The 57,671-nt window shown below is 75.6% G+C and carries 44 protein-coding genes, 1 tRNA gene and 2 pseudogenes (1 of these 47 running past the window's edge); 25 read left to right on the top strand and 22 right to left on the bottom strand.

All coding sequences use genetic code 11. The features are described from left to right. From BMY40_RS24690 to BMY40_RS24680, 3 genes are all read right to left on the bottom strand, one after another. A protein-coding gene (locus BMY40_RS24690) for a cation-translocating P-type ATPase (protein ID WP_093662999.1) crosses the window boundary here: on the bottom strand, positions 1-1,677 show its 5' portion. 1,101 nt of this gene lie to the left of the window's left edge; only the first 1,677 of its 2,778 coding nucleotides appear in the window; the start codon lies at positions 1,675-1,677; the stop codon falls past the left edge of the window. 930 nt (positions 1,678-2,607) lie between these two features. After that, entirely contained in the window at positions 2,608-3,405 is a 798-nt protein-coding gene (locus BMY40_RS24685; RefSeq protein WP_093662998.1) for a VOC family protein, read from the bottom strand. A 151-nt stretch (positions 3,406-3,556) separates the two neighbouring features. Then, on the bottom strand, positions 3,557-4,201 hold the full coding sequence (locus BMY40_RS24680; RefSeq protein ID WP_093662997.1) for a dihydrofolate reductase family protein: 645 nt from the start codon (positions 4,199-4,201) through the stop codon (positions 3,557-3,559). Between the two features lie 347 nt (positions 4,202-4,548). Between BMY40_RS24680 and BMY40_RS24675 the strand changes: the two genes are divergently transcribed. Both BMY40_RS24675 and BMY40_RS24670 read left to right on the top strand, forming a co-directional pair. After that, on the top strand, positions 4,549-5,526 hold the full coding sequence (locus tag BMY40_RS24675) for a GNAT family N-acetyltransferase (RefSeq protein WP_093662996.1): 978 nt from the start codon (positions 4,549-4,551) through the stop codon (positions 5,524-5,526). Positions 5,527-5,675: 149 nt separating this feature from the next. Next, on the top strand, positions 5,676-6,206 hold the full coding sequence (locus BMY40_RS24670) for a pyridoxamine 5'-phosphate oxidase family protein (protein ID WP_093662995.1): 531 nt from the start codon (positions 5,676-5,678) through the stop codon (positions 6,204-6,206). Between the two features lie 102 nt (positions 6,207-6,308). Here BMY40_RS24670 and BMY40_RS24665 read toward each other — a convergent pair whose 3' ends face one another. Continuing rightward, positions 6,309-7,508, bottom strand: coding sequence for an NAD(P)/FAD-dependent oxidoreductase (locus BMY40_RS24665; RefSeq protein WP_093662994.1), 1,200 nt, complete (start codon positions 7,506-7,508; stop codon positions 6,309-6,311). A gap of 153 nt (positions 7,509-7,661) precedes the next feature. Beyond that, entirely contained in the window at positions 7,662-8,606 is a 945-nt protein-coding gene (locus BMY40_RS24660; protein WP_093662993.1) for an RNA polymerase sigma-70 factor, read from the bottom strand. Between the two features lie 307 nt (positions 8,607-8,913). Here BMY40_RS24660 and BMY40_RS24655 point away from each other — a divergent pair, with 307 nt between their 5' ends. Genes BMY40_RS24655 through BMY40_RS24635 form a run of 5 tightly spaced genes read left to right on the top strand, consistent with a single transcriptional unit; the run spans position 8,914 to position 21,521 of the window. Next, a complete protein-coding gene (locus BMY40_RS24655; protein WP_093662992.1) occupies positions 8,914-9,768 on the top strand; it encodes a DUF4132 domain-containing protein in 855 nt (284 codons plus the stop codon). Beyond that, entirely contained in the window at positions 9,765-14,858 is a 5,094-nt protein-coding gene (locus BMY40_RS24650) for a hypothetical protein (protein ID WP_093662991.1), read from the top strand. The genes BMY40_RS24655 and BMY40_RS24650 overlap by 4 nt, the downstream gene beginning before the upstream one ends. Before the next feature lie 35 nt (positions 14,859-14,893). Then, entirely contained in the window at positions 14,894-16,063 is a 1,170-nt protein-coding gene (locus BMY40_RS24645) for an ATP-binding protein (RefSeq protein ID WP_093662990.1), read from the top strand. 5 nt (positions 16,064-16,068) lie between these two features. Then, complete coding sequence (locus BMY40_RS24640) at positions 16,069-19,722, top strand: vWA domain-containing protein (protein WP_093662989.1); 3,654 nt, start codon at positions 16,069-16,071, stop codon at positions 19,720-19,722. Then, positions 19,719-21,521: a hypothetical protein gene (locus BMY40_RS24635; protein WP_093662988.1), complete on the top strand. Its 1,803-nt coding sequence runs from the start codon at positions 19,719-19,721 to the stop codon at positions 21,519-21,521. Before BMY40_RS24640 ends, BMY40_RS24635 begins: the two co-directional genes overlap by 4 nt. 103 nt (positions 21,522-21,624) lie before the next feature. Here the strand turns inward: BMY40_RS24635 and BMY40_RS24630 are convergent, their stop codons facing one another. The 4 genes from BMY40_RS24630 to BMY40_RS24615 form a co-directional block, all read right to left on the bottom strand. Then, positions 21,625-22,257 carry a hypothetical protein gene (locus BMY40_RS24630; RefSeq protein ID WP_143071821.1) on the bottom strand — a complete coding sequence of 211 codons (633 nt, stop codon included), beginning with the start codon at positions 22,255-22,257 and terminating at the stop codon, positions 21,625-21,627. A 163-nt stretch (positions 22,258-22,420) separates the two neighbouring features. After that, on the bottom strand, positions 22,421-23,596 hold the full coding sequence (locus BMY40_RS24625; RefSeq protein ID WP_093662986.1) for an RNA polymerase sigma factor: 1,176 nt from the start codon (positions 23,594-23,596) through the stop codon (positions 22,421-22,423). A 5-nt stretch (positions 23,597-23,601) separates the two neighbouring features. Next, positions 23,602-24,009: a YciI family protein gene (locus BMY40_RS24620; protein ID WP_093662985.1), complete on the bottom strand. Its 408-nt coding sequence runs from the start codon at positions 24,007-24,009 to the stop codon at positions 23,602-23,604. A gap of 565 nt (positions 24,010-24,574) precedes the next feature. Continuing rightward, entirely contained in the window at positions 24,575-25,855 is a 1,281-nt protein-coding gene (locus BMY40_RS24615; protein ID WP_093662984.1) for an MFS transporter, read from the bottom strand. A gap of 85 nt (positions 25,856-25,940) precedes the next feature. On the opposite strand from BMY40_RS24615, the gene BMY40_RS24610 reads away from it, so the two are divergent. Beyond that, complete coding sequence (locus BMY40_RS24610) at positions 25,941-26,618, top strand: ArsR/SmtB family transcription factor (RefSeq protein ID WP_093662983.1); 678 nt, start codon at positions 25,941-25,943, stop codon at positions 26,616-26,618. 87 nt (positions 26,619-26,705) lie between these two features. Here BMY40_RS24610 and BMY40_RS24605 read toward each other — a convergent pair whose 3' ends face one another. Together BMY40_RS24605 and BMY40_RS24600 are read right to left on the bottom strand one after the other, a co-directional pair. Continuing rightward, positions 26,706-27,341 carry a response regulator gene (locus BMY40_RS24605; protein WP_093662982.1) on the bottom strand — a complete coding sequence of 212 codons (636 nt, stop codon included), beginning with the start codon at positions 27,339-27,341 and terminating at the stop codon, positions 26,706-26,708. Continuing rightward, the gene (locus BMY40_RS24600; RefSeq protein WP_093662981.1) at positions 27,338-28,582 is read right to left on the bottom strand and encodes a sensor histidine kinase; all 1,245 of its coding nucleotides are present in this window, start codon (positions 28,580-28,582) and stop codon (positions 27,338-27,340) included. Before BMY40_RS24600 ends, BMY40_RS24605 begins: the two co-directional genes overlap by 4 nt. 178 nt (positions 28,583-28,760) lie before the next feature. Between BMY40_RS24600 and BMY40_RS24595 the strand changes: the two genes are divergently transcribed. The 7 genes from BMY40_RS24595 (at position 28,761) to BMY40_RS24565 (ending at position 35,195) form a co-directional block, all read left to right on the top strand. Beyond that, a complete protein-coding gene (locus tag BMY40_RS24595) occupies positions 28,761-29,849 on the top strand; it encodes an ABC transporter permease (RefSeq protein WP_093662980.1) in 1,089 nt (362 codons plus the stop codon). Then, positions 29,846-30,544, top strand: coding sequence for an ABC transporter ATP-binding protein (locus BMY40_RS24590; RefSeq protein ID WP_093662979.1), 699 nt, complete (start codon positions 29,846-29,848; stop codon positions 30,542-30,544). Before BMY40_RS24595 ends, BMY40_RS24590 begins: the two co-directional genes overlap by 4 nt. A 148-nt stretch (positions 30,545-30,692) precedes the next feature. Next, positions 30,693-31,040 (top strand): DUF1330 domain-containing protein, encoded by a 348-nt coding sequence (locus tag BMY40_RS24585; RefSeq protein ID WP_093662978.1) that lies wholly within the window; start codon positions 30,693-30,695, stop codon positions 31,038-31,040. 82 nt (positions 31,041-31,122) lie between these two features. Next, positions 31,123-31,533, top strand: a complete 411-nt coding sequence (locus BMY40_RS24580) for a VOC family protein (protein ID WP_093663040.1) — start codon at positions 31,123-31,125, stop codon at positions 31,531-31,533. A gap of 111 nt (positions 31,534-31,644) precedes the next feature. Then, positions 31,645-32,115, top strand: coding sequence for a helix-turn-helix transcriptional regulator (locus BMY40_RS24575; protein ID WP_093662977.1), 471 nt, complete (start codon positions 31,645-31,647; stop codon positions 32,113-32,115). After that, positions 32,075-32,500, top strand: a complete 426-nt coding sequence (locus BMY40_RS24570) for a helix-turn-helix transcriptional regulator (protein ID WP_093662976.1) — start codon at positions 32,075-32,077, stop codon at positions 32,498-32,500. Before BMY40_RS24575 ends, BMY40_RS24570 begins: the two co-directional genes overlap by 41 nt. Positions 32,501-32,786: 286 nt before the next feature. Further along, on the top strand, positions 32,787-35,195 hold the full coding sequence (locus tag BMY40_RS24565) for an ATP-binding cassette domain-containing protein (protein WP_093662975.1): 2,409 nt from the start codon (positions 32,787-32,789) through the stop codon (positions 35,193-35,195). Positions 35,196-35,241: 46 nt separating this feature from the next. Here BMY40_RS24565 and tpg read toward each other — a convergent pair whose 3' ends face one another. Both tpg and tap read right to left on the bottom strand, forming a co-directional pair. Continuing rightward, on the bottom strand, positions 35,242-35,796 hold the full coding sequence (gene tpg / locus BMY40_RS24560; protein WP_093662974.1) for a telomere-protecting terminal protein Tpg: 555 nt from the start codon (positions 35,794-35,796) through the stop codon (positions 35,242-35,244). 3 nt (positions 35,797-35,799) lie between these two features. Continuing rightward, on the bottom strand, positions 35,800-37,935 hold the full coding sequence (gene tap, locus BMY40_RS24555; protein WP_093662973.1) for a telomere-associated protein Tap: 2,136 nt from the start codon (positions 37,933-37,935) through the stop codon (positions 35,800-35,802). Between the two features lie 427 nt (positions 37,936-38,362). Here tap and BMY40_RS24550 point away from each other — a divergent pair, with 427 nt between their 5' ends. The 5 genes from BMY40_RS24550 to BMY40_RS24530 all read left to right on the top strand — a co-directional run bounded on the left by BMY40_RS24550 (position 38,363) and on the right by BMY40_RS24530 (position 43,371). After that, positions 38,363-38,878, top strand: coding sequence for a toxin-antitoxin system HicB family antitoxin (locus BMY40_RS24550; RefSeq protein WP_093662972.1), 516 nt, complete (start codon positions 38,363-38,365; stop codon positions 38,876-38,878). 91 nt (positions 38,879-38,969) lie between these two features. Next, positions 38,970-39,815: a DUF4097 family beta strand repeat-containing protein gene (locus BMY40_RS24545; RefSeq protein ID WP_093662971.1), complete on the top strand. Its 846-nt coding sequence runs from the start codon at positions 38,970-38,972 to the stop codon at positions 39,813-39,815. A gap of 85 nt (positions 39,816-39,900) precedes the next feature. Beyond that, complete coding sequence (locus BMY40_RS24540) at positions 39,901-40,896, top strand: ATP-binding cassette domain-containing protein (RefSeq protein ID WP_425443166.1); 996 nt, start codon at positions 39,901-39,903, stop codon at positions 40,894-40,896. Next, a complete protein-coding gene (locus BMY40_RS24535) occupies positions 40,893-41,684 on the top strand; it encodes an ABC transporter permease (protein ID WP_093662969.1) in 792 nt (263 codons plus the stop codon). Before BMY40_RS24540 ends, BMY40_RS24535 begins: the two co-directional genes overlap by 4 nt. Positions 41,685-41,943: 259 nt before the next feature. Further along, positions 41,944-43,371, top strand: a complete 1,428-nt coding sequence (locus tag BMY40_RS24530) for an alpha/beta hydrolase domain-containing protein (RefSeq protein ID WP_218158316.1) — start codon at positions 41,944-41,946, stop codon at positions 43,369-43,371. A 41-nt stretch (positions 43,372-43,412) separates the two neighbouring features. Here BMY40_RS24530 and BMY40_RS24525 read toward each other — a convergent pair whose 3' ends face one another. From BMY40_RS24525 to BMY40_RS24495, 6 genes are all read right to left on the bottom strand, one after another. Further along, positions 43,413-44,477: an NAD(P)/FAD-dependent oxidoreductase gene (locus tag BMY40_RS24525; RefSeq protein ID WP_245770300.1), complete on the bottom strand. Its 1,065-nt coding sequence runs from the start codon at positions 44,475-44,477 to the stop codon at positions 43,413-43,415. A 22-nt stretch (positions 44,478-44,499) separates the two neighbouring features. Then, positions 44,500-45,018, bottom strand: a complete 519-nt coding sequence (locus BMY40_RS24520; protein WP_093662967.1) for an isoprenylcysteine carboxyl methyltransferase family protein — start codon at positions 45,016-45,018, stop codon at positions 44,500-44,502. Beyond that, positions 45,015-46,103: a type III polyketide synthase gene (locus tag BMY40_RS24515; protein ID WP_093662966.1), complete on the bottom strand. Its 1,089-nt coding sequence runs from the start codon at positions 46,101-46,103 to the stop codon at positions 45,015-45,017. The genes BMY40_RS24520 and BMY40_RS24515 overlap by 4 nt, the downstream gene beginning before the upstream one ends. Then, complete coding sequence (locus BMY40_RS24510; protein WP_093662965.1) at positions 46,100-47,281, bottom strand: NAD(P)/FAD-dependent oxidoreductase; 1,182 nt, start codon at positions 47,279-47,281, stop codon at positions 46,100-46,102. The genes BMY40_RS24515 and BMY40_RS24510 overlap by 4 nt, the downstream gene beginning before the upstream one ends. Beyond that, on the bottom strand, positions 47,281-48,117 hold the full coding sequence (locus BMY40_RS24505) for a UbiA family prenyltransferase (protein ID WP_245770299.1): 837 nt from the start codon (positions 48,115-48,117) through the stop codon (positions 47,281-47,283). Before BMY40_RS24505 ends, BMY40_RS24510 begins: the two co-directional genes overlap by 1 nt. Positions 48,118-48,621: 504 nt before the next feature. Further along, positions 48,622-50,037 carry an aminotransferase-like domain-containing protein gene (locus BMY40_RS24495; protein WP_093662963.1) on the bottom strand — a complete coding sequence of 472 codons (1,416 nt, stop codon included), beginning with the start codon at positions 50,035-50,037 and terminating at the stop codon, positions 48,622-48,624. Positions 50,038-50,090: 53 nt separating this feature from the next. On the opposite strand from BMY40_RS24495, the gene BMY40_RS24490 reads away from it, so the two are divergent. Together BMY40_RS24490 and BMY40_RS24485 are read left to right on the top strand one after the other, a co-directional pair. Next, entirely contained in the window at positions 50,091-50,972 is an 882-nt protein-coding gene (locus tag BMY40_RS24490; RefSeq protein ID WP_218158315.1) for a DMT family transporter, read from the top strand. A gap of 63 nt (positions 50,973-51,035) precedes the next feature. Then, positions 51,036-51,109, top strand: a tRNA-Met gene (locus BMY40_RS24485). A 70-nt stretch (positions 51,110-51,179) separates the two neighbouring features. On the opposite strand, the gene BMY40_RS24480 is transcribed toward BMY40_RS24485, so the two are convergent. Further along, the gene (locus tag BMY40_RS24480; protein WP_093662962.1) at positions 51,180-52,052 is read right to left on the bottom strand and encodes a CAP domain-containing protein; all 873 of its coding nucleotides are present in this window, start codon (positions 52,050-52,052) and stop codon (positions 51,180-51,182) included. Between the two features lie 345 nt (positions 52,053-52,397). Here BMY40_RS24480 and BMY40_RS24475 point away from each other — a divergent pair, with 345 nt between their 5' ends. Beyond that, positions 52,398-53,999, top strand: coding sequence for a PH domain-containing protein (locus BMY40_RS24475; protein ID WP_093663037.1), 1,602 nt, complete (start codon positions 52,398-52,400; stop codon positions 53,997-53,999). A gap of 88 nt (positions 54,000-54,087) precedes the next feature. Here BMY40_RS24475 and BMY40_RS24470 read toward each other — a convergent pair. After that, positions 54,088-54,715: pseudogene (locus BMY40_RS24470) on the bottom strand (GNAT family N-acetyltransferase). Positions 54,716-54,871: 156 nt separating this feature from the next. On the opposite strand from BMY40_RS24470, the gene BMY40_RS24465 reads away from it, so the two are divergent. Beyond that, positions 54,872-55,564 (top strand): TetR/AcrR family transcriptional regulator, encoded by a 693-nt coding sequence (locus BMY40_RS24465; RefSeq protein ID WP_093662961.1) that lies wholly within the window; start codon positions 54,872-54,874, stop codon positions 55,562-55,564. A 166-nt stretch (positions 55,565-55,730) separates the two neighbouring features. Then, positions 55,731-57,365 carry an MDR family MFS transporter gene (locus BMY40_RS24460; protein WP_177214124.1) on the top strand — a complete coding sequence of 545 codons (1,635 nt, stop codon included), beginning with the start codon at positions 55,731-55,733 and terminating at the stop codon, positions 57,363-57,365. Between the two features lie 138 nt (positions 57,366-57,503). On the opposite strand, the pseudogene BMY40_RS27605 reads toward BMY40_RS24460, so the two are convergent. Next, positions 57,504-57,671, bottom strand: a pseudogene (locus BMY40_RS27605) (recombinase RecA); the annotation flags it as partial.

Below are 57,671 nucleotides of genomic sequence, written 5' to 3'. Positions count from 1 at the left end.
GCGGGCCTGGGAGCGGGGCGGGTCGGCGATCCCGGCGACCGCCGTCAGGGTCAGCCCCGCCACCTCCCGCGAGTTCGATCGGCCGGTGGTGGTGGCGGTGGCGGCGCCGAGGACGCGCAGGCCCTGACCGCCCAGCCGGGTGGCGGCGGCCACGACCTCCCGGCGCCGCTCGTCGTCCATGGGGACGCGGCCGTGCTCGGTCAGGACGTGGGTGCAGCGGTCCAGCAGGACGTCGACGGCGCCCTTGGCGTGGATGCGGGCGGATCCGTCGGCCTCGGCGTGGAAGGTGGCCATGTACTTGGCGGCCGGGTCGAAGGGCACCTCGCCGGTGCGCGGGGTGCGGGCGCGCAGCGCCTCGGGGTCGAGACCGGTCTTGGCGGCGAGCACTAGCACGGCGGCTTCGGTGGGGTCTCCGATGATGCCCTCGCCGGTGAGGCGGGCGTCGTTGCACAGTGCGAACGGCAGGATCGCGTCCTGCGGGTCCGCGGCGGCCGGACCGGTGCCTGCTGTCGGACCGGCGCCGGCCGCCGGCCGTACGCTGCCGGCCGTGTCGTAGCCGTCGCCGGTCACCTCGTAGAAGCGCCCGGCCGACCACAGGGCGCGGGCGGTCATCTCGTTCAGGGTCAGGGTGCCGGTCTTGTCGCTGCACACCACGGTCGCGGAGCCGAGGGCCTCCACGGAGGCCAGGCGCTTGACGATGGCGCCGCGGCGGGCCATCCGGTGCACGCCCAGGGCCAGGGTGAGGGCGAGGACGGCGGGCAGGCCCTCGGGGATCGCGGCGACCGCCAGCGCCACGGCGCGCAGGGCGAGGTCGGCCAGGTCCTCTCCGCGGACGAGGGACACGATCGCGTAGGCGGCCACCGCGACACCGCTGACCACGGCCAGTCGCCGGCCCAGGCTGTCCATCTGCACCTGCAGCGGGCTGGGCGGTTCGGTGCCGGTGCGCAGGGCCGCGGCGATCCGGCCCACCTCGGTGCCCATGCCGGTGGCGGTCACGATCATCTCGGCGCGTCCGCGGGTCACGGCGGTGTTCATGAACAGCATGCCGGTGCGTTCGGCGACGGGCACCGGGTCGTCGCCGTCGGCCCGGGTGGGCGCGGTCGTCTTGGCGACGGGCTGGGACTCGCCGGTCAGCGTGGCCTCGGCGGCCTCGACGGACTCCGCCACCACCAGGCGGCCGTCGGCGGGGATGCGGTCGCCGGCTTCCAGCAGGACCACGTCGCCGGGCACCAGGGTGCGGGCCTGGACCACCTGCACCCGGCCGTCGCGACGCACCCGGGCGGTGGGCACCAGCATCTGCCGCAGTGCCTCCAGACTGCGTTCGGCACGTCGTTCCTGCAGGTAGCCGATGACGGCGTTGAGGACGAGGACGACGGTGATGACGACGGCGTCCTTGATGTCGCCGATGATGCCGGCGACGACCGCGGCGGCGAGCAGGATGCCGATCAGCCAGCTGCGGAACTGGTCGAGCAGGCGCAGCAACTGCGACCGGCGAGCGGGCTCGGCCAGTGAGTTGGTGCCCCAGTCGTCGGCCCGCCGCTGCGCCTCCGCCTCGGGCAGTCCCTCGGACGGGTCCACGCCGAGGAGCCCGGCCACCTGCGCGGCACCGCGCCGGTGGGCGTCGGCCACCGGTTCCGAGTCGTGTCGCGGGACCGTGCCGGACGGCTGTCGGGTCATGTTCGATTGCTCCTTCGCAGGCGGGTCGGCGACGCGGTGGCGGGCGCGGTGCGGCGGGTGCGGCGGGTGCACCGGATGGCCCGCTGCGCCGCCGGGGCCCCGGCCGGCGGCGTGGCCGCGCGCCTGTCCCCGGCAGGGTTCGGTTCCCCCTGTACCCCCACCTCTCCCGGCCATGGCAGGTCGAGACTCCGTGCAGCCGTGCAGCCGCGCCGGGCGGCAGGTGCGCCGGGGAGGCGGCCGGGGACGTGCACGTTCCGCGGCGGCGCTCCGAGCGGTCACGTCTCCCAGTCCGTGGCGACAGCGCCACGGCCTGGGGCGAGAACGCCCGCCCAGGCGATCGCGGGATTGCTCATCGCGCGCTCCCGTCCCGGAAGGCCACCGGCGGGCGGCCTCTTCGCCCCCAGTCTCGGTACCGCCGCTCACTGGGGCCAGGGGCCGTCAGGCCCCTCGGGGGGCCGATCGGCCCTGCCGGCACCGGGCCACCGCGGTCGGCGGGGCCGAAGTGGTCGGCCCGGGGGCGTCCCGCGCGGCTCCTCGTCCGCCGGGGCCGGGCACGTTCGCCGGCGCCGGCCGCCCCCCTCCCGGCCTCCGGGACCGGGCGGCCCGGGATGCCCGTCGAGCGGTGCCCACTGCCGCCGGAGACGGCCCCGGTGGTGTTCACCGGCGGACCGGTGGGGAGGCCGGCGACCGCCGGGGCGTCTGCCACGGCCCCGCACCCGTCCCTCCCCCCTCCCGGCGAGCCCGGCACGGTCCTGGAGGCTCCCCCGGAAGGCCTGGCCCGGCACACCGGAGGACCCCTGGGCGACGCCGCCTCCCCCCGGCTCCCCCGCCATCGCCGCAGGATGCGCCCGGGAACGGCCGGGCGCGGCCGACCCGGGGGCCGACCGCGCCCGGCCGCGCACATCGTCCCACCGGCCGTGGGAGCACGGCTCAGCTCGGGTTCGGGGCGAGCACCACGAAGTCCGCGTTCGCCGGATCGAGGCAGACCGCCAGCCGGCCGACGCCCTCCGCGTCCTCCGGCCCCATCTGCACGCTGCCGCCGTTCCCGGTGACCGCGGCGACCGCGGCGTCGCAGTCGGCGACCTCGAAGACCGGGTGCCAGTAGGGCCGCCCGTTCGCCAGGGCGAGGTCCTCGGTGCGCATCCCCATGATGCCGCCCTGCGCACGTTCGTCGGAGAGCCCGGCGGGCGTGACGGTGGAGTACGTGCCCGCGCCGCCCGGCAGTTCCATGTCGTCGAACCGCCAGCCGAGGACGCCCCCGTAGAACTCCTTCGACGCCGCGGCGTCGCTGGTGTACAGCTCGGTCCAGGACAGCGAGCCCGGCCGGCCCATCAGCTCGGCGCCGGTGTCCTTCCCCGGCTGCAGAACGGCGAACTGACCGCCCAGCGGATCGCTGTACTGCGCCATCCGGCCCCACTCGTCGAGACCCGTCGGTGGCACGCGCACGGTGCCGCCCGCGCGCTCGACGGCCCGGGTCACGGCGTCCACGTCGGCGACGCAGTAGTAGATCATCCACGCCGAGCGCGCGCCTTCCTCGGTCAGCTTGCCGAGCCCGGCGACGGTCCTGCCGTCCTTCCGGAGCATCCCGCCCTCGATGCCCTCCTCCTCCCCCATGGATTCGTACTCCCAGCCGAACACCGCAGCGTAGAAGGCCGCGGCGGCCCGGACGTCTGGGGTTCCCAGGTCGATCCAGCAGGGGGAGCCGGGGACGAAGTCGGTGGTGATCACGGCGCTTCCCTTTCACGAGTCCTGTGTGACCTCAGCGTGGCAGCCGGCGCCCGCCCCCGCCCGTCGGCCCGGTCGTTCGGGTGCCGGCTGCCGCGCCTAGGCCGCCGGCCGCCCGCTCTCCAACGGCACGGTCGCCGGGGCCGGGGTCCGGTCACTTCCGCCAGAACAGGTGGTGCGTCACACCGCTCGGGCTGGGCACGACCTCCAGATGGAACCGGTCGAGCAGTTCGTCGGGGGACTCCCAGAGCCGCAGACCGTGCCCGAGCCTCACCGGTGAGACCGCCACGTGCATGGTGTCGACGAGGCCGGCGTCGAGGAACTGCCGGATGGTGGCGACTCCGCCGCCGAGCCGGACGTCCTTGCCCTGCGCCGCCTCCCGCGCCTGTCCGAGGACCGCGGCCGGGGTGCCGCCGACGAAGTGGAACGTGGTGTCGGAGAGCGTGAACGAGGGGCGCTCGTGGTGGGTCATGACGAACACCGGGGTGTGGAACGGGGGCTCGTCCCCCCACCAGCCGCGCCACTCGTGGTCCTGCCAGGGCCCGCGCTGGGGCCCGAACTTGTTGCGGCCCATGATCTCGGCTCCGATGTTGCGGGCGTAGTCCCGCGTGAAGTGGTCGTCCAGGCCCCGGCTCCCCCCGGGATCGGTGCGCCTGGGCCAGCTCGCCGTGGCGCCGGCCCAGGCGAAGAGCCTCTCGGCGCCGGGGAGCCCGAACGGGCTCTCGAGGCTCTGGTCCTCGCCGGCGCCGATGCCGTCGCTCGAGACGTTGAAGTTCTGGACTCTCAGCAGCTGGGTCATGCGCTCCTCCGGTGTCGTCGGACAACGGTGGTGTGACTCCCGGGGCCGGAGAAACTCATCGCCGCGTCCCGCGCCGGCCGGGCTTCGCGCTCCCCGGCGCCCGGCCCGCGGGGTCCGCAGGACCTGAGCGGTCTCCTGCGGCAGTCGGCGTGTGGCGGCCTTCTCGGCGGCGGGCCCCTTGCCAACCGGTGTCCGCGGCGTCGGCGGACGGCACGATCGCGGCCGGCGCGTACGTGTGAGGCGCCCACCCGGTGGTGCTCGTACGACTGCCGCGAGCCGCGAGCCGCGGTCCGCGGTCCCGGAAAACGGCTCGACGGCTTCGTACGGTCCTGGCACGGTGGCGCACCATGACGGACGCCGAGCCTGTGACCGCCGCGGACTTGGAGCTCATGCAGGACCTGGCACAGCGGGTCACCGCCACCCGCCCGGACCTGGTCAACAGCGACGCCTCGTACGGCGAGTTGGCCTGGAACTGGGGCAGGGGACACGCCTGCGACGGCGCGAGCTGGCGGCGCCGGATGTGGTTCTCCGACGGGGAACTGGTGGCGTGGGGCTGGGTCTTCCTCCCCCGCAGGGCGAGGCGGAGCGACGGGTCGGTGAAGGAGGTCACCGCAGCGTATCTGGCGTACCAGGTCCACCCCGGCCATGCCGGGCTGGTGGACGAGGTGATCGACTGGTATGACGGCACGGCGGCGGGCTTCGAGCGTACGGTGCTGCCGAACGCCACCGACGAGTTCGCCCTGCGGCGCTGGGCGGCCCACGGCTACCGGACCGACCCGGCCTCGCTGGGCGACACCGGCTCCTGGACCCAGCTCAACGAGCGGGACCTCACCGACCTGGAAACGCCGGTCCTGCCGGACGGGTTCCGTTTCCGCACCGCCGACGAGGCCGGGCCGAAGGCCGCGGTCCAGGCCCATCTGGACGCCTGGGGCTCCTCCACGTACACGGCCGAGGGCTACCAGGGTGTCCGGCGGACGGCCGCGTACCGCGGTGACCTGCACATCCTGGTGGAGGCGCCCGACGGAACGATGGCGGCCTCGGCGATCATGTGGCTCGACGAAGCGAACAGGACCGCCGAGTTCGAGCCGGTCGGGACGCACCGGGACTACCGGCGCCGGGGGCTGGCACGGGCGATGCTCCTGCACGGGATGCACCGGGCACGGGCGGCCGGGGCCACCCATATGACGGTCGCCTGCCTGGGTGCGCCGGGGCATCCCCAGGCGCGCGGGCTGTACTACGGCGTCGGGTTCCGGCAGTTCACGCGGGACGTACCGCTGATCAGGACCGCGGCCGGCGGCCGGCGCGATCGGCGTCGTCCGGGATGAAGCGGCGCAGCGCGGCGAACCGGCCCCCGACACGGTCAGGCCGGAGGGAAACATGACACAAGGTGTCGGGTTTCGCGTCGAGCATGGCCTCACCGGCCGGCGTCGACGGTGAACGCGGGCCGGATTCCCACGGACGGACAAGGATCCCCATGCGCGAAACACCGGAGGAGCTCGCGGAGCTCCAGGCCCTCCTCGACTCCTCGCTCTCCCGCTCCACCTCCCACCTCCGCTCGATCGTCGGCACCGAGCGGACGCTGAACGCGGAACAGCTCACCCGGGTCCTCACCGGCATGTGCACCCTCGCCCTGGCCACCGTGACGGCGAAGGGCGAACCGCGGATCAGCGGCGTGGACGGTCACTTCCTGCACGGGAGGTGGCACTTCGGCACGGCACGCGACGCCGCCAAGGCCCGGCACCTCGCCGCGCGTCCCGCCGTCAGCGCCGCGCACATGCGGGGCGAGGACCTGGGGGTGTTCACCCACGGCACGGTGGAGGTCCTCAACCCCCGCGGCGGCGAACCGGCCGCGGACTGGCCGGATCTGCTCTCGTACCTCAAGGACTTCTACGGCGATGAGGCCTTCGACTGGGACGACGAGGTGGTCTACTACCGGCTGCGTCCGCACTGGATGACCGTCTACGCTCCCGACGCAGCGAAGCTCGCCGCGGCGGGCCCCGCCTGACCGGAGGAGGGGGACGCGCCGGGGGCACCGGGGGACGACGGCCCCGAGGAAGGGCGGCGCGGCGGGCGCCCGCGACGGGAGGCGCCCGCCGCGCCGCACGGGTCAGGCGGACGTCCTGAGGGCCGGGCCCGTCCGGGCCGCCTCCCGTGCGACACGGCGGCGGCGGACCGGCAGGCCGAGGGTCGGGTTGGCGACGCCCCATGCCGCGCCCTTGCAGACCAGTTCCTTGTAGACGGCGGCGAGCCGGCCGGTGAGGGCCGCGCCGGTGGCCCGGTCGTCGGCGGTGACGTACTGGATCAGCCCTTCCCGGCGGCCCAGCGAGATGCACTGGTTGAAGTAGCGGATCGGGATCTTCGGGAGCTTCCCGCCGGTCAGACGTGCGGCGATGGCGTCGGCGGCCTGCCACGCGGTGGGGGTGCCCGAGGCGCACGACATCCGCAGCGGCTTGCCGCCGGGGCCCGTCGCCATGGCGGCGTCGCCGACGGCGTACACGTCGGGGTGCGAGACCGAGCGCATGGTCGTGTCCACCACGATCTGGCCCGTGGCGGTGGTCTCCAGGGCGGTGGCCCGCGCGACGGGGTGGACCGCGAAGCCGGTGGTCCACACGGTGACCGCGGCCGGGATGGCCTCGCCGTCGGCGGTGGTGACGCGGTCGGCCTCGACGGCGGTGACGGCGGTGTACTCGTGCACGGTGATGCCGAACCCGTCGAAGACCTTCCGCAGGTGGGCGCGGCCCTTGTCCGAGAGCCGGTCGCCGAGGCCGCCTTCGGTGGCGAGGGAGACCGCGAGGTCCGGGCGGGCCTCGGCGATCTCGGTGGCGGCCTCCAGACCGGTCAGGCCCCCGCCGACGACGACCACGGGCTGCCCGGCGGACAGGCCGGCCAGGCGTTCACGCAGCCGGAGCGCTCCGGGCCGGCTCGCGATCTCGCAGGCGTACTCGGCTGCGCCGGGGACACCCTGGTCGTTCCAGCCGCTGCCGAGGGCGTACACCAGGGTGTCGTACTCCAGCCCCCGGACGTCTCCGGCGGTGTCGGTGACGGCGACGGTCCTGCGGTCGGCGTCGACGCCGGTGACCCTCGCCGTCCTCAGCTCGACACCGGTGCCCGCGAACATCGCGTCGAGCGGTCGGGGCCTGAGTTCCCGGCCCACCGCGAGCTGGTGCAGCCGGACGCGTTCGACGAAGTCGGGGGCGGCGTTGACGAGGGTGATGGCGACGTCGTCGCGGTGCAGCCGCCTGGCGAGGCGGCCGGCCGCGGCGGCTCCGGTGTAGCCGGCCCCGAGGACGATGATGCGGTGCTTCATTTCCCTGGCTCCTGTCTGCGCGGTTTCCGTCCCTTGCGCGGTTCGCCCCTTGAACCGGGCAGCGCGCCGTTTCCTGACGGGAACGCGGTGTGAAGCAGGTCACATCCGGGCGGAGGGCGCCCGTGCCGGGGCCGGGAGCGCTCCGCCCCGCGGTCAGAAGGCGTGGAACAGGGGTTCTCCGTGGTCGGCGGCCGCCCACACCTGTGTCGCGCGTCCGAGCTTGTCGGGGTTGGCCTGGTTGCGGATCGCGGCGATGCCCTCGGCGGTGACCTCCAGGCACACGACGCCGACGACCCGGCCGTCCACGACCGCCACGACGGCGGGCCCGCCGTTGGCGGTGGTGACGTGGAGTCCGGGCGAGCCGCCGACCAGGGCGCGCTTGGCCCGTGCGGGCCTGAACAGACCGCGCATGAACTTCGCGACCGCGAGAGCGCCCTCGACCGGCCTGGCGCGGGCCGGGACCTTCCCGCCGCCGTCGCCGACCGAGACCGCGTCGGCGGTGAGCAGCCGCACCAGCGGCTCGGTCCTCCCGCCGGCGGCGGCCGCCAGGAACTCCTCGGCGATCCTCCGGGCGGCGGCCTCGTCGACCTCGGTGCGGGCCCTGCCGTCCGCGATGTGCTTCCTGGCGCGGTGGAGGATCTGCTGGCAGGCGGCCTCGGTGATGCCGAGGATCCCGGCGATCTCCCGGTGCGGGTAGCCGAAGGCCTCCCTCAGCACGTACACCGCCCGCTCGTGCGGGGACAGCCGCTCCATCAGGGTGAGGACCGCGTATGAGACCGACTCGCGCTGCTCGGCGGTGTCGGCCGGGCCGAGCATCGGATCCCCCTCCAGCAGCGGCTCGGGCAGCCACTGGCCCACATAGGTCTCGCGCCGCGCGCGGGCCGAGGCGAGCTGGTTGAGGCACAGGTTGGTGAGCACCTTCGTCAGCCAGGCCTCGGGGACCTCGATCCGCTCGACGTCGGCGGCCTGCCAGCGCAGGAAGGTCTCCTGCGCCGCGTCCTCGGCCTCGCTCGCGGAGCCCAGGAGGCGGTAGGCGATGGCCTCCAGACGGGGCCTGGCGGCCTCGAACCGGTCCACGTCCTTCACGGTCAGCGGCATGGTCCGGATCCTAGCCGGGCGACGCGGGGGATCCGGGACCCTGCGGGGCCCCACGGGCCGCGCGCCGGGGCAGGGCCCGGACCGGCGGCCTGCTCCCCCGCGGCCGTCCGGCGAACGGGCGCGCACCGCCGGGCGGTTCGGGGCCGGTGGTGACCGGGACGCCCCCGGCGCGTGGACGGGCCGGGGCACGGGGCCGGGCACGGGGCCTGACCGGCCGTCACCTCCCGCCGCTTCCGCCCGTCCTGCGGTGTCAGCGCCCTGCTCTACAGTTCCCGTCACTTGATCACTGCGGATGCGGGAGGCACGCATGGGGTGGGTGTCGGCCGGCGACTACGAAGTCGCCCTCGACGGCGGAAAGGTGGTGTGCCGGAACGCGGCCGGGCGGCGGCTGAAGTCCGTGCCGCCGAAGATCGCCGACGATCCGGCGGTGGTGGGGCTGCGTCAGCTCGCCGAGTGGCTGGAGCGGCACGAACGGCAGTGCCTGGCCGACGTGGAGCGCTGGATGGTCCGTTCGCTGCCGGTGCCGTTCGCGGTCCTGGCGCGGGTGTGGCCGGACCCTGCCTGGCAGGCCGCCCTCCGCGACCTGGTGGTCACGGGGGCGGACGGCTCGGTGGCCGGGTTCCTGCGGGACGCCGACCCCGAGCGCGGCCTGGGTGTGGTCGACCTCGACGGCGACACCGTCCGCCTCACCCCCGGCCTGGTCCGCCTGCCGCACCCGGTGCTGCTGGAGGAGCTGGAGGAGTTGCGCGAGTTCGCCGTCGAACTGGGCGTCGAGCAGCGCGCCCAGCAGCTCTTCCGCGAGGTGTGGCGCCGGCCCGCGGCGCTGGACGCCGAGGCGACTTGCGTGGAGGACTACGCGGGCGGCGTCTTCAAGGAGCTGAGGTTCCTGCACGGGCGCGCGGCCCAGCTGGGCTACCGCGTGCGCGGCGGCCACGCGGTGTGCTCCGTGCTGGAGGAAGGCCGCGGTGTCGAGGCCCGGGTGTGGGTCGGCGACTACGACGGCTACGAGGAGACGGAGACCGGTCCCCTGGTCTTCACCGACCCGGCGGGCCGGGTCCTGAAGCTCGGCCGGGTCGGGCCGGTGGCCTGGTCGGAGGGCATGCGCATGGCGGCCGCGCTGTACGCCGGACGCGACATCGAGGACGAGGAGCGTGCGGCATGACGGCGTACGACGGCATCACGTACGACGAGACCACCTGTGCCGCGCTGCTGGAGGCCGGCGCCGTACTGCCCCCGGGCGCCACGGACCGGGAGGACGCCGACGTCCTCACCGTCCGCGCCTACACCCACCCCGCGCTGGAGGAGCGCGGGATCGTACGGCTGGTGCCGGGCATGCTCGGCGAGGCCGAGGACCTCGCCCTGGACTTCCTCGGGCTGGTCCGGGAGCCGGTGGTCCACGAGGTCGGGCAGGTGCGCCGGGAGACCCTGGGCTTCCCCGCGTGGGCGCTGGTCAACGACCCGGCGAACGGGCACCACGCGCTGGCGCTGGTCAGGGACGTCGAGCGGCTCGCCCGGCAGGCCAAGTCCCGCCCCGGCGCCGCGAAGGAGGGCTTCGAGGAGCTCGGCGAGCGGCTCGGCCGGGCCGTTCCGCACTTCCTGCCCACCTTCTACGAGCAGGCCGCCCGCGTCTTCCTCCGGCACGAGAACACCACGTACGCGGCGGCCTTCTTCGGCAAGGCCCGCGAGGCGGAGCGGGTGCACGCGCTGCCCGTGGACGAGGAGCGGCAGCGGGCGGTGTTCCTGGAGTTCGCCTTCGCCGGGGCACTGACGGTCAAGGCGCTCAAGGAGTACGTGAAGGCCCTCTCGGCGCGGCTCGCCCCGGCCGAGGCGTGGGCGCAGTTCCGGCAGCTGACCGTGGAGCGCTGCGCGGCGGGCATGCCGCCGTACGCGTCCCTGCCGCAGGACGCGCGCGGCCTGATCAGGGCCGCGGGGCTGGACCGGGTCGCCGAGGAATGCGCCCTGGTGGCGGATCTGCTCGCGTCGCCCGCGGCGGTGCGGGCCCCCGCGTCCTTCTGGAACGCCTACCGGTCCACGCTGGCCGCCCTGGCCGGGCGGCAGCCCGCCGTACGGGTCCGGCTGCTGGAGATCATGCCGTCCGGGCTGGGCCGCTCGACGGAGGACGACGAGTTCTGGCTGGCGCTGCTCGCGGAGACCGGCGCCGACCGGCTGCTGACGGGCGAGGCCGAGGCGGGCGGAGCCGGGACGAGCGGAGCCGAGACCGACGGGAGCGGGGCGGGCGGGGCCGGGGCAGGCGGGGTCGACGCGGCGGACTGGCTCAGCCGCTGGGCGCTGCACCGCAAGCACGGCTCCTCCGTCAGCGGCCGCTCGCCGGCCACCCTCGCCCTGGTGGAACGCATGGCGCCGCGCCTGCGCGCCCAGGGCCGCCCCGTGGACCTCTTCACCGGCCGCTGGCACGCCGGCGCCGACCTCGACCTGCTGGACCTGTGCGTGGCGGAGGGCGTACCGCTGACGCTGCCCGAGGACGGCGGAGGCGTCTTCCTCGCCCTCGACCGGTGGCTGAGGGAGACCCTGCCCGGGCGGCGGGACCTGACGGCCGTCGCGGCCGACCCGCGCTGCCGGCGCCTGCTGTACCGCTCCGTGGGCAACCTGAGCGGCCACCGCACCGGCACCGGGCTGCTGGAGGAGCTGGCCGGGCACCCCGTGCTCGCCGACGTGCTGCGCGAGTGGCTGGACGACGCGGCCGCGGAGCTGACGGCCGCGACCGGTCTGCCCGCCGCGCGTGCGGCGCTGGAGCGGCTGCGCCCGTTCCACGCGGTCGCCGCCCGCGTCAGCCCGCAGGCCGTCGCCGGTGCCGCCGCGTTCGACGCCGCACCGCTGCTGGGCCGCACCCTGCGCGCCGGCATCCTGGACGAGCTGGGCTGGCCGGCGCTGGAGGAGGCGCTGCGGCGCCTGGACACCGAGACCCGGCACGACCGCGACGACACGCTCACCGTCCACGAGGCCTGGCCGGCGCTGATCCTCTCCCGCCGGCACAAGGCGATCGTCGTGGGCCCCCAGGACATCCTGCTGGAGCACGACCTGCGGCTGCCGGTGGAGCCGGACCGCTGGAACCGCCCGTCGTTCCGCTACACCGACGGCGAACTGCTGGTGATGTGGCGGCAGGACGGCAGGCAGCACGGCTACTGGTCGGCCCGCCCCGCCGAGGTGTTCCCGCTCGGCGGCGAGAAGCTCCCGCACTGGTACGGCGGCGGCGCGGGCGAGACCTCCATCCCCCTGCCGGGCGGCGGCCGCGCCACCGGCGGGCGCGCCCTGCACGCCGGCGACACGGTCGTGCCGCCCGGCCGCCGCGTCCTGGGGGACGGCACCTCGTACTGGCGCCAGGGCCGGCAGGGGCGGCAGCAGGTGTGGCTCGAGTACGACCCGGCCACCGGTGCGCACGGGCGCGCCTCGCTGCCCGCGTTCCTGCGCTCCGGCATCCGCGAGGGCGCCACCCTGCTCCAGCAGCACTGCGCGGTGCTGCCCCTCCAGCCCGGCCTGGAGCACAGCCCGCTGGGCACGGACGGCACGGTCCTGGGCCGCTGGGTGCGCACCGAGGGCGAGGGCGATCGGGCCCGCACCACCGCCGGTACGCCGGACGGCCGGACCGTCACCCTGCCGGCTGCGGGCGGGCGGGTGCCGGGCGTACCGCTCGGCGTGCTGCGGCTGCCCGGCGGCGCCGAGCCCGCCGTCGTCGCCCAGCACCGCCACATAGCCCTGTACGCCGGTGGCGAGAACGCCGGTGCGTGGGAGTCGGGCCGGGTGACGCCGCTGGAGCGGGGCGGCGAGTTCGCCGCCGGCACCCGGCTCGTCCCGCCGGTGGACTTCTGGCACGCGCTGCGGCCGCGCGACGAGGACGCGTCGGCGGTCCTGCGGACGCTGAGCGACGAGCAGGCGGACGAGCTGCTGTGCGCCGGGGCGCAGGCGCTGGCGGAGCTGCGGGCGAAGACCGAGGCGGCGGCAGCACGGAGGAAGGCGGCGGGCGGCCCGGAGGCCACCACCGGCGAGCCCGCCCTCCCGACCGCCGACGAGGTCCTGCGGAAGACCGTCTCCGGCCTTCTGCCCGCCCTCGCCGAGCCGCGTCTGCTCGCCGGTGTCGCCGCCCATGTGCGCGCGGTGCTGCGGCTGGCGGCGTCCGTCGCCGGGTTCGCGGCGCCTCCGGTGGAGCGGCCCAGGGTGGAGCGCAAGCGCGTCGAGGGCATGTTCGCCGACTACAGCCCCGAGGACGGCGACGACCAGACGCTGCGCGAAGCGGTCGGCGGCCTCGCCGGGCTGCACGGCTGGTGGGGCAGCGGACAGCGCTGGAGCACGCTGCGTCAGATCCGCGCCGTCAACCACGTCCTGTCCGGCGAGCCCGCCGACGGCAGGCCCCTGCCCGAATCCGCCCGGCTCGCCGGGGTCGCCGACGGGTGGCGCAGCGAGGAGTTCACAGTTCCGGGCATCGGTGCGGTGTGGCTGCCCGTGCTGGACGTGCTGCGTCCGCTCGCCTACCGCGCCGCCTCACCGGCCCTGCCCGAGGCGCACCGCCGGGCGCTGCTGCTGCTGTTCGAGGTGATCGCGCAGGGGCCGCTGGCCGCGCCCGGGTGCGCGCCGCGCGAGATCGTGCTGGGCGAGCCTTACACCGGGCAGGAGCGCGTCGGCCAGGTGCTGCGCCGGGAAGGCCGCACCGTCGTCGTCCTCGGCTGCCGGAACGTCGACCACCGCAACAGGCGTGTGAACTGGCTGGCCCTGGACCACGACCCGGCAGGCGTGTTCGGCGCGGTCGCGCACTTCACACTGGAGGAGGAGAGCGCGCACCCGCCGGTGTTCCCGGCCGAGGCGCTGGCCGCGGTGACCGGGCTGATCCGGGACAAGGGCCCGGCGCCCTGGCGTCCGGACGCGCCCGCCGCCCTGGCCACCGCGACGCGGGGCGGTCTGGGGCCCGTGCAGGCGGCCCTGCTGCTCGCCGGGAGGCCGTCGCAGCTCACCGCCGAGGTGACCGCCGTCACCGCTCTGAAGCCGCGGCAGAAGAAACTCGGCGACGCGCTGCTGGACTCGCTGGAGCCCGGCGACCTGACGGCCCTCGTCGGCGCGCTGCTGCCGGAGGAGCCGGGCGATCTGTGGACGGCCGGGCCGGACACGGACGCGGCCGGCCGGGTGTGGGCGGAGCGCCTCGCCGGGTTCGTCCGCCTGCCCGAGGACACGGCCGAGGAGCTCTTCCCGGCGGGTCTGCCCGCCGGCGCCGCCGAGGAGGTGCTCAACCCGGGCCGCACCCCCTGGATCAGCCGCACCACCGTGCAGCGGCCCGGCAAGGACGGCGATCTGGTGGCCGAGGACCCCGCGGCGCTGCCCGGGCGGTACGGCCTGACGCGTGCCGTGGCCGCCCTGGCCGCTCTCGCCTACCACCTGCCGTACGGGCACCCGCTGCGCGCCGTCCTGCCGGAAGGACTGGCCGCGCTGCGCCGCCGCGTCGCGGATCCGCACCTGCTGCTCGACCTGGACCTGTCGTGGACGGAGAAGGGTTCGCAGTCCGCCGCCGAGCTGCGCAGGGCGTACGGGCTGCCCGCCACCGGCGGCGCCGGCGCGCACGGCCTGACGCACGCCGGCGACGCGCTGGTGCTGCGTCCCTGGTACGGCGACCAGGAGGCCGTCCTGCTCCGCCCCGGCTCCCTCACCGGCGCGGACGACCCCGTGTTCGGACTGGTCGAGGGGATCGTCGGGCCGGGGCGGGGCGAGGGCATGCGGGCGCTGCGGACGATCCTGGACGGCGAACTCGCCCGCGCCCTCGCGGCCGGGACGGATCCCCAGGGGCCCACCGGATACGCCCAGGACCCGGCCGTCGTCGTGCCCGGGCTGGTCGCCGAGGTCGCCCGGACCCACGGTCTGGGCGAGGACGCGGCGGCGCTCTACCTGCAACTGCTGGCCCTGCCCGACCCGACGGACCGCAACCTCGCCCGCTGGACGGGCTGGAAGCCCGCCCGGACGAAGAGGGCCCGCGCCGAACTGGCGGCCACCGGCCTGGTCGTCGAGGCGAAGCGGGCGCGCGCCGGGCGCACCCTCTTCCTGCCGTGCGGCTGGCTCGACCTGAAGTCCCCCGCACTGCCGGTGGAGGTCTGGAAGCAGGGTCTCTACCCGGTCCCCGACCGCTCCCGCGCGGTGCCCCTGGTGCCGGTGCCCGAGCTGTTCGCCCGCGCGTGGGACCGCGTCCGCGCCGGTGACGCCCCGGCCTACGAGGAACTCACCACCCGCGCCACCCGCAAGGGCCGCCGCCGATGACCACCGTCCGCCCGCGTCCGGAAGAAACCGAATCGATGACCACCACCCTCCCCTCCGCCCCGGCCCGCCAGATCGTCCCGCCCGAGGAGCGGTACGCGACCGAGCTGGCCTTCCTCGCCGCGTACGACGACGGGCCGCGCCCGCCCGCGTGGCGGCTGACCCCGCGCGCGGTCGTCACCTTCGTCATGGGCAGCGGGGGCGCCGCCCTGAAGCTGCCCGACGGCGTCGAGGCGCCCGACGGGGTGCCGCGCCGCCTGGTGGTCGAGGACAAGTTCGTCGGCGACCGGGCGCTGGTGGAGCGGTGCGTGGTCACCCTCGCCGGGGAACGCGGCCTGCTGCTCGTCGGCGAGCCCGGCACCGCCAAGTCGATGCTGTCGGAGCTGCTGTCGGCCGCCGTGTGCGGCACCAGCGCACTGGTGGTGCAGGGCACGGCCGGCACCACCGAGGACCAGCTCAGGTACGGCTGGAACTACGCGCTGCTGCTGGCGCAGGGTCCCACCCGGCAGGCTCTCGTGCCCTCCCCCGTCCTGACCGCCATGTCCCGGGGCGCCGTCGCCCGCGTCGAGGAGGTCACCCGCTGCCTGCCCGAGGTGCAGGACTCGCTGGTGTCGCTGCTCTCCGAGCGGCGGATCGCCGTCCCCGAACTGGCCGGCACCGAGGACGCCCTGGCCCACGCGGCGCCCGGCTTCACCCTCATCGCCACCGCCAACCTCCGCGACAAGGGCGTCTCCGAGATGTCCGCGGCCCTCAAGCGCCGCTTCAACTTCGAAACGGTCGGCCCCATCGGGGACCTGGAGGCGGAGACCGCGCTGGTGCGCGGCCAGGCGCGGGCGTCCGTGGAGCGGGCCGGGGCGCCGTTCCGGGTCGACGACGCCGTGCTGGAGGCCCTGGTCACCGCGTTCCGGGACCTGCGCGAGGGCCGGTCGGCGGAGGGCTGGGAGGTGGAGCGGCCGTCGACGGTGATGAGCACCGCGGAGGCCGTGTCCGTCGCCGGGGCGCTGGCCCTGGCGGCCGCGTACTTCCCCGGCGACCGGGACGTGCTGTCCCTGCTGCCTGGCCATCTGCTCGGCGTGGTCCGCAAGGACGACCCCGCGGACGCCGCCCGGCTGCGCGGCTACTGGGACGGCCCCGTGCGCCGCCGCGCCGAACAGGGGTCCGCCACCTGGCGCACCCTGTGGGACCTGCGTACCGTTCTGGAGGGCTGACGGCCGTGTCCCTCTCCCACGGGGCCGCCCCGGCCTCCCCCGCTCCGGCCCTCTCCCCCGCCGAGGCCGGCCCCTCCGCACCGGCCTCGCCCGAGGAGGCGATCGCCGCCCTCACCGGCGCTTCCGCGCCCTACCTCGTCGGCGTACGGCACCACGCGCCCTCCCTGGCCGCCGCCGTGCCCGCGCTGCTGGACGAGGCGGCACCGGAGGTGCTGCTCGTCGAGCTGCCCGCCGAGATGCAGCCGTGGCTGCCCTGGCTGGGGCACGAGGAGACGCGGGCCCCGGTGGCACTGGCCGCCGCCCCGGCGGACGGCGGCGGGGGCCCGGCGTTCTACCCGTTCGCCGACTTCTCGCCCGAACTGGCCGCCGTGCGCTGGGCCGTCCGGCGCGGTGTGCCGGTGGTCGCCTGCGATCTGCCGCTCGCCGACCGCGCGTGGAGCGAGGGCCGGCCGGCCGCGGGCGGACGGGCCGGCGGCCCCGGTCTCGCCGCCGCTCTGCGGGCCGGACTGACGGGCCGCGCGGGCGACGACCTGTGGGACCGGCTCGTGGAGGCCGCCGCCCCGGGGTCCCCGCCCGAGGCCCTGCGCCGGGCCGCCCTGCTCACCGGATGGGCGCTGCGCGAGGACGCGGCCGCCTCGGGCGGCGTACCGGAGCTGGACCTGCGGCGCGAGCGCTGGATGCGGGCCCGGCTGGCCGAGGCCACCGCGCACGGGGAGCGGGCCGCCGTGGTGGTCGGCGCGTTCCACGCCCCGGCACTCGCGGGCCGGGAGGCCGGAGGGGGGACCGGCGAAGGGAGCGCAGAGAAGGAAGGCGCCGGGGAGGGAGCCGGAACGGACGCCGTTGCGCAACGGCCCGCCTGGACCACCTCCCTGATCCCCTACACCTACGCCCTCCTCGACGAGCGATCCGGTTACCCGGCGGGCATCCGGGATCCGGAGTGGCAGGACATGGTCCTGCGCGCGGCGGGCGATCCGGCCGCGCTGGAGGAGGCCCTGACACGGGCGGCCGTACGCGTCTGCGCCGAACTGCGGAGCCTGGGGCACCCCTCGGGCCCCGCCGACGCACGCGAGATCAGCCGACTGGCCTCGGACCTCGCCCGGCTGCGCGGCCTGCCCGCGGCGGGCCGCGGTGAACTGGTCGAGGCCGTGCAGACGGTGCTCGCGCAGGGCGAGCCGTACGGGCGGGGGCGGGCCGTGGCGCGGGCGATGGAGCGGGTGCTCGTCGGCACGCGCGGCGGGCGGCCCGCCCCGCGGGCACCGCGCAGCGGCCTGGCCCCCGCGGTCGAGGCCGAGGCCGCCCGGCTGGGCCTGCCCGGCCCCCGGTCCGGCGGCCCCGGCCCCTCGCGGGACGTGCGGCTGGACCCGCTGCGCTCCGACCTCGACCGCCGCCGCGAACTGCTGCTGCGCCGCCTGGCGGTGTGCGGGGTGCCCTACGGGGAGGCCGGGGAGGTCGTCGGCGCGGGCGGCGCCGAGGCCCTCACCTCCCGCTGGGAGGTGCGCTGGACACCGGCCACGGACGCCATGCTGACCGCGGCCGGCGTACGCGGAGTCACCCCCGCGCAGGCCGCCGAAGGCGTGCTGCGCGAACGGCGGCGCCTGGAGCACGACGAGGGCGGGCCGACGGCCGCGCAGGCCCTCGAAGGACTCCGGCAGGCGGCGGAGTGCGGCCTGGCCGGGCTCGCGGACGAACGGCTCGGCGAGGTCGCCGACGTCCTGCCCCGGGCCGGTACCCTGCCGGAGCTGCTGGCCGGTCTGGCCCTGCTGGACCGGCTGCGGGCCGGCCATGTCCCGGGACTCGGCGCCGAGGCGGGCCGTGCGGCGCGGGCGGCCGCCGCCGCGGAACCGCTCACGGCGGCGGCGGTGCGGCAGGTGGACGGCCTGACCGGGTCCGAGGACCCGGCCGACGCCCGCGCCCTGCTCGAACTCTCCTCCCGGGCCGACCTGTTGGGCGGCATCCGGCTCTCCGACGCCCTGGCCCGCCTGTCCGCCGACGGCTCCCCCCTGATGCGCGGCGCCGCCGGAGCCGTGCGCGTCCTGCTCGGACACGAGGACGCACAGGCCCTCGGCGACCGCGTGGCCTCCTGGGTCGACGGGGCCACCGACCCCGACTCCCGCGCCGCGCTCACCGCACGGCTCAGCGGGCTGTTGACCGCCGCGGGCCCGCTGCTGGAGGCGGCACCGCCCGCCCTGGAGCCCTTGCTCGCCCGGGTCGCCGAGCTGCCCGACCGGGCGTTCCTCGACCGGCTCCCCGCGCTGCGCGGCGGCTTCGACACCCTCAGCCCGGCGGCACGCGGCCGTCTCCTCGCGGCCGTCGAGGAGCGCCTGGGCGCCGCGCACGTCGCCGACACGGGCGGCGCCGACCCGGCCGCCCTCGCCGCCTGGGCCGGAGCGGATCTCGCGGCCCGCGAGACGCTGCGCTCGATGGGGCTGCTGCCCGCACCGGCCGGGGATCCGGCAGAGGGCGTCCCGAAGGACGCCGGACCCGCACCGGGCGCCACGACGCCGGGTGCCACCGGGGTCGCCGCACCCGCCGTGCCCCCGGCCGGGGAACGCCTCCTCGCCCCCGCCGACCGTTGGCGCCTCCTGCTGGGCCGCCGCACCGACCGGCTTGCGCCGTCCGCCGCGCCGCTGGCGACCGCGCTGGACGAGCTGTACGGCGGCGGCCGCGGCGAGGGCAGCCGGGGCGAGCTCACCGGCCCGGGAGGGGGCGGCGGACGGGAAGCCCCGTATCCCGGGGTGCGGGAGTGGTCCGAGGAACTGGCCGCGCTGTTCGGGCCGGGCATCCGGGAGGAGGTGCTGGCGGCGGCCGCCGCGTCGGGCCGCAGGGACGTCCTGGCCGAGCTGGACGCGGACGGCGTACGGCCCTCGGTGGACCTGCTGCGCACCGTACTGCGGCACGCGGGCGGACTGCCCGAGGCCCGGCTGGCCGCGCTGCGCCCGCTGGTGCGGCGCCTGGTCGACGCGCTGACCCGGCAACTGGCCACCCGGCTGCGCCCCGCCCTGCACGGCACGGCCCTGCCGCGCCCCAGCAGACGCCCCGGCGGCGGCCTGGACCTGCCCCGCACACTGCGGGCCAACCTGGCGACCGCCCGCCGCAGCCCGGACGGCACGGTGCGGGTGATCCCCGAGCGCCCGGTCTTCCGCGCCCGGGGGCGGCGGGCCGCCGACTGGCGGCTGATCCTGGTCACGGACGTGTCGGGGTCCATGGAGGCGTCCACGGTGTGGGCCGCGCTGACCGCCTCGGTACTGGCCGGGGTGCCGACGCTCTCCACCCACTTCCTGGCGTTCTCCACCGAGGTCATCGACCTCACCGGGCACGTGGACGACCCGCTGTCGCTGCTGCTGGAGGTCAGCGTGGGCGGCGGCACCCACATCGCCGCGGGACTGCGGCACGCGCGCGAGCTGGTCACCGTGCCCTCGCGCACCCTCGTCGTGGTCGTCAGCGACTTCGAGGAGGGCCATCCGCTCGGCGGCCTGCTCGCCGAGGTCCGCGCGCTGGTCGGAGCCGGCTGCCACGTCCTGGGCTGCGCGAGTCTCGACGACACCGGCCGGCCCCGCTACTCCACGTCGGTCGCCGGCCGGCTCGTCGACGCGGGCATGCCCGTCGCCGCCCTCAGTCCACTCGAACTCGCCCGCTGGGCAGGGGAGAAGATCGCATGAGCCAGGACCTGCCCCCGGTCGCCCCGTCCGTCACCGCAGAACTCGTCGAAGCGCTCCCGCCCCGGCTCCGCAGGCGGCTGGACGCGGGCGTCGCCAAGCTCGCGGCACGTCCGGCCGTCCGTGAGGGCGACACCGTGCGGATCGCCGTCGACGACGAGACCGACGTCGTACTGCACGCGCCCGGTGGAACGGTGACCGGTGCGGACGCGATCCGCTGCGGATGCCTGCTGGCCCCCGACTGCCTGCACCGCGCGGCGGCGGCCTCGGCCGCGCCGGTCGCCGACGACACCCCGGCCCCGGAGCCCGCCGAGGCCGGAGAAGCCGGAGAGGCCGGAGAGGACCGGAAAGAGGAAGGACAGCCGGAGGAGACGGAGGCCACCGCCACCGCCGGGCAACGCACCGCCGCACGGGCGGTGTTCGACGCGGCAGCCGCCGTCCTGGAAGCCGGCACGGACGGCGCCGGCGCGGTACTCCAGGCGGAGCTCCTGCGCGCCGCGCACGCCGCCCGCCTCGCCGGCCTCCCACGGGCCTGTGCCGCGGCGGTCTCCGTGGTCACCGGGGTACGCGCGGCCCGCTCCGCCGACCCCGGGTACCGTCTCGCCGACCTCGCCGCCGCGCTGACCGGCGTCCTGGGCACCGCCCACCGCCTCCCGCACGCCACCGGCCCGGACCTGGCCGAACTGCGCGGTACGGCCCGGCAGCCGTACCGCCCGGACGGCTCGCTGCGCCTGTACGGCCTCTTCTGCGAGCCCGTCCTCACGGCGACCGGCTACGCGGGCGCGGTCACCTGGACCGCCGACGCGGACGGGCGCCTGTACACGGTGTCGGACGTGGCGCCGGGCGGGCCCGCCCGGGCGACCGGTGCCGCCGACCTGGCCGTACGGATCGGCGACACCGCCCTGACCCACCGTGAGCTCTCGCGTGCGGGGCTGGCCGTGTCCGGCGCCACCGTCTCCCCGACGGGCCGTCTGGGTGCGGGGGCCGGAGTACGGGCGGTCCGCGCCTCCGGCGCCGCCTGGCGCGGCGAGCCGCTGGACCGGCTGTGGGCCGTGCCCGCCGCCGAGCAGGTGGACCGGGCGCTGAACGGCGGGCAGGACCTGCTGTTCCTCGAGGTGACCGTCACGGGCACGGTGCGGGAGACGGCGGGCGACTGCCTGCTGGCCGACTGCGCGGGCCTTCCCCTGCGGCTGGCCGCCGCCCACGACGACCCCGCGCTCCCCTGCCGCGACAACCTCCGCCTGCTCGCCGCCGCCGGGGGCAGCCGGCTGCGGATCATCGCGCGCCTGGTGCCCGGACCGCTCCCCCGCGCCCTGCTGCTCGCCGCCGAGCATCCCACCGACCCCGCCGCCCGGGTGGACCTCGGCCTGGACCGCCTCCAGCACGCGGACCTGCCCGCCGGGGCGGTCGCGCCGCGGTCTCCGGCCGTCCCCGCCGGGAACCGCGACGCCACCGCCCCGCTGCACCTGCTGCGCCGCCGCGTCCACCAGGCGGTGTCGGGAGGCCGCCGTGTCCTCGCCTTCACGGGGAGCGGGTCGGGCGACGGCGCACGTCTGCGCCGCCTCGGCCTCACCACGGCGGCCGATCTCCTCGACGGCCTCCACACCGCCGCCGCGGACCGCTCCCGCGACGCCTTCGGCCGCCTGCTGCCCGCCGACACCGGCCGCTTCGCCCGGGCCTGGCTGGCTGCCGCCGTCTACCTCGACACGGTCGAACGGGCGCTGTGCGCGGGCGCGTGGGAAGCCGCCGCGTCCGCGGCTCCCTCTCCGGACACCGGCCGCCCGGTGGGTGCGGAGCCGTGAGGCCGGGGGCCCGGCGGCGGGTGCCGCGGCGGTGACACCGGGAGTGCCCGGCGGGTGCGGCCGCCGACGCAGAAGGCCTTGCGGGCGCGGCGGGACGGAGGAGTCAGCCGGACCGGTCCGTCATCTGGTCCTCGGTGAAGGCCACGGCCTCGCGGCCCACCCCGAGCGCGCCGAGCAGGATGTCCAGGGCCGCTTCGACGTCGCGTTGCGAGCGGTTCAGCCACACGAACAGGCGGGGCTCCTCGTGGTGCGCGAAGCGGCTGAGGGCGAACTCCGTGCCCCGGATGCGGAACAGGGCCACGTCCACCTCGCCCAGTTCCTCCCAGGTGCGCTCCACTTCCAGGCGCAGCCGGGCCGCGACCGCCTCCAGCGGCGGCGTCAGCCCGGCGACGATCCGGTAGAAGCCGGCCGCGTACTGCCACGGGCTCACCTGGAAGACGGGGTTCTTCCCCACGTGGTAGCCCAGGGCCGGCGCCGGCTGCCAGTCAGGTTCCGGCCCCGGCACCCGGACCGCACCGGCGCCGGGTACGGCCGCGGGCTCCCCTCCCCCACCGGGCCCCGCGGGGGCGGCGTCCCGGTGCGGGCTCTGCCGGGCGGCGTGCCACTGGTCGGCCAGACGCTGCTTCCAGCCCGCCGGGGGCGGCCAGGGCACACCCCAGGCGGCGAGCTGATCCCGCCGCCGGCCGCCCGCCGGGGTACGCGCGGCCTCTACCTCGTCCGGTGAAGGAATCGTCATCCGGCCCATGATGGTCCAGGGCCGGGACGCGGGCCACCGCCTCGCGCGGCGCGGGGCACCCGACGGCGGTGCCGGGCAGCCGGTGGTGGGACACCGCGGGCGCGCCGGGTGCCGCGGGCAGGTCCGGGCCGCGGCCCCGTCAGCGGTACCGTCGGCGCTGCCGTCAGCGGTGCCTGCGGGCGTTGAGCCGGGCGGCCTGGCGCGTCAGGTGGTCGCGCTCGGCGAGGTTGGGGGCCTTGCCGGCCGCTTCGGCGTACAGCCGTGCCGCCGTCGCGAGGTCGCCGTCGCGTTCGTGGAGGTACGCCGCCACCGCGGCGTGGCGGGGCATGGGGTGGCCTCTGTCCGAAGCGCTCCGGGAGGAGTCCTCCAGCGCCGCGAGCGCCGCCAGACCGGCACGCGGTCCGTCGGCCTCGCCGACGGCCACCGCGCGGTTGAGCCTGACGACCGGGCTGTCGGTCAGGCGCACGAGCTCGTCGTACCACTCGACGATCTGCACCCAGTCGGTCTCCTCGACGGTGGGCGCGTCCGCGTGCAGCGCCGCGATGGCGGCCTGGGCCTGGAACTCGCCCAGCCGGTCGCGGGCGAGCGCCGCCCGCAGGATCCCGATGCCCTCGGCGATCAGTCCGGCGTCCCACCTGCCGCGGTCCTGCTCGGCGAGCGGCACCAGGCTGCCGTCTGGCGCGGTCCGGGCGGCGCGCCGGGCGTGGTGGAGCAGCATGAGGGCGAGCAGCCCCGCCGCCTCCGGGTGGTCGACGGCGACCGCGAGCTGCCGGGTGAGCCGGATGGCCTCGGCCGCGAGGTCGACGTCGCCGGAGTAGCCCTCGTTGAAGACCAGGTAGAGGACGCGCAGCACGGTGGCGACGTCGCCGGGCCGGTCCAGGCGTACGCCGGCCACGGTGCGCTTGGCCCGGCTGATCCGCTGCGCCATGGTCGCCTCGGGCACCAGGTAGGCCCGGGCGATCTGGCGGGTGGTCAGTCCGCCGACGGCGCGCAGCGTGAGCGCGACCGCGGACGACGGTGTCAGCGACGGGTGGGCGCACAGGAAGTAGAGCTGGAGGGTGTCGTCCACCGCGGGCGCGGGCCCGGGCGCCGGCTCCTCCTCGACGCGCTCCTCACGCCGGCGGCGGGCGGTCTCCGCCCGGGCCGCGTCGAGGAACTTGCGCCAGGCCACGGTGACCAGCCAGCCCTTGGGATCCCGCGGCCGGTGGTCCGGCCAGACGCGGAGCGCCTCCAGGAGTGCTTCCTGTACGGCGTCCTCGGCCGCCGCGAAGTCGGCTCCGCGGCGGCCGAGGATCGCGAGCACGCTCGGCGTGAGGCTCCGGAGCAGTGCCTCGTCCATCGGGGTCACTCCGTGATGGTGGGCGGCGCGGTCAGGAACGGGCGCACCTCGAGCCACTCGTGGATCGGCCTGCCGCCCGCCCCGGGGGCGGCCGACAGTTCTCCGGCCAGCTCGACGGCGCGCTCGTGGCTGTCGACGTCGATCACCATCCAGCCGGCGATGAGGTCCTTGGTCTCGGCGAACGGCCCGTCGGTGACGGGCGGGCGGCCCTCGCCGTCGTACCGGACGAACGTCCCCTCCGGGGAGAGCGCCTGGGCGTCGACGAACTCGCCGGTCCCCTCCAGCCGGGCCGCGAAGTCCTGCATGTACTTCACGTGGGCCGAGATCTCCTCCGGCTTCCACTGGTCCATGGGCACGTCGTTGACCGGGGCCGGGGCGCCGCGGTAGTGCTTGAGCAGCAGGTACTTGGCCATCGTGTCTCTCCTCGGTACTGGTGCGGCCCATTGTGGCCGCGTTCACCCCGGGGACGGAGCCGGTCGCGGGTTCTCGACATCGCCGTGCGGGATTTTTCGGCCCGCAGCCCCGGCCGGGCCGGCGGCTCCGCCTCCTCGCGGATGCCACGCGGCGGCGGGCCGGAGGTGTTGACACCGTTCGACGCCTCTCTATGATCCTTAACGTCCGGCAGCTCGGCTGACGTTCGAAATAGCGAACATTCGGTGATCCCGGCCTGCTCGCCCCACAGGACTCCGCAGGCGTGCGCGAAGGTCCCCGGCCGACCCCGGAGACCTCGGAGGCTTCAGGGAGCGGCCGGCGAAGGCGCCTCCCCGCGACACCTCGGCCGCTCCCGCCCCCCGGCGGCGCCGCACCCGTCCGGAAGGCCGCGCGCGAGCGGTGCCGCGTGGCCCACGACGAAACGGAGAGCCCCCATGACCGGGACGGACCGCAGAAGCCGTGGCACCTGATTCACCGGACCGGGCCGCCGTCGCACTCGGTCGGCGGCGGCCCCGGCGGTCCGGCCGTCCCCGCCGGGGCGGCCGGTCACCGTACGGGGTGCTCGGTGATCCAGCGGGCGGCCAGCAGGCCGGAGGCGGCGGTGAGGACGGCGGCGGCGATCACGGTGGCGGCGAGTCCGAGGGTGTCGGCGAGGACGCCGGCGACGAGTGCGCCGGCGGCGTAGCCGATGTCGCGCCAGAAGCGGTAGGTGCCCAGAGCGTTGGCACGCCAGGTGGGGTGGGCGTGGTCGGAGACGGAGGCGATCAGGGCCGGGTAGACCATGGCGGTGCCGATCCCGAGCGCGGTCGCGGACAGGACTCCGGCCAGGAGCGGGCGGTCCAGCAGGGCGAGGGCGAGGACGAAGCCCGCGGCCTGGACGAGCATGCCGGAGACGATGAGGGGCTTGCGGCCGATGCGGTCGGCGAGGTGGCCGGTGGGGATCTGGCCGAGGCCCCACAGGATCGGGTAGAGGCCCTTGATCAGGCCGACGGCCGCCAGCCCCAGACCGTGTTCGGTGAACAGCAGGGGGAAGACGCCCCAGGTCAGGCCGTCGTTGAGGTTGTTCACCAGGCCCGCCTGGCCGGCGCCGCGCAGGGAGCGGTTGTACCAGGAGGTACGGGCGAAGGTGGCGGCCAGGGCGGTGTCCTCGCCGTCGGGCAGGGGCCTGGTGTGCTGGGCGAGTTCGAGGGCGACGTGGGCGGCGGTGTCGCGTACGGCCAGGGACAGGGCCAGACCGGCGGCGACGAAGACGACGCCGATGAGTTCGGGGACGGGGCGCAGTCCGTAGACGGTGGCGAGGTAGCCGGTGAGCAGGGCGGTGACGCCGACGGCGGTGTAACCGGCGGCCTCGTTGAGGCCGGTGGCCAGGCCCCGGCGGGCCGGGCCGACGAGGTCGATCTTCATGTTGACGGTCATCGACCAGGTCAGGCCCTGGTTGAGGCCGAGCAGGACGTTGGCCGCCACGATCCAGCCCCACGAGGGCGCCCAGGCCAGGACGAAGGGGACGGGGACGCCGATCAGCCAGCCCGCCACCAGCAGCTGCTTGCGGCGGAAGCGGGCCGTGAGCGCGCCCGCGGCGAGGTTGGTCAGCGCCTTGGTGATGCCGAAGGCGATGATGAAGGAGAACACCGCCAGGTCGCTGGTCAGGCCGAAGACGTCGGTGCCGATCAGCGGGACGGTCGTGCGCTCCAGGCCGACCAGGCCGCCGACGCAGACGTTGACGATGACCAGCAGCGTGAACTGGAGCCAGTTCTCTCTCAGGCCCAGCCGGACGGGCCGCCCGGAGGCGGCGGCCGGCGGTGCCTGGTGGTCGTCGGAGAACCTCACGGCGCTCCTCCAGGTCTCGGTACGGGAGGCTGGGCCGGTGCGCCCATCCTCGTCTACGATATTCCATGGAAGTATGGAGGATGTTATGGCGGAGACCACGAGGGCCCAGGCCAAGGCGCGGCTCTACGACGCGTTCGCGGCCACCGGCAAGGCCCTGGCCAGCGGAAAACGCCTGGAGCTGCTCGACCTGCTCGCCCAGGGGGAACGCACCGTCGACGCGCTCGCCAAGGCGGCCGGGCTGAACCTGACCACCGCCTCCGCGCATCTGCAGACCCTCAAGCAGGCCGGACTGGTGGCCACCCGGCGCGAGGGGGTGCGCATCCACTACCGGCTCGCCGGCGACGACGTGGCCCGTCTGTTCGCGCTGCTGCGCGAGGTGGCCCAGACGCACCAGGCCGCCGTGGAACCGGCCCGCACCGCCTACCTCGGCGAGGAGGCGGGCCGGGAGGTCGCCCGGGAGGAACTCCTGGCCCGGGTCGGGTCCGGCGACGTCGTCGTGCTGGACGTGCGCCCCGCGCAGGAGTACGCGGCCGGGCACATCCCCGGTGCGATATCCATCCCCGTAGACGAACTCGCCGAGCGCGTCGGCGAACTGCCCGACGGCGTCGAGGTCGTCGCCTACTGCCGCGGCGAGTACTGCGTAATGGCCCATGACGCGGTACGCCTGCTGGCCGAGCAGGGCCGCAAGGCGATCCGCCTGAGCGACGGCATGCTCGAGTGGCGCCTGGCCGACCTGCCCGTGGCCACCGGAACCGGCCTGTGAGCGCCCTCCCGGCCGGGGGCCGGGAGGGCGGGGGCACGGCGCGAACGGTGCCGGCCGGGGGTTCCACCGGGCAGCCGGTGCCGCCCGCTACCGCCGGATGAGGCCGAGTCCGGTGGCGGCGGCGACGGCGGCGGTGCGGGATTCGACGCCGAGCTTGGCGTAGACACGGGCCAGATGGGACTTGACGGTCCCCTCGGTGAGGTGGAGCCGGGCACCGACGGCCTGGTTGGACAGGCCCTCGGCGACCAGGGCGAGCACTTCGGTCTCCCGCCGTGTCAGGGCGGTGCCGGGGGTGCGCAGCCGGTTCATCAGCCGGTCCGCGACGGCCGGGGCCAGCGCGGTGCGGCCCGCGGCGGCGGTGCGTACGGCGGCGGCCAGGTCCTCCGGAGGGGCGTCCTTGAGGAGGTAGCCGGTGGCGCCGGCCTCGATGGCCGGGAGGGTGTCGGCGTCGGTGTCGTAGGTGGTGACGATCACCACCCGGGGCGCCGACGGGCGGGCGGTGATCGCGGCGGTGGCCTCGGCGCCGTTCATCCCCTTGCCGAACTGGAGGTCCATGAGGACGACGTCGACGTCGCCCTCGGCGGCGCGGGCGACCGCGGCCTCTGCGGTGGCGGCCTCGGCCACCACCTCGATGCCGGGTTCGGTCTCCAGCACGGCGCGCAGCCCCGCCCGTACGACGGGGTGGTCGTCGGCCAGGAGCAGACGGATGGCGGAGTCGGTCACGGGCGTGCCTCGGGTGCGGGGTCGGGGTCGAGACCGGCCGCGGTGCCCGCGGGCCGGCCCAGGGGCAGCCGGGCGGTCAGGACGGTGCCGCGGCCGGGGGCGGATTCGACGGTGAGCTCCCCGCCGAGGGCGTGGGCGCGGGCGCGCATGGCGGCCAGCCCGAACCCGCCGGCCTCCGGGCCGGGGGCGGGCGGACGGCCGGGGTCGAAACCGCGTCCGTCGTCGGCGATCTCCACGGCGACGTGGTCGCCGAGGTGGGCGAGGGTGATCCCGACGGTGGCGGCCCCGGCGTGGCGGACGGTGTTGGACAGGGCGGACTGGGCGATCCGCAGCAGCGCGACCTCGTGCGCGGTCGGCAGCGGGACGGGAACGCCGGTGAGGCGCAGGCGTGCGGTGATCCGGTGGCGGGCGCCGGTGGTGGCGCACAGGCGCTCCAGGGCTCCGGCCAGGGTGGTGCCCTCCAGGGCGGGCGGGGCGAGGGCGGCGACGAAGCGGCGGGCCTCGGCGAGGTTGTCGGCGGCGGCCTGGCGGGCCTGGCCGACATGGCGGGCGGCGGTCTCCGGCGCGCCGGGCAGGGCCCGTTCGGCGGCCCGCAGCAGCAACTGGATGCTGGTCAGCCCCTGGGCGAGGGTGTCGTGGATCTCGCGGGCCAGGCGTTCGCGCTCGGCCAGCACGCCGGCGGTGTGCTGGGCCGCGGCCAGATCGGCACGGGTGGCGGTGAGCTCCTCGATCAGCCGCCTGCGCCGTTCGCTCTCCCGGTACAGGGTCTGGTACCCCCGCACCACAGCCACCGCCACGGCGGCGCCGAGGGCCGGTCCGATCGTCACCGCCGCGCCGAAGGAGCCCTGGTGGACGGCGAAGCCGACGGTGGCCGCCGCCGCGGTGGCCGCCACGGCGGCCGGGCCCGCGCGGCGGGGCAGCAGGTGGAGCTGGAGGAAGTACAGCGGGAACGCCACCCACACCCCGTCCGCCGAGAGGGCCAGCAGCACCAGCCAGGCGGCGCCCACGGCGGCCAGCCACAGCGCGGCGGACCGCCGCGAGCGGCCCACCCGGGGCAGCAGCGGACCGGCCGCGTACACCAGGCCGCACGCCGCCGCCGCGGCGACGACCGCTCCGGCGTGCGGAGAGCCGCCGGCCACGGCCCGCCCGGCGGTCAGCGCGAGCAACCCGGCGACCAGCAGATGCAGGCACCAGGCCAGAGCCCGGGTGGTGGGGGTCGGAGCGGGGGCGGCGGTGTTCACAGTCCTTCCATCCTAAGGAGAGGCCCCTCGGCCGGTCCTCTGTCGAAAGTTGCAACCGGCGTGCCGCCTTTCGATCCGCCGATTGCCGTCCTGGGCCGGATGCCCTGCCGGAGGGCGGCGGCGAGAGTGGGGGCATACCGCTTCCACCCCCGTGTCCCCTGGAAGGGCAGGCCGCACCGTGTTCGTCGCGTGGAGAGACCTGAAGTTCGCCAAGGGGCGCTTCGCCCTGATGGGCACCGTCATCGTGCTGATCACCCTGCTGGTCGGACTGCTGTCCGGCCTGACCGCCGGTCTGGGCCGGCAGAACACCTCCGCGATCACCTCCCTGCCCGCCGACAGGATCGCCTTCGCGGCCCCGGGCGAGGGCGGGGAGCCGTCGTACGCGGACTCCACCGTCACCGAGGAGCAGTGGCGCAGCTGGGCCAGGGCTCCCGGGGTGAGCGGCGCCGAGCCGCTGGGCATCACCACCGCGAAGGCCACCGCCGGGAACAGGAGCGCCGGTGTGTCCGCCTTCGGGGTACGGCCCGGCTCCGCGCTCGCCCCCGGCGGCGGCCGGCTCGGCGGCGATGCGGTGGTCCTGTCCGCCACCGCCGCTCACGACCTCGGTCTCACAGCGGGTGACGCCTTCGTCCTCGCCGGACGGCGGGTGACCGTGGCCGCCGTGAGCGGCGACGCCTTCTTCAGCCACACCCCGGTCGTCTGGACCGGTCTCGGCCTCTGGCGGGAGATCACGCCCTCCGCGGGCGGGGCCGACGGGCCGACGGCCACCGTCATCGCCCTGCGCACCACCTCCGCCACCGACGTCGGGGCCGCCGACCGCGCGGCGGGCACGAGGACGGTCTCCAGGGACGAATCGCTGTCCGCGATCGGCTCCTACGCCTCCGAGAACGGCTCCCTGCAGCTGATGCGCGGCTTCCTCTTCGCGATCTCCGCCCTGGTCGTCGGCGCCTTCTTCACCGTGTGGACCATCCAGCGCAGCGGCGACATCGCCGTCCTCAAGGCCCTGGGCGCCTCCACCGCCACCTTGCTGAAGGACGCCCTCGGCCAGGCCGTCGTCCTGCTGGCGGCCGGCACCCTGATCGGCACCGGCTGCGCCGCCGCCGTCGGAGCCCTCGTCTCCGGCATGGACGTGCCCTTCGTGCTCACACCCGCCACCGTCCTCGTCCCGGCCGCCGTGATGATCGCCCTCGGGGCGCTCGGGGCCGCCCTGTCCGTCCGCCGCATCACCTCCGTCGACCCGCTGACCGCCCTGGGGAGCGCCCGATGAGCCTGCACCTGACCGACGTCACCCTGACCTACCCCGACGGCGGCTCCCGGCTGACCGCCCTCGACGGGGTCTCCCTGGACGTGCCGGGGGGCAGCCTCACCGCGGTCGTCGGGCCCTCGGGCTCGGGCAAGTCCAGCCTGCTGGCGGTCGCCGCCACCCTCATCACCCCCGAGCGCGGCACCGTCACCGTCGACGGCATCACGACCACCGGCATGACCCGCGCGGAACTCGCCGAGCTTCGCCGACGCGGAATCGGCATCGTCTTCCAGCAGCCCAGCCTGCTGCCCTCCCTCACGGCCGCCGAACAGCTCCAGGTCATGGCGCGGATCGACGGACGCTCCCCGGCCGGGGCCCGCGGCCGGGCCATGGACCTGCTCGACGCGGTCGGTCTGGCCGACCTGGCGGACCGGCGCCCCCACCAGCTCTCCGGCGGCCAGCGCCAGCGCGTCAACATCGCCCGTGCCCTGATGAACGACCCCACCGTCCTCCTGGTCGACGAGCCCACCAGCGCCCTGGACCACGAACGCGGCACCGCCGTCGTCGACCTGATCGCCCGCCTCACCCGCCGGCAGGCCACCGCGACCGTCCTGGTCACCCACGACCGCGCCCACCTCACCGCGGCCGACCGGATCGCCGAGATCCGCGACGGGCGGCTGCGCATCCCCGCCGCGGCCGGGCAGGCCCGCGCGTCCTGACGACCGCCGCCGGAGCCCCCGCCGGCCGCGGCGGCCGGCCTGCCCGCGCCGTGCGCCGGAGGCGATGACCCGAGGGGTAATCGCCTCCGGCGCGTGCGGATGCCAGGATCACCCGCGTACGGAGCCCCGCCGGCCGGAAGGAACCATCGTGCCCGCCTACGCCATAGCCCATCTGCGGGAAGCCGCCCCGCACCCGGAGATCGCCGAGTACATCGAGCACATCCCCGCCACCTTCGAGCCGTACGGCGGCCGCTTCCTCGTGCACGCCGCGCAGCACGAGGTGAAGGAGGGGAGCTGGCCCGGGCACGTCGTGATGATCGCCTTCCCCGGGATCGCCGAGGCGCGCGCCTGGTGGGACTCACCGGCCTACCGGGAGATCGCGCCGCTGCGGTCCCGACACATCGCCGGCGACATCATCCTGGTCGAGGGCGTCCCCGAGGGCTACGACCCGGCCGCCACCGCGCGGGCGATGCGGGAGGCCCTGCCCGCCGGGTGAACCGGACCGGCCGGGAAACCGGCCGGGAAACCGGTCAGGAACGGAGAAGCGCGGACCGCGGAGTGCTTCTAGCGTGGCCTGCATGGACATCACCATTCACACGACCTTCCTCCCGCACGACGACCCGGACGCGTCCCTGGCGTTCTACCGCGACGTCCTCGGCTTCGAGGTCCGCAGCGACGTCGGGCAGGGCAGGATGCGCTGGATCAGCGTCGGCCCCGCCGGCCGGTCCGGCACGTCCATCCTCCTGGCGCCGCCGGCCACCGACCCCGGGATCACCGAGGACGAGCGCCGCACCATCGCCGAGATGATGGCCAAGGGCACCTACGGCTGGATCCTGCTGGCCACCCCCGACCTCGACGGCACTTTCGAGAAGGTGCAGGCCAAAGGCGCCGAGGTCGTCCAGGAGCCGGTCGAGCAGCCGTACGGCGTCCGCGACTGCGCCTTCCGCGACCCCGCGGGCAACCTGATCCGCATCCAGGAACTCCGCTGAGCCACCGATCCGCCGTGCGGCCGATCCGGCCGGGCGTCGGCCGGGCGCCGGCCGCTCCGCCGTGACGGCCGCGGCGGCCGGCGCCCGGTCGCCGACGAAGGGAGTTCTCCCATGTGCCACCCCGCGTGGGGGCGCGCACTCGCCCAGGCCCGGCGCCTGGAGGACCTCGCGCGACTGCGCCGCGTCCGCGACCGGATCGACCGGGAGTACGCGCTGCCGCTGGACGTCGAGGCGCTCGCCCGCGGTGCGGGCATGCCCGCCGGGCACCTCGCCCGTCAGTTCCGCCTGGCCTACGGCCGGTCACCGTACGCGTACCTGACGGCCCGCAGGATCGAGCGGGCGGCGGCGCTGCTGCTCCGCGGCGGCCTCGGCGTCGCCGAGGCCCGCTCCCCCGCCGGCCGCACCTCGCCGGGCGCCTTCACGGCCCGCTTCACCGACACGGCCCGCTTCACCGAGCCGGCCGGCGTGCCACCCGGCGAGGTGCTCCGCCGCGTGCCGGAAACAGTGCCGGTGATGCCCGGTGCCGTGGGATGGTGGTCGTGTGACCTTGGAGGATCTCGTCCGGCTGCGCCGGGCCCGTGACCGGATGGACCGCGACTACGCGGAGCCGCTCGACGTCCCGGCCCTGGCGCGTGCCGCCCTCATGTCGCCGGGCCACTTCTCCCGCAGCTTCCGCGCCGCCTTCGGGGAGACGCCGTACAGCTATCTGATGACGCGCCGGATCGAGCGGGCCAAGGCGCTGCTGCGGCGGGGGGACATGTCGGTGACGGAGGTCTGCTTCGCGGTCGGCTGCACCTCGCTGGGGTCGTTCAGCTCGCGCTTCACCGAGCTGGTCGGCGAGAGCCCGAGCGCCTACCGGGCCCGGCGGCACGACGAGGGGGCCGCCGTACCGGCCTGCATCGCCAAGATCCACACGCGACCGGCCAGGAACGGAGAAGCGAAACCCGCTCCCCCGTCCGTAGCGTGAGGCTCGTGGACACCGGGCTCCGGCAGTGCCTCATCGCCGCCGGCGACCACGACGAGGCGCTCGCCCTCCACCGGGACGTGCTCGGCCCGGGGTGCGCGGTGACGCCGCGTTCGAGGGGATGCCGCGCTTCGCCCGGCCCCGCGGACGGTGACGCCGGGCCCCGTGGACCGGGCGCGACAGCGCCGACGAAAGAGACCGGAACGTACGTGCCCGGAACGGGCCGGACAGGACCGGGCGACACCGGAGGGCCGCGAAGAAGGCCCCGCCCAACGGATACGGAGAGACGATGAGCATGGCCAGGGGGACGGACACGCGGGCGCCCGAGCCGCACGCCGCCGACAGCCACGACCTGATCCGCGTGCACGGCGCACGCGTGAACAACCTCAAGGACGTCAGCATCGAGATCCCGAAGCGCCGGCTGACGGTGTTCACCGGGGTCTCCGGCTCGGGCAAGAGCTCACTGGTGTTCGACACGATCGCCGCCGAGTCGCAGCGGCTGATCAACGAGACCTACAGCACCTTCGTCCAGGGCTTCATGCCCACGCCGACCCGGCCCGAGGTCGACGTGCTCGAAGGGCTGACGACCGCGATCATCGTCGACCAGCAGCGGATGGGCAGCGACCCCCGCTCCACCGTCGGCACCGCCACCGACGCCAACGCGATGCTGCGCATCCTCTTCAGCCGGCTCGGACGGCCGTACATCGGCCCGCCCGCCGCGTTCTCCTTCAACGTCGCCTCGGTCTCGGCGAGCGGCGGGTTCACGGTCGACCGCGGCGCCGACAGGACCAGGACCGAGAAGGTGACCTTCAGCCGCACCGGCGGCATGTGCACGCGCTGCGAAGGCCGGGGCGCGGTCTCCGACATCGATCTCACCCAGCTCTACGACGACTCCAAGTCGCTCTCCGAGGACCCGTTCACCATCCCCACCTACACCGGGGACGGCTGGGTGGTGCGGGTCATCACCGAGTCGGGCTTCTTCGACCCGGGCAAACCGATCCGCGAGTACACCGAGAAGGAGCGCCACGACTTCCTGTACCGCGAACCGACCAAGGTGAAGGTCAACGGCGTCAACCTCACCTACGAGGGACTGATCCCGAAGATCCAGAAGTCGTTCCTCTCCAAGGACCGGGAGTCGATGCAGCCGCACATCCGGGCCTTCGTGGACCGGGCGGTCACCTTCACCGAGTGCCCCGAGTGCGGCGGCAGCAGGCTCAGCGAGCAGGCCCGCTCGTCGAAGATCGAGGGGATCTCCATCGCCGACGCCTGCGCGATGGAGATCCGCGACCTGGCCGAGTGGGTCCGCGGCCTCGACGAGCCCTCGGTGGCGCCGCTGATCGTCTCCCTGCAGCGGTCGCTCGACTCGTTCGTGGAGATCGGGCTGGGCTACCTCTCGCTCGACCGGCCGTCGGGCACGCTGTCGGGCGGCGAGGCGCAGCGGGTGAAGATGATCCGCCACCTCGGCTCCTCGCTCACCGACGTCACCTACGTCTTCGACGAGCCCACCGTCGGCCTCCACCCGCACGACATCCAGCGGATGAACAACCTGCTGCTGCGCCTGCGCGACAAGGGCAACACCGTCCTCGTCGTCGAGCACAAGCCGGAGACGATCGCCATCGCCGACCACGTCGTCGACATCGGCCCCGGTGCCGGTACGGCGGGCGGCACCGTCTGCTTCGAGGGCACCGTCGAGGGGCTGCGGGCCGCGGACACCCTCACCGGCCGCCACCTCGACGACCGGGCCGCCCTCAAGGAGGCGGTGCGCAAGCCCGTCGGCACCCTGGAGATCCGCGGCGCGACGGCGCACAACCTGCGGAACGTCGACGTCGACATCCCGCTCGGGGTGCTCTGCGTGGTCACCGGCGTGGCGGGCTCCGGCAAGAGCTCGCTGGTGCACGGGTCGCTGCTCCAGCGGTCGAAGGCCGACGGTACCGGCGTGGTCTGCGTCGACCAGACGCCCATCCGCGGCTCCAGGCGGAGCAACCCGGCCACCTACACCGGACTGCTCGACCCGATCCGCAAGGCGTTCGCCAAGGCAGGCGGAGTCAAACCGGCGCTGTTCAGCGCCAACTCCTCGGGGGCCTGCCCCACCTGCAACGGCGCCGGCGTCGTCTACACCGACCTGGCGATGATGGCCGGTGTCGCCACCGTCTGCGAGGAGTGCGAGGGGAGGCGGTTCCAGGCGTCGGTGCTGGAACACCGCCTCGGCGGACGCGACATCAGCGAGGTGCTCGCGATGCCGGTGGCCGAGGCCGAGGAGTTCTTCGGCACCGGTGAGGCGCGCACCCCGGCCGCGCACCGGATCCTCGGCCGGCTCGTCGACGTCGGACTCGGCTACCTCACCCTCGGCCAGCCGCTCACCACGCTGTCCGGCGGCGAGCGGCAGCGGCTGAAGCTGGCCACGCACATGGGCGAGAAGAGCGGCGTCTACATCCTCGACGAGCCGACCACCGGTCTCCACCTCGCCGACGTCGAGCAGCTGCTCGGCCTGCTGGACCGGCTGGTGGACTCCGGGAAGACCGTCATCGTCGTCGAGCACCACCAGGCGGTCATGGCGCACGCCGACTGGATCATCGACCTCGGCCCCGGCGCCGGACACGACGGCGGCCGGATCGTCTTCGAGGGGACGCCCGCCGACCTCGTCGCCTCCCGCTCCACCCTCACCGGCGAGCATCTCGCGTCCTACGTCGGCGCCTGACCGGCGGGACCCCGGCCCGCCGCCGTGACGGCGGCGGGCCGGGCGCTCAGAAGGACACGTCGATGTAGTCGATGTCGGTGAAGGCGACTTCGAGGCGGTCGGCGCGGCGCCCGCCGTCGCGGAAGTACTCCTCCTGGAGTCCTTCGGCGACGATGTCGCGCAGCTGCTGGTCACCGGCCCCCTGCTGCCGGGCGGCGAAGAGGCGGTCGGCGTAGGCCGGGGGGAGGTGGACGGTCAGGCGGCGCAGGCGGGGGTCGTCGGTGGAGCCGATGGGGGCGGAGTAGCCGAACCGGGCGCGGGTCTCGATGGTGATGCCGCCGGTGGTGGCGGCCTCGCGGCGGCGGCGCTTGCGTACCAGGGGCTGCCAGCGGGCGCGGACGGCGGCGTCGATGCGGTCGGCGATGTGCCGGGGCGGCCTCTTGCGGTCGCCCCGGCGGTAGCGCTCCACCGAGCGCTGGCTGACGCCGAGTTCCTCGGCGACGGCCCGGGTGGTCTTGAGCTTGCTCAGCAGGAAGTTGATCCGGGCCTGGAGGGACTTGGGCGGGTTGCGGGTGAACGCCTCCGCCTCGGCGCGCTCGAGGGCGTCGTCGATCTCGCCCACGGGTCACTCTCCTTCGTCCAGGACGGCGTCGACGCCGTCCTTGATGTGGCGGGCGGGGTTGTAGCCCTGTTCCATCAGGTCGACCGCCCAGGCCAGCTGCGCCACGCCCTCGACCTTGCACAGGCCCGGGCTGGGGCCGAGGCGGAAGGAACCGGGCAGTGGCTTGCCGGAGGCGGTGTAGGGCAGGAAGTCCAGCGGCGACTCGCCGGGACTGGGGTAGACCACGCAGTCGGACAGGACGGCCAGGGGGTACAGGCCGGTCGCCTCGGCGGTCCTGAGCATCTTGCGGTGCATGTTGACGCGGGCCCTGGAGATGACGGCCGCGCGGATGTCGGGGCGCCAGGTCGGGCGCTCCAGGGCGGGCCAGCGCTCCCCGTCCCGGTGGTGGCGTCCCTGGGGGCGCTCGCGGAGCTTGCCGATACCGCCCTTGACGGTGGCCTTGATCGCGGTGAGGACCATGGCCAGGGCCGGGTCGGCCTGCCTGTGGCGTTCCATCGCGGCGAGGAAGGCGGCGTCGGTGAGGTCCTTGGTGACACCGAGGTCGGCGAGGGTGTCGAGGTAGGCGGCCTTGAGCCGGTCGTGCCAGGGGTCGAGGTACGCGCCGGTCTCCCGGCGCAGGTACGCCTCGGCGGGCCGGACGTCGTACCCCAGCTCCTGGGCGTAGGCGACGGTGGGGGTGGCGTACCAGGCCGGCCCGGTGGGGCGCTCGCCGGTGGGGGTGAAGGGTGAGGGCAGGCGCGGGTCGAGGTCGATGTGGGACAGGTCCGCGTACCAGCAGCCGGGGATCTTCTTGTCGAACACCGGGCGGGTGACGTGCTCGGGGCCGGACAGGCCGACGGTGAGGCGGGCGGCGGCGGCCAGGAACGCGGTGTTGATGTCCAGGCCGACCGCGAAGGGCAGCAGGCACTCGGCGTCCGACAGCAGGCCGACGTCGCGGACCCACTGGTAGACCTCCTCGTCCAGGAACCCTCCCTCCCAGCCCTGGGCGACGGGGTGCCCGGCGGGAGCCTCGGGCGGGGCGGGGTCGACCGGGTCGGTGCCGAGCGACCCGGGGTTGCGGCCGGAGACCCAGGCGCCGCTTTCGGCGTCCCGCACGGCCCGGGTGGGCGGGCGCAGGGCGGTCATCAGCTCCAGCCCGGTCACGGCCGTCGAGCCGCGCGGGGTGATGACCCGGGTGGCGTAGAGGCCCAGGGCGTCGGCGAGCCGGGCCGGGGGCAGACCGGCGGCACCGGGCCAGGCCCGCGCGTCGAGCGCGTCCCAGGGCAGGACGGCCAGCTGTACGCACTGCCGCTGCCCGCCCTGCGCGGGGCGGTAGACGCGGGCCCAGGGGCCGAAGCCGCGTTTGGTGAGCTTCCACCGTGCCTTGGCGAGCTGCTTGACCACCGGGTGGTCGTCGGGCAGGCGCAGGGTGCGGCGGGCCTCGCGCCCTTCCAGGCGCTCGGGCAGGCCGAGCCTCACCGCCGCGGAGGCGGTGAGCACGATCAGCGGGTCGGAGTCCTTGCCCGCGCGGTGCAGCCGGGGCGCGCCCAGGCCGGATTCGGTCAGCGTCCACTCCACCAGTTCGGGGATGGTCGTGGCCGGGCACTCCAGGAGGATGCCCTGTGCGCCGTATGCGATGCCGTCGCCGTCCAGCACGGCCAGCGGGCCGTGCCGGTAGGGGGCGGCGGCGATGTTCGGCACCGGCCGCTCGCGTGCCGGTCGGCGTGGCGGCGCGGGAGGGGAGGCGGGCGCGGCGGGCCGCTCCGCATCCGGTGCGGCGGCGGGTTCCGGCCCGGCCGGGGGTTCGGCGGCCGCGGGGGGTGACGCGGGTGCGGCGGCCGGCTGCCGGGGGGCGGGGGCCGCAGTCGTCGTCTCCGGTGCCGGAGCGGACGGGGGCGAGGGAGCGTCGAGCCTGGGGTACTTCGCCGCCCAGCCCTCCAGCAGCCGCTGGTACGCCTGCAGTCGTGGCGGCCTCGGCTCCGCGCGCCCGTTCTCCCAGTTCTTCACCGTCTGCAGCGTCGACTTCATCGCCTGGGCCAGACGGGCCTGGGTGATTCCGGCGGCCTCCCGCAGACGGGCCCGCTCCGCCGGGGGCGGCAGTTGCGGCTCCTCCTCCAGCAGGGCGTCGACGGACGCGAACAGCTCTTCCTCGGTGGGCACGCCTGTCACCTCCGCCCGGAAGCTATCAGATCCGACCCTTTCCCTCGTTGCCTCCTGACCAGCTCCTTTAACCCTGTCCTCCATCCCGCGAAGGGGGCCGGAAGCGCACACGGCCGCCGGTCCCCGCGCCGCCGGACCCCGAGCGCGTGTCCGCCCGCTCCGGTGGAGGCGGGTTCGCGCCGGCGGGGCCGGGCGACAGGGAGGAGCCATAACGGCACCCAATGGCGCCACCCGGTGCCAGCAGGCGCCAGATGGCACCCAATGGCGCCACTCAATGTCCCCAGGACTACGTGGGCATGCATGACACCACGACCACCCGGGCCGAACTCCTGGCGTTCTCGCAGATCAGAGTGCCGCTCCTGCATCCCGCCCACACGAGGCGCCATTCGGGCTTGCACATGGCACCACATGGTGCCAACATAGCGCCATGGACCTCACCCCGTATGTCGACACCCTCCGCCGCGAACTGGCGGTGGCCGCCGAGGCCGGCGGTGGCGAAGCCCGCGAGCTGGCCGAGAGGCTCACCGCCCCCCTGGAGTCGGCGGCCCGGCTGACCATGCTCAACGTGCTCTCCGCCGCGATGAACGAGATCACCCGCGAACTCGCTCCCGGTTCGGTCGACGTACGGCTGCGCGGGCTCGACCCCGACTTCGTGGTGACGCCGCCGCCCGTCGGCGGCGCCCCCGCCGAGCCCTCCGCACCCGCCGGACCGATCGCGGCACCGGCCCCGGCCGACGGCGAGGAGGGCGGCACCGCCCGCGTCAACCTGCGCCTGCCGGCCCATCTCAAGGCACGCGCCGAGGAGGCCGCGAGCCGCGAGGGCCTGTCGGTCAACGCGTGGCTGGTGCGCGCCGTGTCGGCCGCGCTCGACGGCGGCGGCCGTCCCCGCCCGGCGGAGAGGACCCAGACCATCGGGCAGAGCTACACCGGCTGGGTGCGCTAACCCGCGCCCGGCGCCCTGCGCCCGCACCACTTCACCCACACCACGTCCCACCAGCGGGGACGCCCCGAAGACCCAGGAGGACGGGACAGCCATGCCTTCTTTCGACACACCCGAACCGATCTCGGCCACGGCTCACGTGGAGGCCGGCTCCATCCGGTTCACCGCCGGCGACCGCCTCGACACCGTCGTCGAGGTGCGGCCCCGCGACCCGAAGCGGGAGCAGGACGTACGGGCGGCCGAGCAGACCGAGGTCACGTACGCGAGCGGCGCCCTGACCGTCAGGACGCCCAGGCGGCGCCACCTCGTCGGGCGCACCGGCATCGTCGATGTGACGGTCGAACTGCCCGCGGACTCGCACGTCGACCTGACCGGCGCCTGGGCCCAGGTGCTCGGTGAGGGCCGGCTCGGCGAGGTCCGGGTGAAGACCTCGTCCGGCGACGTCCGCCTCGACGCGACCGGTCCGCTGAAGCTGACGGCCTCACACGGCTCGATCACCGTCGACCGGGTCGAGGGCCCGGCCGAGATCACCACCAGCTCCGGCAGCCTGCGCGTCGGCGCCGTACACGGTTCCGCCGTCCTGAAGAACTCGCACGGCACCACGACCGTCGGCACCGCGACCGGCGAGTTGCGGGTCAGCGGTGCCAACGGCGACATCGACATCACACGCGCCGAGGGGCCGGTCGTCGCCACCACCGCCCACGGCACCCTGCGCGTCGCCGAAGTCGCCCGCGGGAAGGTCCAGTTGGAGACCTCCTACGGCGCCATCGAGGTCGGTGTCCGCGAGGGCACCGCCGCCTGGCTCGACGTCAGCTCCGGCCGCGGGCAGGTGCGCAACACGCTCACCGCCTCCGAGGCCCCGGAGGGGACCGAGGACACCGTCGAGATCCGCGCCCGGACCCGCTACGGCAACATCGACGTCCGCCGCGCCCGGGTCTGAGCACCGGCCCCGCGGGCTCACCCGTTCTCCGCCGCCTCACCGCCTCACCCTCTTCACCGCCTCGGTCTCCGAAAGGGAGGACTCCATGCCTTCATCTGTCATGTCCACATCCAATTCGAGCGGCGGTCCGCGGCCTCCCGCCGCCGTCTCCGCCGTCGGGCTGCGCAAGTCCTACGGTGACAAGACCGTCCTCGACGGCATCGATCTGCACATCCCGGCCGGCTCGGTGTTCGCGCTGCTCGGACCCAACGGCGCCGGCAAGACCACCGCCGTCAAGATCCTGTCCACCCTCATCGGCGCCGACGGCGGCCGGGCCCAGGTCGCGGGCCACGACATCGCCACATCACCGCAGGCCGTGCGCGCCGCGATCGGCGTCACCGGGCAGTTCTCCGCCGTCGACGGCCTGATCACCGGCGAGGAGAACATGCTCCTCATGGCCGACCTGCACCACCTGTCCAGGCGCGAGGGGCGGCGGGTCACCGCCGAACTGCTGGAACGCTTCGGCCTCACCGACGCCGCGAAGAAGCCCGCCTCCACCTACTCCGGCGGTATGAGGCGCCGCCTCGACATCGCCATGACGCTCGTCGGCGGCCCGCGGATCATCTTCCTCGACGAGCCGACCACCGGCCTCGATCCCCGCTCCCGCCACAACATGTGGCAGATCGTCCGCGAGCTGGTGTCCGGCGGCACCACCGTCTTCCTCACCACCCAGTACCTGGAGGAGGCCGACGAACTCGCCGACCGCATCGCCGTGCTGCACGACGGCAGGATCGCCGCCGAGGGAAGCGCCGGCGAGCTGAAGCGGCTGGTGCCCGGCGGCCATGTCCGCCTGCGGTTCACCGACCCGGCCGCCTACCGGTCCGCCGCCGGCGCCCTGCGCGAGGCCGCCCGCGACGACGAGGCCCTCGCGCTGTCCATACCCGGCGACGGCACCCAGCGCGAGCTGCGCTCCCTCCTCGACCGGCTGGACTCGGCCGGCATCGAGGCCGACGAACTGACCGTGCACACCCCCGACCTCGACGACGTGTTCTTCGCCCTGACCGGCGGCACCGACCAGACCTCCGAGGAGGCCGTCCGATGAGCTCCCTGTCCCTCGCCGTGCGCGACTCGTCCACGATGCTGCGCCGCAACCTGCTGCACGTGCGGCGCTACCCGTCCCTGACGCTGAACCTCCTGCTCACGCCGATCGTCCTGCTGCTGCTGTTCGTCTACGTCTTCGGCGAGGTGATGAGCGCGGGCATCGGAGGCGGCGGGGCCGACCGCTCCGCGTACCTGGCCTACCTCGTGCCGGGCCTGCTGCTGATGACCATCGGCAGCGCCACGATCGGCACCGCGGTGTCCGTGTCCATGGACATGTCCGAGGGCATCATCGCCCGCTTCCGCACGATGGCGATCCACCGCGGCTCCGTGCTCGTCGGACGCGTCGTCGGCAGCGTGCTGCAGTCGGTCGCCGGCGTGGTCCTGGTCGGGGCCGTCGCCGTGGCCATCGGTTTCCGGGCCGAGGGCGCCACCGCCCTGGAGTGGCTGGCGGCGTTCGGGCTGCTCGTGCTGGTCGCCCTGGCGCTCACCTGGATCGCCGTCGGGATGGGCATGGTCAGCCCGAACGCCGAGGCGGCCAGCAACAACGCGCTGCCGCTGATCGTCCTGCCGCTCGTCTCCAGCGCCTTCGTCCCCGTCGAAGCGATGCCGGGCTGGTTCCGGCCGATCGCCGAGTACCAGCCGTTCACGCCGGCCATCGAGACCCTGCGCGGCCTGCTGCTCGGCACCGAGATCGGCCACAACGGCCCGCTCGCCGTCGCCTGGTGCCTGGGCCTGACCACGCTCGGCTACTTCTGGTCCAAGTCCCTGTTCAACCGCGACCCGAGGTAACCGGAACGACCGCGCGGGCCGCCGCCCGCAGCCCCCCCCACCCCCCACCCGGGGGCGGTGTACGCCGACGCGGTGTCGGCGTACACCGCCCCCGGGGCGTGCCCCCGGCCTCCTGCCGGGGCACCGCCCGCCCTGTCGGCCGGTGGACGGCCGCCGTCAGGACCGGTGATTCGGCCGATGGGCCCCGGCCCCGCACCGGCCATCCTCTTCGGGGACGGGCGGGCATACGGCCCCGCCCGGGAAGAGGAGCCGGACGCATATGAGCACATGGCGCAGAACGTCGCGGATCTTACTGGCGGCTCTGGTCGCCGCGGCCCTGACCACGGGAGCGGCCGAGGCCGCCCCGACGCCCGTCCCGGCGGCGACCGGAACGACGGCCGGAACGACGGCCGGAACGGCAAACGGAACGGCGGTCGGAACACCGGTCGTCCAGGGGCCCATCGCCGGTACGGCCCCCGGCGACCCGTCGGCCCCGGACGTGGAGGACACCCATCCGTGGATGTCCACCGTCACCGACCTGGCCGCCGCCGGATACGTGGAGGAGGAGTTCTACCTGTCCGGCGAGGCCGACGGTTACAGCACCACCGGTGAACTCCTCGCCTCCGACGTGCCGTACACCACCCGCGTCATCGTCCGCCGCCCCGCCGACCCCGGGGACTTCAACGGCACGGTCCTGACCGAGTGGCAGAACGTCTCGGCCGGGTACGACCTGGACGCCCTGTGGTCCCCCGAGCAGATCGTGCGCGGGGGGTACGCCTGGGTCGGCGTCTCCGCCCAGCGGGTCGGTGTGGACCAACTGCGCGGCTGGAGCCCCGCCCGCTACGGGAAGCTCGACGTCACCGGCCGGGGCCGCTTCACCGCCGACGAGCTGTCCTACGACGTGTTCGCGCAGGCCGCCAAGGCCCTGCGGAGCCGCGAGGGCGCCGCCCTCCTCGGTCCGCTCCGGGCCGAGACGGTGCTGGGCGTCGGGGCGTCGCAGTCCGCCGCGCGGATGACGGTCTACTACGACCGCGTCCTGCCCCGGACGGAGCCCGTCTTCGACGCCTACGCCCACATCGTCGGCACCGCGCCGTCCCGGAAGGGCGCCGAACCGGTGTTCCACGTGCTGTCGGAGACCGACGTGCGCACCCCGCAACGGCGTGCCGACGACGACCGCTACCGGCGCTGGGAGGTGGCCGGCAGCGCGCACTCCGGCTGGCACGGCCAGGAGTACCGCCGGCCGGTCCTCGAGCGCGACCTCGGCTCCGCGCCCACCTACGCCTGCGACCGGCCGGCGTTCAGCAGGGTCCCGCTGCACCATGTGATCGCCGCCGCCTACGGCCATCTGGTGCGCTGGGCGGAGCACGGTGTGCGCCCGCCGTCCGCGCCTCCGCTGGAGTTCGCCCCCGACGGCACCAAGGCCCGCGACGGACTCGGCCTGGCGCGCGGCGGCATCAGGCTCTCCCAGGTCGAGGTGCCGACCGCGCTCAACACCGGCGACAACTCCGGGGAGACCTTCTGCATCCTGTTCGGCACCCACGTCCCGTTCGACAGGGCCCGGCTCGACCGGCTGCATCCCTCGCACGCCGGTTACGTCTCCGCCGTGCGCCGCGCCGACGCGCGCAACGTCCTGTCCGGTTACCTGCTTCCCGGCGACGCCCTCCGCAACTTCCGGGAGGCGGCCGCCTCCGACGTCGGAAGGCGCTGACCGCCGCCGGAGGGGCGGACCGGTCCCCACGGGCACCGCGTTCACCCGTCCGGCAGGTACGGCCCGTCCGCCGGGGCGCACTCCCCCGCCGGGCGGGCCAGCGCGTCGACGGCGGCGGAGAACAGCCACGGCAGCCGCTGCGCCGCGGGGACCAGTGCCGCCCGGGCGGGGGGCGGCCCGGTCGCCGCGAGCAGTGCGCGGGTCAGCCGGCGGTAGCGCCGGGTGATCCGCCGCCAGTCCCGTTCGTAGGCCGCGAGGTCGCCGCCGGTGACCGCCCGTACCGCCGCCGGCGCCTGTGCCAGCGCCAGCGCGATGCCCTCTCCGGTCAGCGCGTCGACGTAGCCGGCGGCGTCGCCGACGAGCAGCACCCGGCCGGCGGTGCGCGCTCTCGCGCTCCGGCGCAGCGGGCCGGCCCCGCGCACCGGCCCGGCCGGCCGGGCCCCGGCCAGCCGCTCGCGCAGCTCGGGGAAGGCGGCGAGGTGGTCTCCGTAGGGCCCTCGGTCGCCGGTGAGCACCGCCACGCCCACCAGGCCGTCGGCCACCGGGGTCACATAGGCCTCCGCGCCACGGGCCCAGTGCACCTCGACGTGGTCGCTCCAGGGGGCCAGGGCGAAGTGGCGCCGCAGTCCGTACCGCGGGCGCGTCCGGTGCGGCCGGTCCAGGCCCAGTGCCCGGCGGATCGGCGAGTGCAGGCCGTCGGCCGCGACGAGGTGGGCGGCCCGGACGCCGCCGGCCGCCACGCCGTGCCCGTCCTGCTCGACGCCGCGCACGGCGCGGTGCTCGATCCGCACGCCCGCCGCCAGTGCCGCCTCGCGCAGCGCCGCGTGCAGCACGGTGCGGCGCACCCCGCGGCCCGGGCCCGCCCGGAAGGGGGCGCAGGCCCGGTGGGGCCCGGCCACGTACCGGATGCCCCGCAGTGGGTGCCCCCGCGGATGCACCCCGAGCGCGGCCAGGGCGGCGACGGCTCCCGGCATCAGTCCCTCGCCGCACGCCTTGTCGACGGTGCCGGCGCGCTGTTCGAAGACGGTGACCTCGAGCCCCGCCCGGGCCGCGTGCAGGGCCGTGGCGAGACCCGCCGGCCCCCCGCCGACGACGAGCAGGTCCACGGTGGCCCTTCCCCCGGGCATCTCAGGCCAGTCGCGCCAGTGCGGCGTCCTCGGTGCGGACGCGGGCGGCCAGCAGGAAGGCGTTCAGCACGGTGAAGACGGCCGCCGTGATCCAGGCCGAGTGGACCAGCGGCAGGGCCAGTCCCTCGACGACGACGGCCAGGTAGTTCGGGTGCGGCAGGCGGCGGTAGGGGCCGCCGGTCACCCGCGCGGCGCCGGGCACGACGATCACCCGGGTGTTCCACTGCCGGCCCAGGGTGGCGATGCACCACCAGCGCAGCGCCTGCGAGGCCGCGACGAGCACGAGCATGGCCCAGGCGAGCACCGGCGGGACCTCCGGCCGGCGCGCCCACACCTCCACCAGCGCGCCGACGAGCAGGCCGGTGTGCAGCGCCACCATGAACGGGTAGTGCCCCCGCCCGAGTTCCACGCCGCCGCGCGCGAAGCTCCAGGCGGCGTTGCGGCGGGACACGGCCAGTTCGGCGACCCGCTCCAGGCCGACGGCCGCGACCAGGGCGGTGAACAGGAGCTCGCCGCTCATGCCGCACCGCCCGGGGCGCGCAGGAGGACGAGTTCGGAGCAGAAGCCCGGGCCCATGGCGAGCATCAGCCCGTAGGAGCCGGGCCGGGGCGGGCGTTCGGCGAGCGTGTCCGCCATGACGTGCAGCACCGAGGCGGAGGACAGGTTGCCGATCCGGCGCAGCGACTCCCAGGTCACCCCGAGGGCGTCCCGCCCGACCCCGAGCGCGTCCTGCAGCGCGCGGAGGACCTTGGGGCCGCCGGGATGCGCCACGTACCAGCCGATGTCGTCGGCGGTCAGAGCGTGGTCGGCGAGGAAGTCGCGGACGTCGCCGCCGACGTACCGGCGCACCAGGTCGGGGACCGAGGCGTCGAGCACGATCCTGAGCCCGCCGGGGCCGACGTCCCAGCCCATCGCGCGCTCCGAGTCGGGGTAGAGGCGGCTGCGCGAGGCCAGTACGAGGGGCTGGGCGGGGTCCTCGGAGTGTGCGAGCGGATGCTCGGGGCCGACGGCGACCACCGCCGCGGCTCCGTCCCCGAACAGGCCGCCGGCCACGATGTTGGCGACAGAGGCGTCGTCGCGCTGGAGGGTGAGCGAGCACAGCTCGACCGACATCAGCACCGCGACCCCGTCCGGCCGGCCGCGCAGCAGGTCGTGCAGACGGGCGAGACCGGCCGCGCCGGCGACGCAGCCCAGACCGACCAGCGGCAGGCGCACCACGTCGGAGCGCAGCCCGATCTCCGCCGCCACGCGGGCCTCGAGCGAGGGGACGGCCAGGCCGGTCACCGTGCACGACACGATGCAGTCGACGTCGGCGGGGGCGAGACCGGCGTCCTTGAGCGCTTCGACGACCGCGCGGCCGCCGAGTTCGGTGCCGACCCGGATGAAGGCGTCGTTCGCCCGGCCGAAGTCCCCCAGCCGGGCGTACTCCCGAAGCGGGAGCGCGGTGTGCCGGGTCTCGACGCACACGTTGCGGTGCAGCCGCTCGACGACGCCGCGGTCGGCGGTGCCGCCGGCCAGCATGCCGGTGAGGGACTCGGTGATCTCCTCCTGCCGGTGGCGGTGCTCGGGCAGGGTGCCGCGAACGCTGAGGACGCGCGTGCTCATACTGGCTCCCGGATTCGGCCGGTCGGGCGGGCGGATGCGGCGAGCGCCCGGCCGAGGCCGAACGCGAGGGCGGGGGTGAGCCGGCCCTGGGCGAGGCCGAGTTCGACGAGGTCGTCGAAGACGCGCTGGTCGGCCGCGGAGGCGCGCAGGGCGGCCTCGACGGTGCGGCGGCCGCGGGCGAGACGGGCGGCCAGGGCGGTGTGGCGCAGATGGGGCAGCAGGATCCGGCCGGTGGCGCGGGCGTACCGCTCCCCCGCCCGGCCGGGCCGTCCGTCGCGCAGGGCCGCGGCCGCCGCGCGTCCGGCCGCGATGCCGGTGGCCACCGCGTAGTAGATGCCCTCACCGGTCAGCGGGTTCACCAGGCCGGCGGCGTCGCCGGCGAGCAGCACCGGGCCGGCCGGAGGGCGCCAGCGCGCGGTCGACAGCGGCAGATGGTGCCCGACCCAATGCCGCCCGCCCTCGGCCGCCCCGGGCAGCAGCGCCTCGAGCCGTTCGAGCAGCCGGGCGCGGGGCGGAGCCGTACGGCCGGTGCCGAGGGCCTCGCCGTATCCGACGTTCGCGAGGCCGTCGCCGCGGTCGAAGGACCAGGCGTACGCCGGCTGGTGCCGGGTGCCGAACTCGATGACCTGCACTCCGCGCCGCCCGGGGGCGACCGGGGCGTAGCCGCGCAGCGCCAGGGCCATCGGGCCGCGGGGCAGGCCGAGGGAGCGCCGGACGGCCGAGTGGGCGCCGTCGGCGCCGACGACGGCCGCGGCGGAGACCTCCCCGTCCAGGACCACCGCACCGGTGTGCTGCCGCAGTTCGCGGACCCGGTGCCGCAGGAGGTGCGCGCCGGCGGCGACCGCGGCGTCGACCAGCCGGGCGTCGAGGATCCGGCGCGGCACCACCCATGCCGGGCGGGCCGTCCGCCGCTCGGCGGTCAGACCGCCGCGGCCCAGGCGGATCCGGCCGACCGGGGTCCGGTCGTGGACGAGACCGGTGACGCCGACCTGGGCGAGGAGGTCGAGGGCGTGCGGGGCCACCGCGTCTCCGCACGCCTTGTCCCGGGGGAAGTCCGCCCGGTCCAGGAGGGCGACGCGCAGGCCGGGGTCGGAGCGCAGCGCGCCCAGCGCGGCGGCGGCGCCCGCCGGCCCGGCGCCGACCACGGCGAGGTCCCAGTGAGTGGACGGCGGCGCCATCAGCCTGCCGCCACGAGCAGCACGACGTCGAGCAGGGCGACGGCCACCGCGGCCCGGAAGGGGGTGCGGCCCCGCGCGGTCAGGACGGGCACCGTGAGGACGGCCACCGGCACCAGGGCGGCGAGCGCCCAGGCGGGAGGGCTTCCCGCGGGGCCGAGCACGGCGAGCAGCGAGGCCGCGGCCAGCAGCACGGCGGCCAGGGCGCGCGAGGGGCGTTCGCCGATCCGGTGCGGCAGGCCGCGCACCCCGGCGCGTTCGTCGTCGGCGAGGTCGGGCAGCGTGTTGAGCAGGTGCGCCCCGACCCCGAGCGCGGCGCCGGCGCCGGTGGCCCATGCCGGCGCCCAGGCCGTTCCCGGGCCGGCGAGGGTGACCACCGAGGGCAGCGCCCCGAAGGCGCAGGCGTACGGGGCCCAGGACCACCGGGTCGCTTTCAGGCCGAGGTTGTAGGCGTGGCCCGCGCCGGTGACCAGGAGGACGTTGACCAGCGCGCCGCGCCAGCCGGTGAGCGCGGACAGCACGAGGCAGGCGAGCGCGGCCGCCGCCAGGGCGAGCGCCACCGTGCCGACCGGGAGGTCTCCGGTGGCCAGCGGCTTGTCGGCGCGGCCGGCGGCGCGGTCGCGGGGAAGGTCGCGCAGGTCGTTGCCCCAGCCGATCGTGAGCTGGCCGGCGAGCACCGCGGCGGTGACGGTGGCGGCGTCCGGCGGGGGCAGTGCGCCGCGGAGCGCGAGCAGGCCCGCGACGGCGGTGACCGCCAGGGCGGGCCCGCCGTGGGCGGCGGCGAGCAGCGCGAGCGCGGGCGGCGCTCCCGGGCGCGCCCGGACCTCCCCGGCGGTCACGGGCGCCGCCGTACCGCGACCGGCCCGCCGGGGGCCGCGCCGCTCGGTGAGTCGTGCGCGCCGGACGCGCAGGACACGGCGGTGCCGGCCGCTGCGGGACCGGCACCGCCGTACGCGCCCTCGGCGCGCGGGCGTCCTGCGACGGCGGGGCGGGTGTTCCCGGCCGCCCCGGTGACCACGATGAGCATGTGGGATCGGTGCCCGCGCCACCGCCCGCTCACACGGTGCACTCCGGCATCCGGCGGACACCGGCGGCACCCGGACGGCCCACCGCGGACGGCGCTCGGGCGGTGCTCGGGCGGTGCTCGGGCGGCCGGTTCCACCGGTGAGGGCCACGGCGACGGCTCGGGCCCGTGCCCGCGGCCGTGCCCGTGGCCAGGGTGCGTCCGATGCCGCGCCGTACGAAGGCGCGGGCCCGTACCGCCCGGCGGACACGCCGCGGAGGACCGGCCGCCCCGGGATCGGCGCGAGGCGTACGCGCGCCTCGCGGCGTCCCGTTCGACGCTACCGCGTCCGCTGCCGCGCGAGCGCCCGCCCGACGGCGCGCACGCCGTCGGGGAAGGCGCCGGGGTTCGGCCCCGAGTAGTTGAGCCGGAGGTAGGCTCCGGTCGGTTCGGCGGGGAACCACTCGCCGCCGGGGGCGACGAGGACTCCGTCGTTCTCGCAGTCCCGTACCAGCCGTGCCAGGTCGGTGGCGTCCGGCAGCCGGACCCAGACGTTCAGCCCTCCCTGCGGCACCGCTTCGAGGCCGGCGGTGGGCGCGTGCTCCCGGAGCGACGCGATCAGGAGGTCCCGGCGGGCGGCGAGCTGGTGGCGGAGGTTCCGCAGGTGTGTGCGCCAGGCGGGCTGGGTGACGACGTCGAGCGCGGCGGTCTGGAGGATGCCGCTGACGTACATCGACTCGGCCTGGGCGTCGGCGAGGATGCGCGTGCGCGCCGGGCCGCGGGCGACGACCCCGGCGATGCGGACGGCCGGGGAGACGCTCTTGGTCAGGGAGCGCAGGTAGACGACGTGCCCGCCGTCGTCCCGGGCGGCGAGCGGTACCGGGTCCGCGCCGATGCCGAAGTCGTGTGCCCAGTCGTCCTCGATCAGGAACGCGCCGTGCCGGCGGACGGTGTCGAGGATCCGGCCGGCCAGATCGGGCGACCACCGGGCTCCGGTGGGATTGGCGAAGTTCGGCTGGGCGTAGAACGCGCGCGCCCCGGTCCGCACGAACGCCCGCGCCAGTTCCTCCGGATCGGGGCCGTGCGCCCCGCTGGGAACGGGCACGACCTGTACTCCCGTCTGCGCGGCGGCCAGGATCGCGCCCCAGTAGGTGGGCGACTCCAGCAGCAGCGGGCGGCCCGCGCCGACGAGGGCGCGGAAGGCGGCGCCCAGTGCGCTCTGGCTGCCGGGGAAGACGACGACGTCGCCCGACGCCGGCGGCGTGGTCCCGGCCGGCGTCGCGGCGCCGAGTTCGGCCGCGAACCACGCCTGGAGTTCCGGCAGTCCCGCGGCCGGAGGGCGGCTGACGGCGGCGTCGCCGCGCGCCGCGCGGGTGAACGCGGCCCGGACCAGGCGTTCGGGCAGCAACTCCCGGTCCGGGTAGCCCGAGTGGAGGGCGATCACGTCGTTCGGGGTGGTCCGCAGTGCCGTGGAGAGCCGCGGTGCGCGGCTCCGCGGCGACCCGAGCGCCGCGGTCTGCCACCCGTAGTCGTTCGGGCGGGCCACGCGGACCGCGCGGACGAAGGTCCCCACGCCGGGCCGGCTCTCCACCGCTCCCTGCGCCGCCAGGGTGCGCAGCGCCTTCTGGACCGTGACGGGACTCGCCCCGTAGCGGGCGACCAGTGTGCGCGTGGAGGGCAGTCTCGCTCCCGGGGCGGCCGACGCGATCCATTCGCGGAGATCGGCGACGATCCGCGAACTGCTATCGTTTCCCATGACAGACAACAGTAGCGCTACTCTCGTTCAAGCTCCGACGCTATCCCCGTCCCGTGCCGGTCTCGGGTGGGGGCCTCGGGGTCGGGGCGTTCTCGTTCACCGTCCCGTTCACCCGGGCCGCCGTCGAGGGCGGCGGGATGTCACCGCTGTTCGTCGGCTCCGGCCGTGCGGTGATCGCCGCGCTGCTCGCGGCCGCCGTGCTGGCGCTCACGCGGCAGCGTCCGCCCCGCGGCGCCCAGTGGGGCCGCCTGGCGGTCGTCGCCGGCGGCGTGGTCGTCGGCTTCCCCGTGCTGACCTCCTTCGCCCTGACCACCGCCTCGGCCGGCCACGGCGCCGTCGTGATCGCGCTCCTGCCGGCCGCGACCGCGGTGATGGCCGTGCTCCGCGGGCACGAACGCCCTCCGGTCCCGTTCTGGGTCATGGCGGCCGTCGGCGCGGTCGCCGCGGTCGCGTTCGCCTCGCTGCGGGGAGGCGGGTTCGGCGGGCTCCACTGGTCCGACCTGCTCCTGCTCGGCGCCGTCGCGGCGGCCGGCACCGGTTACGCGGAAGGCGGGATCCTCGCCCGCGAGCTCGGCGCCTGGCAGACCATCTCCTGGGCGCTGGTGCTCTCCGCGCCGCTGATGATCGCCCTCACCGTCCTGTCGGTCTCGTCGCGTCCTCCGAGCGGCACTCCGGCCGAGTGGTCCGCGTTCGCCTACCTGGGGGTGGTGAGCATGTTCCTCGGCTTCTTCGCCTGGTACCGGGGGCTCGCGATCGGCCCGATGGCACAGGTCGGCCAGGTACAGCTCGTCCAGCCCGTGCTGAGCGTCTGCTGGGCCGCGCTGTTCCTGCGCGAGCAGATCACCTGGCCCACCGTCCTCGGCGGCGTCGCCGTGATCGCCTGCGCCGGCGCCACCGTGCGCACCCGGCCGGGGCGCGACGCGGGCGCGCGCTGAACTCCCCGCCGGGTCCGTCCGTTTCGCCGGAAGCCGCGGCATGCCGTACAGTGGGGGCATCGCCGCGGGGTGGAGCAGCTCGGTAGCTCGCTGGGCTCATAACCCAGAGGTCGCAGGTTCAAATCCTGTCCCCGCTACTGGAAGGTTCGGCCCCGGTGCCCTCGGCACCGGGGCCGAACCGCTTCCGTGTCCGCGGGCACCGCGCCGCTACGGGCGGCCGGTGCCGAAGTTCTGGGTCCACCACGGGCCGCCGTCGCCGAAGTGGACGCCGACGCCCAGCTCCTCGAAGGCGCAGTTGAGGATGTTCGCGCGGTGGCCGGGGCTGTTCATCCAGGCGTCCATCACCGCCCGGGCGTCGGCCTGGCCGCGGGCTATGTTCTCGCCCAGGTTGCTCCAGGCATATCCGGCCGCCTCGACCCGGCCGGCCATCGTGGAGCCGTCGGGTCCCGTGTGGGACAGCACGCCGGACGCGGCCATGGTGGCGCTGTAGTCGTCCGCGGCCCGCGTCAGCCGGGCGTCGGCGGTGACCGGGCCGCAACCGGCCGCGGCCCGTTCCTTGTTGACGAGCGCGAGCACCTGCGCCTCCGGTCCGCTGTCCTTCGGCGCCGTGTCAGCTCCGGGAGCACCGGCGCCGTGCCCCTCGCCTCCGTTGCCGCCGGACCCGGCGGCGCCTTCGGAGCCGGCCTCGCGGCTCTGCTCTCCCCCGGCCGCCCCGTCCGGTTCCGTTCCCCCGGCGGAGGCCGGGGCGGGGGTGGACGCGGAGGCGGATGGGGCGGCGCTGCGTGCGGGCTTCTCCGGCTTTCCGGCCCTGCCGGCACCGGGCGAGGCGGATGCGCTCTCCTCCGGGGTGGGCGGGGCGGGAGGGGAGGCGCCGCCCGCCGTGTCGTGTGCGGTGTCGGCCGCGTCCGCCGTCACACGGCCGGCCGGCCCGTCCTGTCCTCCGCCCGCGGCCACGGTGAGGCCGGCACCCGCCGCCATGGTGACCACGCTGAGCGCGAGGGCGATGCCGCGCGCCGACGGGGTGCCCTTGGTGCGGGCGTGGGAACGGGGCCGGGAACGGTCGGCTCTGTGGGAGCTCATGCGGGCGGTACCTCGGGGTCTGTCGGGGTCGGCCGGTTTTCGAGGAGGGGGTTCGGTGGGCGCGGTCGCGTCCACCGGCGGTCCTCGGGGGTCGGGCGAGAGCCTAGGCAGGCCGGCGGCCCGCGGAGCGCCGGGGAAGGGCTTCTTCATGAAGCCCTAAGGAAGTCATGAGGTTCTGGCCGGGTGCGCGGCTCCCGGTGGCGCGGGATCCCGGCGCGGGACGGGTGTACGGCGGCCCGCCCGCCCCACGGGGCCGGAGCCTCCCGCACCCGGCAGCGTCGCAGGGCGGAAAGCTGCCGCATCGTGTACAGGAAGTCCCGGCCGGGCGGCGGCAGGATCGCGTTCATGACCGATGCGCGGGAAGTGATCTGCCGCTCCCCCTACAGACGCACCCTGTGGTTCCTCGCCGCCCTGGGAGCGGCCGGAACGGCTCCGGCGGCCCTGGCCGCGGTGTACACGGCGTACCGCGGCGGACCTTGGGGGGCGTGGTCGGGGGCGGCGCTGCTGTCGGCACTGGTGGGCCTCGCCTCGCTGCGCGGGGCCGTCGCCCGGGTGAGCGCCGACTCGTACGGACTGCGCGTCCGGACACTGCTGGGCGAACGGAGCGTTCCGTGGCCCGACGTCGCCGATCTGCAGGTGCGTCTGAGACACGAGGGGAACCCCCGGGTCCAGGAGGCCCGCCGTGTCGGCGTGGTGCTGCGCGACGGGCGCAGGCGGCTGCTGCCCCTGCCGGGCAGCTGGTCCCCCGACGACCCGGACTTCGACGCGGCGCTGGAGACGCTCCGTGCGCTGCACCGCCGTCACGGGAGCCCTCGTTCGGCACATCTGCCGGTCGTCTCGCACCACACCGCCGGGCACGGCTGGATCGGGTCGCTGGTCCTGTGCGTGCTGCTGCTCTCGGCGGCGGCCCTGGTGGCGGAGTCCGTGTCGGCCACCGCGGCCCGGGAGCGGGCGTGGAGGTCGGCCGTCCCGTGCACCTCCGGAGTGCCCGCCGAGGAGCGCGGTGAGTGCCTGACCGTCCTGCCGGCCCAGGTCGAGCGGACCGAGGCCCGGCGGCCCAGGAAGCAAAGCTGGCTGTACTTCTCCGTCGGCCGCCCGATGGAGCGGCTCGAGGTCTCCTACGAGGCCGCCCAGGAGTTCCGGCCCGGTGACCGGGTCGAACTGACGCTGTGGCGGGGCGAGGTGATGGAGGCCGCCGGGGAGCGCCACGTCTGGCGCGAGCACGTTCCCACTCCCGGGAGCACGGCCGTCGTCGCGGCCGTGCTCGCCCTCGCCGCCGGCTGGCCCGGGACACGGGTGCTGCTGCGGCTGCGCTGGCGGCGGCTGCCCGACGACGAGGCCCTCCCGCCGGAGCTCCCGTTCGCGGGTGCGCTCGCCGGCACGGCCCTGTGGGTGCTGCCGCTGGCCTACTTCCATCCCGCAGGCCCGTTCGGCTCCCCCGCCGGGGCCGTGTGGGCGGCTACCGGGTCGCTGGTCACGCTGGGTCTGTTCGCCCGGGCGTGGCGCGCCACCCGCGTCCACCCTCCCGGCGGGGCCCCGGGAGCCGGGAAACCGGCCGGAGAGGAAGCGGAGGTGTTCCTGGCCGCCCGTTTCCTGGAGCACACCGAATACAACCCGTACTCCTTCGGCACCCATGTCGTCATCGGCGGCGGACCGCCCTCGGTGACGCCCCACTCCGGTCCCGGCCGGTTCGCGGCGAAACCGATCCCGGTGGAGCGGCTCACGCTCAAGGAGGTGCGGCGCGTTCGCGGCGGTGACCGTGAGGCCGTCCCCGGCGACTGGCACGTCGCCGAACTCGACGACGCCGGCCGCCCGGTCCGTCTCGCCGCCGCACCCGGCGACCTGGCCCGCATCCTGCGCGAGCTGGAGCGCGCGAGGACCTCCGCCGGCGCCACCGATACCGTGGGCACCGCGGGCACCGGGGGCACTGCGGGCACCGGATCGTGAGCGCCCGCGGCGGCCGGGGGACGGCGCGCGGGGCCGGGGTACGGGGCGGGCGGCGGGAATCCGCGGCCGGTGCCGCGGGGAGGCGCCCCTACCGCAGGGTGAGCAGCACCTCGGCTCCCACCGGCCGGAATCCGGCCGCCTGGAAGGCCCGTACGCTGCGCGCGTTGCCCGCCGCCTGCTGCGCCCAGACCGGCTCCCCGCCGGGCACCAGGTGCCGGGCGGCCCTCGCCAGCGTCCGGCCCAGCCCCCGGTGCCGCACCCCCTCGTCCACCTCGACCGCCGCCTCCCAGCGGCCCGCCACACCCCGGCCGAGGACGACCACTCCGCCGTCGGCCGCCCACACCCGCACACCGTCACGGCGTTCGCGCGCCCGGGAGACCCTCGGATGGTCCGGGTCCGTGATCTCGCGCAGTTCCAGCGGAGGAGCGCCCGGCAGAGGGCCGGCCACCGTCAGCAGGTCGACCGTGTCGGCCGACCGCCCGGTGCGTGCCATGAGCGCGGCCAGGAACCGCGGGTTCATCGTGGCCGCCAGTTCGTCGCAGTCCGTGGCCGCCAGCGTGCCGTGGACCCACCGCGGGTCCTCGTCGGTGAACACCACGGAGTGCGCGGTGAAAGCGATCACCCCGGCGTCGCGGCGGGCCGGTCGTGCCGCCGTCCGGCGGCGGGAACCGTCCCCGGGCCGCCGCGTCCAGTATCTCCGCCAGAGTCCGGCCCACAGCCGCTCTCCCTCTCGTCCTGCACCGGTGATCCCGGTCAGACTGCCACACGCCGGGGGCGCCTCGGCGCCCCCGGCCCGCGACGACAGGGCGGGCGTTCCCGGTACCGGAATACGGCCGGAATAAATTTTTACAGAGCGTGCATTTTTGCCTAGCATGCAAGATGTGTCGGAGAAGAAGGCCTCGGGAAGCGGGCTGCGGGAGCGCAAGAAGCGGGCCACGCGCGCCGCTCTCACGGAAGCGGCGGTACGGCTCGCGGCGGAGCACGGGGCGGAGCACGTCACCGTCGAGGCCATCAGCGAGGCGGCCGGTGTCTCCCCCCGGACGTTCTTCAACTACTTCGACTCCCGCGACGACGCCTTCGTCATGGTCGACGCGGAGTCGGGCGCGCGGGTCCGCCGCGGTGTGCTCGAAGCGCCGGCCGATCTCTCCCCGCTGGAGGCGCTGCGCGAGGCCATGGCGGCGGAGCTGGCGGAGATCGAGCAGCGCCACGAGGTGTGGGACCTCCACGCCAGGGTGCTGAGCGCGTCACCTCGTCTGCTCGCCCGCAGCCTCGCCGCGCATCTGGCCGACGAACTCGGCCTGGCCGAGGCGCTCGCCCAGCGCCTCGGCGGTCCCGCCGCCACCGCCGCCGGGTCTGCGCCTTCCACGACCGAGAAGGAGCGGCGCAGGGCACTGGATCTGTACCCGAGACTGCTGGCCGCCGTCGGCGGCACCGCCGTCCGGGTCGCCGTCGAGCACTGGTGCGCACGGCAGGACCGGATCGCCTTCACCGATGTCTTCCGGCAGGTGTTCGAGCACCTGGCCGCCGGACTGCCCGCGCCCTCCGGAGAGTCCCGGCGGCCCTGAACCGGCGGCGCCGAGCCGCCACCGCTCCCCCGGCCGGCCCGGAGCGCCCCGTGCGTCCGTGCCCCCGCGCGCCCCGTACCGGCCTGTGAGCCCCCAAGCCACCGAGAGCCCAGAGAAGGACGTTGTGACCGCATCGCAGGCGCCTGACCAGGCGTCACCCGTCTCCATGACCAACCGGCAGATACTCCAGGCCATGTCCGGCCTGATGGCCGGCATGTTCGTCGCCATCCTGGCGGGCACCGTGGTGGCCAACGCGCTGCCCCGGATCATCACCGACCTGGGGGCCAGCCAGTCCTCCTACACCTGGGTCGTCACCTCCGAGCTGCTGGCCATGACGGCGACCGTGCCGCTGTGGGGCAAGCTGTCCGACCTCTACAACAAGAAGCTGCTGCTCCAGCTCTCCCTGGGCATGTTCGTGGTCGGCTCGCTGCTGGCCGGGTTCTCCCAGGGCGTCGAGCTGCTGATCTTCAGCCGGGTCGTCCAGGGCATCGGCGCGGGCGGGCTCACCGCCCTGGCGCAGGTCGTGATGGCCGCCGTCATCCCGCCCCGCAGGCTGGGCAGGTACGCGGGCATCTTCGGCGCCGTCTTCGCCGTCGGCACCGTGGCCGGGCCGCTGATCGGCGGCGTCCTGGTGGACACCTCGTGGCTCGGCTGGCGCTGGTGCTTCTTCATCGGCGTGCCGTTCGCGCTGCTGGCGATCGTGCTGCTGCAGCGCACCCTGCGGCTGCCCACCGTCCGGCGCGAGGTGAGGATCGACTTCCTGGGCGCCTTCCTGATCGTCGCGGGCGTCTGCGCGCTGCTCATCTGGACCTCGCTGGCCGGGAACCGGTTCGACTGGCTCTCCTGGCAGACCGCCGCCCTGACCGGCGGCGGCGTGGTGCTCCTGGTCGCCGCGGTCCGCGTCGAGTCGCGGGTACCCGAGCCGGTCATCCCGCTGGACATCTTCCGCAACCGCACCGTGACCCTGACCACCGTCGCCAGCCTGCTGGTGGGTGTGGCCATGTTCGGCGGCACCGTCTTCCTCTCCCAGTACTTCCAGATCTCCCTGGGCAAGTCCCCGACCGTCGCCGGTCTGATGAGCCTGCCGATGATCCTGGGCCTGCTGGTCTCCTCCACGGTCGCCGGCCAGGTCATCAGCGCCACAGGCAGGTGGAAGGCGTACCTGGTGGCGGGCGCGGTCGTCATGACCGCCGGACTCGGACTGCTCTCCACGATCGACTCCGGCACGGGCTTCGGCCTGCTCAGCCTCTACATGGCGGTACTCGGTGTCGGCGTCGGCATGCTGATGCAGAACCTGGTGCTGGCCGCGCAGAACGACGTCCCCGCCGCCGAACTGGGCGCCGCGACCTCCGTGCTGTCCTTCTTCCGCAGCATGGGCGGCACGATCGGCACCAGTGTGCTCGGTGCGATCCTGGCCAACCGGGTCGCGACCGAGATGACCCGGGGCATGGAGGAGGCGGGCATTCCCGCCGACGGGGCCCGGGCCCCCGGTGGCGCGGAGGGCGGCGTACCCGACATCACCGCCCTGCCCGCGCCGGTCCGGGCGATCGTCGAGCACGCCTACGGCGTCGCCACCGCGGACCTCTTCCTCATCGCGACGCCCTTCGCCCTGCTCGCCCTGGTCGCCGTCGTGTTCATCAAGGAGAAGCCGCTGAAGACCACCAGCGGCATGGAACGGCTCGCCGAGGAGGACGGTGGCACCGGCGCCCGGGGCCGGGACGTCCCGGAGCAGCGGCCCGCGGCCGGTGCTCCGGAGGCCGGCGGGGAGACCGGCAGGGAGCCGGCGGCCCCGGTCGGCTGAGCCCGGTGGAGCCGACCGGGGCCGGGAGCGCGGCCTGCGGCCCGCTTCCGGCCCCGGTCGCCCCGCGGTCCTCCGGGCGCGGTACGGCCGGTGTGCCACCGGCGCGGCGGGGTGTGGGCGGAGGTGCGGCCCGGCGGGTCAGAACCCGGCGGCGAGAGTGCGGATGGCGTCCTCCCCGGTTTCCGGCCCGGGCTCCGCCTCCGGCCGTGTCCCGATGCCGAGCTTCTCCTTGATCTTCTTCTCGATCTCGTTGGCCAGATCGGGGTTGTCGCGCAGGAAGTTGCGGGCGTTCTCCTTGCCCTGCCC

Origin of the sequence: Streptomyces radiopugnans (assembly GCF_900110735.1) — a bacterium.
Classification (GTDB): domain Bacteria; phylum Actinomycetota; class Actinomycetes; order Streptomycetales; family Streptomycetaceae; genus Streptomyces; species Streptomyces radiopugnans.
The sequence above is the reverse complement of the archived record's forward strand: the minus strand, read 5'-3'. Positions and strand labels throughout refer to the sequence as shown.

Bases quoted from the DNA above. Each gene is read 5' to 3' on its own strand.
- BMY40_RS24680 (WP_093662997.1), bottom strand. From the start codon at position 4,201: ATGACCCAGCTGCTGAGAGTCCAGAACTTCAACGTCTCGAGCGACGGC.
- BMY40_RS24675 (WP_093662996.1), top strand. From the start codon at position 4,549: ATGACGGACGCCGAGCCTGTGACCGCCGCGGACTTGGAGCTCATGCAG.
- BMY40_RS24670 (WP_093662995.1), top strand. From the start codon at position 5,676: ATGCGCGAAACACCGGAGGAGCTCGCGGAGCTCCAGGCCCTCCTCGAC.
- BMY40_RS24665 (WP_093662994.1), bottom strand. From the start codon at position 7,508: ATGAAGCACCGCATCATCGTCCTCGGGGCCGGCTACACCGGAGCCGCC.
- BMY40_RS24660 (WP_093662993.1), bottom strand. From the start codon at position 8,606: ATGCCGCTGACCGTGAAGGACGTGGACCGGTTCGAGGCCGCCAGGCCC.
- BMY40_RS24655 (WP_093662992.1), top strand. From the start codon at position 8,914: ATGGGGTGGGTGTCGGCCGGCGACTACGAAGTCGCCCTCGACGGCGGA.
- BMY40_RS24650 (WP_093662991.1), top strand. From the start codon at position 9,765: ATGACGGCGTACGACGGCATCACGTACGACGAGACCACCTGTGCCGCG.
- BMY40_RS24645 (WP_093662990.1), top strand. From the start codon at position 14,894: ATGACCACCACCCTCCCCTCCGCCCCGGCCCGCCAGATCGTCCCGCCC.
- BMY40_RS24635 (WP_093662988.1), top strand. From the start codon at position 19,719: ATGAGCCAGGACCTGCCCCCGGTCGCCCCGTCCGTCACCGCAGAACTC.
- BMY40_RS24630 (WP_143071821.1), bottom strand. From the start codon at position 22,257: ATGACGATTCCTTCACCGGACGAGGTAGAGGCCGCGCGTACCCCGGCG.
- BMY40_RS24625 (WP_093662986.1), bottom strand. From the start codon at position 23,596: ATGGACGAGGCACTGCTCCGGAGCCTCACGCCGAGCGTGCTCGCGATC.
- BMY40_RS24620 (WP_093662985.1), bottom strand. From the start codon at position 24,009: ATGGCCAAGTACCTGCTGCTCAAGCACTACCGCGGCGCCCCGGCCCCG.
- BMY40_RS24610 (WP_093662983.1), top strand. From the start codon at position 25,941: ATGGCGGAGACCACGAGGGCCCAGGCCAAGGCGCGGCTCTACGACGCG.
- BMY40_RS24590 (WP_093662979.1), top strand. From the start codon at position 29,846: ATGAGCCTGCACCTGACCGACGTCACCCTGACCTACCCCGACGGCGGC.
- BMY40_RS24580 (WP_093663040.1), top strand. From the start codon at position 31,123: ATGGACATCACCATTCACACGACCTTCCTCCCGCACGACGACCCGGAC.
- BMY40_RS24575 (WP_093662977.1), top strand. From the start codon at position 31,645: ATGTGCCACCCCGCGTGGGGGCGCGCACTCGCCCAGGCCCGGCGCCTG.
- BMY40_RS24565 (WP_093662975.1), top strand. From the start codon at position 32,787: ATGAGCATGGCCAGGGGGACGGACACGCGGGCGCCCGAGCCGCACGCC.
- BMY40_RS24550 (WP_093662972.1), top strand. From the start codon at position 38,363: ATGGACCTCACCCCGTATGTCGACACCCTCCGCCGCGAACTGGCGGTG.
- BMY40_RS24545 (WP_093662971.1), top strand. From the start codon at position 38,970: ATGCCTTCTTTCGACACACCCGAACCGATCTCGGCCACGGCTCACGTG.
- BMY40_RS24540 (WP_425443166.1), top strand. From the start codon at position 39,901: ATGCCTTCATCTGTCATGTCCACATCCAATTCGAGCGGCGGTCCGCGG.
- BMY40_RS24535 (WP_093662969.1), top strand. From the start codon at position 40,893: ATGAGCTCCCTGTCCCTCGCCGTGCGCGACTCGTCCACGATGCTGCGC.
- BMY40_RS24530 (WP_218158316.1), top strand. From the start codon at position 41,944: ATGAGCACATGGCGCAGAACGTCGCGGATCTTACTGGCGGCTCTGGTC.
- BMY40_RS24520 (WP_093662967.1), bottom strand. From the start codon at position 45,018: ATGAGCGGCGAGCTCCTGTTCACCGCCCTGGTCGCGGCCGTCGGCCTG.
- BMY40_RS24515 (WP_093662966.1), bottom strand. From the start codon at position 46,103: ATGAGCACGCGCGTCCTCAGCGTTCGCGGCACCCTGCCCGAGCACCGC.
- BMY40_RS24510 (WP_093662965.1), bottom strand. From the start codon at position 47,281: ATGGCGCCGCCGTCCACTCACTGGGACCTCGCCGTGGTCGGCGCCGGG.
- BMY40_RS24495 (WP_093662963.1), bottom strand. From the start codon at position 50,037: ATGGGAAACGATAGCAGTTCGCGGATCGTCGCCGATCTCCGCGAATGG.
- BMY40_RS24480 (WP_093662962.1), bottom strand. From the start codon at position 52,052: ATGAGCTCCCACAGAGCCGACCGTTCCCGGCCCCGTTCCCACGCCCGC.
- BMY40_RS24475 (WP_093663037.1), top strand. From the start codon at position 52,398: ATGACCGATGCGCGGGAAGTGATCTGCCGCTCCCCCTACAGACGCACC.
- BMY40_RS24465 (WP_093662961.1), top strand. From the start codon at position 54,872: ATGCAAGATGTGTCGGAGAAGAAGGCCTCGGGAAGCGGGCTGCGGGAG.
- BMY40_RS24460 (WP_177214124.1), top strand. From the start codon at position 55,731: ATGACCAACCGGCAGATACTCCAGGCCATGTCCGGCCTGATGGCCGGC.